Raw genomic sequence first — 40,568 nt, 5'->3', positions numbered from 1 at the left:
CCCTTGTTGATATAGAACGCGAATTGGAAGAGCGTCTGGCAGAGCTAAAGGAAGACAACAAGCTGCTTGAAGCGCAGCGCTTGGAACAACGAACTCGATATGATATCGAGATGATGAGCGAGATAGGATTCTGCTCGGGCATCGAGAACTACTCAGGACCGCTCACCTTCCGCGAGCGTGGAGCAACGCCTTATACGCTTCTCGACTATTTCCCCGATGATTTCTTGATCGTGGTGGATGAATCTCACGTTACACTGCCGCAGATTCGCGGGATGTACAACGGAGACAGAGCGCGGAAGACTGTGCTTGTGGAGCATGGATTCCGTTTGCCATCTGCGCTGGATAACCGTCCACTCCAATTCGAAGAATTTGAGTCGAAGGTCAATCAAGCGATCTTTGTATCGGCTACGCCAGGTCCTTATGAGCTCGAGCATACGCCGGAGATGGTTGAGCAGATCATCCGGCCGACAGGTCTATTGGATCCTGTTGTAGAGGTTCGCCCTACGAAAGGGCAGATTGATGACTTGCTGGGCGAGATCCGCACGCGTCTTGATCGAGATGAGCGTGTTCTCGTTACGACCCTTACGAAGAAGATGGCTGAGGATTTGACCGACTATTTGAAGGATATCGGCATTAAGGTTCGATATCTGCATTCGGACATCAAGACATTGGAGCGCATGATGATCCTTCGTGATCTGCGGCTGGGTGTGTTTGATGTATTGATCGGGATCAACCTGCTGCGGGAAGGTCTAGACCTTCCAGAGGTATCGTTGGTTGCTATTCTGGATGCGGATAAGGAAGGCTTCTTGCGCGGCGAGCGTTCCTTGATTCAGACAATTGGCCGGGCTGCCCGTAATGCGGAAGGTCACGTTATTATGTACGGTGATTCGATTACAGATTCCATGAATAAAGCCTTGAAGGAAACGGCACGCCGTCGTCAGATTCAGACGGCTTATAATGAAGCACATGGCATAACGCCTCAGACGATTCGCAAGAAGATTCAAGAGGTGATCGAAGCGACGAAGTCCGTGGACTCAAAGTCGGGATCCATGGCAGAGTCGGGCATGGAGAAGATGTCGAAGAAGGAGCGCCAGTCTGTGATTCAGCGTTTGGAAGAGGAAATGAAGGAAGCGGCGAAGAGCCTCCAATTCGAGCGTGCGGCAGAGCTGCGTGATGCCTTGCTTGAGCTGAAGGCAATGGATTAATCAAACCGAGACATCAGAAGATAGGATAGATGCAACCTATATAAGTTGAATAAGTAGCTAGGAGGCTTAGGGATCTAGTGATTCAGGTGAGGAGCACGGCTTTCTCTCTGGCCCTTGAATCATGCGGCGTTTCATCCTGCTCTTATTCCGCTTGTATAGGTTTAGGATAGATTAGGTGTATTGGATAGGCAGAATGAAGAATGGAGAATTGTCGTTTAGTTTATACTCGGTTCGCGTGAACCATAGTGCAGGAGGGTCATTCCATTGGCTAGTGAGCATATTGTGATCAAGGGCGCGAGAGCCCATAATCTTAAAAATATTGATGTGACCATTCCTCGGGACAAATTTGTCGTGTTGACCGGTCTTAGCGGCTCAGGGAAATCCTCCTTGGCGTTTGATACGATCTATGCGGAAGGACAACGCAGATATGTGGAATCCTTGTCAGCCTATGCCCGTCAGTTCCTTGGGCAGATGGAGAAGCCGGATGTTGATTCCATTGATGGATTGTCGCCTGCCATCTCTATCGATCAGAAGACAACAAGCCGCAACCCGCGGTCAACGGTAGGAACGGTAACGGAGATCTATGATTACTTGCGATTGTTGTTTGCCCGTATTGGACATCCACACTGTCCTGAGCATGGGGTAGAGATTACATCGCAAACGGTTGAACAGATGGTAGACCGTATTATGGAGTACCCCGAGCGTACCAAGCTTCAACTGCTTGCGCCTGTAATATCGGGTCGTAAGGGGGAGCATAAGACCGTCTTTGCCGATATTCAAAAGCAAGGGTTTGTTCGGGTTCGCGTGGATGGCGAGCTTCGTGAAGTGTCTGAAACGATTGAGCTGGAGAAGAACAAGAAGCATAATATCGAAGTGGTCGTCGACCGCATCGTTGTGAAGGAAGGCGTAGAATCTCGCTTAGCGGATTCGATCGAGACTGCGCTTAATCTGTCCGATGGCAAGCTTATTGTGGACATTATTGATCAGGAAGAGCTGGTATTCAGTTCGAATCTGGCTTGTCCAATATGCGGATTCAGCATTGATGAGCTGTCTCCGCGCATGTTCTCCTTCAACAGCCCGTTTGGTGCCTGTCCGGATTGTGATGGACTTGGACAAAAGATGATTGTTGATCCTGAGCTTCTCGTTCCTAACAAGGAGAAATCGATTGACGAGGGTGCCTTTGAAGCTTGGGCGGGCAGCACGTCCAACTATTATCCGCAGTTCTTGCAAGCGGTTTGCGACCACTACGGCATACCGACTGATATTCCAGTCTCTCAGTTTGAGCCGGATCAGATGAATAAGCTGATGTATGGCACAGGCGGTGAGAAAGTTCGCTTTAAATATGAGAACGACTTTGGACATAAAAAAGAAGCCATGGTGGCGTTTGAAGGCATCGTGCATAATTTGGAGCGCCGCTATCGTGAAACGGCATCCGAAGGCATTCGTGAGTTCATCGAAGGCTTTATGAGTGCAAAGCCTTGTGGAACCTGCAAGGGCGATCGCCTTCGCAAGGAAAGCCTTGCTGTTACAGTAGGCGAACAAAATATGGCCTATGTCACGAGCTTGTCCATCGGCGATGCGCAGGAGTTCTTCGCGAACTTGGATTTGTCCGCCAAGGATATGATGATCGCTCATCTGATCTTGAAAGAAATTAATTCTCGCCTTGGGTTCTTGGTGAACGTAGGCTTGAACTACTTGACGATGAGCCGCGCAGCGGGAACTTTATCGGGCGGTGAGGCTCAACGCATTCGCCTTGCGACACAGATTGGCTCCAGCTTAATGGGCGTCCTGTATATTCTGGACGAGCCAAGTATCGGTCTTCATCAACGGGATAATGACCGACTGATTCAAACGCTGGAGCATATGCGCGATCTTGGCAATACGCTCATCGTCGTTGAGCACGACGAAGATACGATGCTCGCCGCAGACCATATCATTGATATTGGTCCTGGCGCGGGCATTCATGGCGGCATGGTTATCTCGCAAGGCTCTCCGAAGGAAGTCATGGAAGACGAGAATTCCATAACAGGCCAATACTTGAGCGGCCGCAAATTTATTCCGATTCCACTGGAGCGCCGCAAAGGGGATGGCCGTTGGCTGGAGATTCGTGGAGCCAAGGAAAATAATCTTCGCAACATTAATGCGAAGTTCCCGCTTGGAGTATTCACAGCGGTAACGGGAGTGTCAGGCTCCGGTAAATCGACTCTCGTCAACGAGATCCTGTATAAGTCGCTTGCGCGTGATTTGAACAGAGCGAAGGTGCGTCCTGGTGCATACCGCGAGATGAAGGGGCTGGAGCATGTCGATAAGGTTATCGATATTGACCAGTCTCCGATCGGTCGGACACCGCGCTCCAACCCAGCTACCTATACCGGCGTCTTTGACGATATTCGCGATCTGTTCTCGACCACGAATGAAGCGAAGATTCGCGGCTACAAGAAGGGCCGCTTCAGCTTCAACGTCAAGGGTGGCCGCTGTGAAGCGTGCCGCGGCGACGGTATTATCAAGATTGAGATGCACTTCCTGCCTGACGTATACGTGCCATGCGAGGTATGCAAGGGCAAACGCTACAATCGCGAGACGCTGGAAGTGAAGTACAAAGGGAAGAATATTGCCGATGTGCTAGAAATGACGATTGAGGACGCGCTGGAATTCTTCCAAAACGTGCCGCGCATTCAACGCAAGATTCAAACCCTCTTTGATGTGGGTCTTGGCTATATGAAGCTCGGACAGCCGGCTACAACGCTATCAGGTGGTGAGGCCCAACGCGTAAAACTTGCAGCTGAGCTGTATCGCCGCAGCACAGGGAAGACGCTGTACATTTTGGATGAGCCGACAACAGGCCTTCATGTGGCCGATATTGATCGCCTGCTCGAAGTGCTTCATCGCTTAGTGGATTCAGGCGAGAGCGTGCTCGTGATCGAGCATAATCTGGATGTAATCAAGACTGCCGATTATATTTTGGACCTTGGTCCAGAAGGCGGAAACGGCGGCGGCATGATTGTGGCACAGGGTACGCCTGAGCAGGTTGTGAAAGTGGAAGGCTCTTATACAGGAAAATACCTGAAGCCAATCCTTGAGCGTGATCGTGCGCGTACGGAGCAGCAAGTGAAGGTTGCTGCACAGTCTTAAGGGATTAAGCAACAAGCCGTTTTGTATCACTCACAATGAGATGGAAGGCATTCGATATACGCTGCATGTGCAAGAAAGACTTAGGTCAGTCCCCTTTTAGGGGCTGGCTTTTTTTGCGGCTTCCTTGAGGGGAAAAGGAGAGCGGCTGCTGTGCGAATAAGGGAAGGAAGAGTGTCGTGGTTTAGCGAGTAACTCGGAGGCACATGAAGAAATGAGTCCATTTCTGCAAGATCAAACATAATTCGATGCAAACCTCTTGGGACTAGCAGGAAGATCTTAGGCTCATGTAGAAGCTGTTGGAGAAGAAGACATTCGAAAATGGGCATAAAGGATGGTTGTCATGACACAAATAGTCGTAGGAGAGAAGCAAGTACCGATTCGCGGTATTTTGTTTGACAAGGATGGAACGCTGCTGCAGTTCATTAGCTTATGGGGGAAATGGGCTGAGATGGTCCTGGATGAATTGGAGCAGGAGCTAAGACTCGAAGGGGCTGAGCTTCCAGAAGGGCCGGGATATTTGCTAGGTGTATGTTTAGATGAACAGCGCAAGGTTACGGCGCATGATCGATTCGGTCCGCTTGCAATGGGTTCACCGGCGCAAATGATTGGAATCGCGGCCTATTATTTATACCGTGCAGGTTTACCGTGGAATGATGCTTCACGCCGTGCAACAGAGGTATTTGAACGTGCGAATGAAATGGTGCTGGAAAAGGCCAATATTCTGCCGGTATCAGGCGTAGCGGAGTTTCTAGAGCAATGCCACGCACAAGGACTGAAGCTGGCTGTTGTGACAGCGGATGACAAGCGTCCATCTGAGCAGCATTTAGTGAAGATGGGATTGCGTCATTATTTTGAAAGTGTCGTAGGCGATGATTGTGTTGAGCATGGCAAGCCATATCCGGATATGGTAGCCCTTGCTTGCCAAGAGATTGGACTAGAGCCGCACGAGACGGTCGTAATCGGGGATTCCGTAGGCGATATGGAAATGGGGCGCAGCGCTGGCTGTGCATTGCAGATCTTTATTGATGAGGAAGGCCGCTTCGAGACAGCGCCAGAATCTGCCGATGTGATGATTCGTTCCTACAAAGAGCTGCGAATTGAAGCATAGTAGATTCTATATTTAACGAGGCCACACCATAGTGGAAACGGCATGAATCCGAAAGATGAAATGTACTCGTACTTATCTACTGAAATCAATAAAAGAAAAATTGAGCATCAAACAAGCAAAAAGGAAGAGCATCAAGTAAAGCGAAACATAAATAGCACAACAAAACGAAAAGCCGTCAAGCCACCATATGTTAGGCAGTGGATCTCCACTTGTGAACGCTACAATCAATCTTCTTCTAATGTCGATTCTCATGCCTCTTGGTAGGTAGAATCCTTTTTGAAGAATGAATGGATTATGATCTCACAAGCCAGAGACAGTGCCTTATGGTGATGTCGACGGCTTTTTTATTTATTGCGAAGCATACAGACTAAGATACAAGCAGTGGAGAAGCTAGAATTTCCGTTAGTTTGGCCTGAAAAGCTTCTGCTCCAACACGCAGGAAGTAATCGTGGAACGATTCGTCTTCGATGCGATTTTCCTTATAGAACAAAATAATCTGCTCCAGGACAAGGGGGACGTCGTCGCCTTTTACGCGACCCTTTAAGGTGGTATTGAAGCGAGCATTAGGACCAAGTACACCGCCTACAGCAATATCAAATGCATCAATCATGCCATTAGGGGTCTTAACCAAAGCTCCCTGCAAACCGATATCGGCGATATGCTTCTGCCCGCAAGCGTTCGGGCAACCAATGAAGTGAATGCGGATCTTTTCATCCAACTGCACATGCTCATCCAAGTACTGTGCGACTCGTCTTGCACGCTCCTTCGTTTCCACGATGGCCAAGTTGCAGAACTCATTGCCTGTGCAGGACACGGTACGGCTCATAAAGTGCTTAGGAAACGGAGTCAAACGCTCCAGCACCGGCTCCTCCAGCACTTCATCCACCTTGTCATTAGGGATGCCGCTAAGCAAAATGTTCTGCGACATCGTCGTACGTAGTCGACCGTCACCGTATTTCTCCGCAATGTCTGCAAGCTGCAGCCATTCATCAGCGTTTAAACGGCCAACTGGAATGTTTAGACCGATGTAGTTCAAGCCTTCTTGAGCCTGAGGATGAACCCCGTCAAAGTATGCGGCTTGCCAGCCCTCTGTGCGATCTTCGCCAGCTCGCTCCAACGGTCCAATGAGCTCCTCGAGCTTCTCTTGGAATTTTTCTACGCCCCAGTCATTGATCAGGAACTTTAGGCGGGCCTGATGACGCTTCTCCCGATAACCATTGTCCCGGAAGATCGTTGTCACGGCAGCGGCCAGCTTCAATACCTCTGCTGGTCGAATAAAGGCGTCAAGTTTGCGAGCGAGAAATGGCTTTGCCGATAATCCGCCGCCTACATGCGCATGGAAGCCGATAACTTCTTGCCCATCGATGGTCTTCACTGCTGGCGTTAAGGCCAGATCGTTGATCTCGGCATTTGCATTATTGTATTTGTTTGACGAGATGGACATTTTATATTTCCGAGGGAGGTTGGAGAAGTCGCGGTTCATCAGGAAGAAGTCATTCACCTCATCGACAAGCGCAGTGGTATCCATCAGCTCATCGGGATCAATACCGGCAAGCGGGTTTCCCACAATAGTCCGAGGGCAGTCGCCGCAAGCCTCATACGAGTAGAGTCCTACCTCTTCAAGGCGCTTGAAGATATCAGGGAAGTCCTCAACCTTGAGCCAGTGATACTGGATAGCCTGACGGGTCGTAACATCCATCAGATCGCGTCCATACAGCTTCGCAATGTCGCCAAGCGCGCGTGCCTGCGCGACATTCAGAATCCCGGAATTGATGCGAATTCGCATCATAAAGTAGCCGTCCTTTGGCTTCTGCTCGTAGACACCAGCCCATTTGAAGAGCGTCTTGTCATCCTCCGGAATGGAGTCATAGCCTGTTTTCGAATACGTTTCAATAATGTCCCGAATAACATCTAGTCCATCCTTCTTCATTTTTACAAACTCAAACTTGTTCAGCTTCTCGCTATTGTTCATCCAGATCGGTTCGTAAGCCATCCTCGTAGCCTCCCATGGTCACGTTCTATAATTCCGATTAAACAACTAAGAATTATCTTTTTGAACATAGTAACATATTTCCATTTTGGCGTAAATGATTGGTTCAGCATAATCGTATTACATTTTCTAATAGGTAAATGAAGATCTGCTTATGAATGATTACTTGTTGGTCGGACAACCATGCAGCGAATCCCATCATATATAATGAAGCAATTGTTTATAAATCGTGAACATTCCGTGACAAACGTGACGATTCGGAAACATTTTCCTTGCAACGAAAGCTGGATAAATATAACATAGATGCAGGTAGATAAAATGCGCGTGTAAGGGAGGTCCACCATGTTTTTAGCAGAAGCGGCAGCGGAAAGCACTAGTAATTTTACGTGGTTCGATCCATTTATGATCGTGTTTACGGTTATTTTAATTTGGGCCGTTTTTCGTCAAGTGAAGCAGCGTCCTCGCAACCTGTTTGCACTAGGCTTTGCAGTAGTAAGCTTGCTTGTATTTCTTGCCATGGATGCCATCATGATTAGTGGTTGGTAAAACAGCTTAGAGGGACTTCGTTGATGTTTGCATACATAGAATAGACATAAGTGTTGCCTTTTTAGATTTAGAGGATATGACTCTTTGATCTTGTATCAGAGAGTCTTTTTTATTTTGCTGACCTGCATGATGACAGGACACAGGAATGACAGAAAGGTAACTATTTTTTGGGAGATCGCGCGTTATAATGCCAGTAGATAGATAAATATGGACACGGGATTCTGCTCAATCCAATAGGCTATAGGGCTTACAACTAGGGTTGAGAGATTTAATAGGCTTTAGTTTTACATAAAGGCTCATAGATGATGCTATAATCGTATGTCATAAATAGGATTGGCTGAACATATGCTAGGTTAATAGAAAGAGTAGAGTCCATGGTGAGAATCGAGAACGGGGGATGACAGTTGAACATTTTATTAAAAGCAAAACGCAAGCCTGGGAAATGGAAAGTGCACGTACTGAGAAGTTTGGCGATTATGATGCTCCTAGGCATATGTGTCCAAGGGCCGGTGGCGGAGGCTGCAGCAAATAAAGCAGTTGTAAGCGGCAATACATCGGCAAAGTCCAAAGTTAGGACACTGTCCTCGACCGCATTGACGAAGGTTGTACAGAAGGTTAATCCTTCCGTTGTCACGATTGTTGGACAAGATATGGATGCATTAGCAGAGGGCTATTCCCCGGAAGAATCGATCTCCTATGGCAGTGGAGTGGTCTACCGAGAGGATGGCTGGATCATCACGAATGGGCATGTGATGGAGCGTTTGAAGAAGCCGCTTGTCGTCACGCAAGATGGTAAGAAGTATCATGTGACAAAGTTTTTCTACGATGAAGCGATTGATATCGCCGTAGTAAAAATAAATGCAAAAGGGCTAAAGCCTGCCTCCTATGCAGCAAGCGCAGTGAAACCCGAAGTGGGTGAAGAGGTGCTCGCCTTTGGAACACCGCTATCGATCGCGCTTCGCAATTCCGTCAGCCGAGGCATCATTAGCGGCGTAGATCGTTCCCTAGATGGCGGCTATAAGCTGCTCCAAACGGATGCATCGATTAACCCAGGCAATAGCGGAGGTCCGCTTGTGAATGTGAAGGGCGAAGTGATTGGGATTAATACACTGAAATATTACGGAGAAGAAGTAGATAATGTTGGGTTTGCGATTCCAATAGATACGGTTCGGTGGGCTGTATCCGATCTCATTCATTATGGCGAGGTTCGCAGAGGTGTTATTGGCATTGAGCTGGAGCAAAGCTGGGGGACTTCGATGGCGCTCCCCTCTAATGAGCCGCTCAAGGTAACCGCAGTGAGTTCGAAGTCGGCAGAGCTTGCAGGGATACGCAAAGGAGATGCCCTGTATTCCATAGATGGGAAAGCGGTAGGCCAGCTTTCGGATGTGCGTGAAGCATTGAAAGGCAAGCTTCAGGGGGAGCGTGTGAAGCTTGGTGTCGGCAGCAATGGGAAGAAGCGTACAGTGACCTTGAAGCTGGGTTAAGGAAGAGGAATTCTAGCATTCTGCTTTAGATACGGTACGTGAATTAGGGTATATCATGTAGTAAGCCTCTATATGCGGCTGTTCTAGTAGAGCGGCTGTGGTGGAGGCTTTTTTATGGTTGAATAGCGTGCTCTTGCTTTTGCGATCTAAAGGGCATAATAGGCATGAGAGATGTGATAGAGAAGCGAATAGTGGGAAGAGTTTGCAGCAGCAAGTATCAGTTGCCTTTATGTATACTTGCTATTCCAACTTATGTTGAATGAAGACAGGGTTGACCCTTTGTGACCGGAATCATCCATTGTCTTTGGAACAGTATGGGAGAATACGAAGGTAGAAGCTAAGGAGGGGAAGTCTGCATGGTGAGGAATTTCATAGCATCAGTGGATGCAGCCTATAAAATCGGGTAAAATATATAGTTAGAGCTTTTAAGAGGCTGTTCAAAAAGTCGACCTTTTGAATACGCAACTTAAGAGGAACCAAGGGTCTCATGCAAGAGATAACGGAGGATGAAGATGACAACGATACGTCGTGAAGATATAGAACTGCTGGCCCCTGCTGGAGATTGGGATTGCATGCGAGCAGCTGTTGCGAATGGCGCAGATGCAATCTTTTTTGGAGTAGAGAAATTCAACGCTCGTGCAAGAGCGAATAACTTCCGCATGGATGAGCTGCCGGAAATCATGTCCTTTCTTCATAGCTATGGAGTGAAGGGCTTTTTGACCTTTAACATTCTCGTATTTGAAGATGAGCTTCGCGATGCGAAGGAATTAATTGAGACGTGCATGGATGCGGGTGTGGATGCCGTTATTGTGCAGGATCTGGGTCTTGTGAAAATGATTCGCGAGATTTCGCCGGACTTCCCGATTCACGGCTCGACACAGATGACAATTACGTCGCCGGAAGCGGTGGAATTCACGAAGCCGTTCGATATGGAGCGGGTTGTACTTGGCCGCGAAAATAATCTAAAGCAGATCCAAAAGATCGGTGAGCAGGCAAAGGTGCCGATGGAGGTCTTTGTCCATGGGGCGATCTGCGTGTCCTACTCGGGTCAATGTCTGACGTCCGAGATGTGGGGCGGACGCTCTGCGAACCGCGGCGAGTGCGCTCAGGCGTGCCGACTCCCGTACGACATGATGGTCGATGGGGAGCATAAGCCAATGGGCGATGTGACGTATTTGCTGTCGCCAAAGGATCTGGCGGCGATTGATATTGTGCCGGAGCTGATTGAAGCTGGCGTGACCTCCTTTAAGATTGAGGGACGGATGAAGCAGCCTGAGTATGTAGCGAACGTGGTAAGCAAATACCGCAAGGCGATTGACGATTATTTCGATGGCCAATGGGCGGGACCGTCCAAAGAAGAGGTACGGGAGCTGGAGCAAAGCTTCTCCCGCGGCTTCACGCATGGCTTCTTGAAGGGCACGAACAATAAGCAGCTCGTTGATGGGACATTTCCGAAGAGCCGCGGCGTGTATGTGGGACGTGTAGAGCAGGTACTGCGCGATGGAGTCGTGTGTAAAATTGAAGCTCCGCTGAAGCGTGGCGACGGCATCGGCTTTGATGCGGGCGATCCGACGCAGAAGGAAGAAGGCGGACGCATCTACGACCTGCGCCGCAAGGGCGTGAAGCTGGAAGGCGAAGCGCAGGAGGGATGGATCGTAGACATCATTCCTGGGCGCAATGACGTTAACCTTCGTCGCGTGAAGGTGGGCGACCGCATTTGGAAGACGAGCGATCCTGCGCTGGATAAGCGCATGCGAGCTACTTTTGAGACGGAGAAGCCCTATCGTGTATTCCCGGTTCATGTGAAGGCAGAAGGACGCGTAGGCGAGCCGCTTCGCACATGGTGGACCGATGTGCAAAAAGGTACTGTGGTCCAGGTGGACTCCGAGCTGCTGCTGGAAGAAGCGAAGAAGCGCCCGATGGATGAGGCGCTGCTGGAAGAGCAATTTGGCCGTCTTGGTGGAACCGTGTATCAGTTGGAGAAGCTGGACATATCCCTTGAAGGCGACCTCATTGTCCCGATGCGTGAATTGAACGCGATTCGCCGTCAGGCGGTTGAGCAATTGGCTGGCGAGCGTCCGAAGCCGCCGGTATATACGAAGCGCGAGGCAGACCCATTTGCCGATGCTTATACGGACCATAAGGCCATTCCTTATGGCGGTGGCCAGTTAACCGCCCTGTGCCGCTCGCTTGAGCAGGTGAAGGCAGCGGTTAAGACGCCGGTTGCGATGATCTACGTGGACTTTGAGTTTATCAAGCAGTTCCCAGAGGCGATTGCCGTTTGCCGCGAAGCAGGCAAACCTGTGGCGCTGGTCACGCCGCGTATTCATATGCCGCTGGAAAATGGCTACCATCGCAACATTCTGAAGCTGCAGCCTGATGCGGTGCTTGTGCGCAATACAGGAGCTCTTAATTTCTATCTCCAGGCGAAGGCGGAGTGGGAGCAGAAGCGTACGGCAATGGGCATTGGTGCTGATCCAGGTGAGGCTAGCGGGCAAGGTTTAAGAGCGGTGGCAGAGTTAGATGATTCTACTTCTACTGTGGAAGCTGGAAATGCTAAAGGTTCAACAACAATCCCAAGTGCAGACAATGGTGATTCTAGCAGGATAGAAGCTTCTGATAAAGGGACAGGGTCTCAGGATCATTCACATCATATTGCAGATATTGCGATGACTAGCATCGGCGCTTGGAGAGAGCAGGAGCATGAAGGACCTGCATCTGTATCGGGGACTTATGATGAGCCAGATACATTCCCTCGTTTGATTGGTGACTTCTCGCTTAACGTGGCCAATCATAAGACGGTGGAGTTGTTCCTTGAAGCGGGATTGGAAAGCATCACGCCTTCCTATGACCTGAACATCCAACAGATGGTGGATATGCTCGGCTATGCGGATACCTCGAAGCTTGAGATCGTCATCCATCAGCATTTGCCGATGTTCCATACGGAGCACTGCGTATACTGCACGTTCTTAAGCGAAGGTACGAATTATACGAACTGTGGTCGTCCTTGCGAAGAGCATCGCGTCTCCTTGCGTGACCGTATCGGCATGTCTCACCCTGTACGTGTGGATGAAGGCTGCCGCAACACGGTGTACAATGCGATTGAGCAGTCTGGGGCAGAGTATCTGAAACACTTCCTGGATCTTGGTGTTGGTTCCTACCGCGTTGAGTTCTTAGAGGAAACATCGGAACAGGTGCACGAGGTCATCGATCTATACGCACGCGCCCTCCGTGGCGAGATTAGTGGTACGCAGGTATGGCGTCAGTTGAAGGCGACGAACCAGCTTGGGGTAACACGCGGGCAGTTGGTGAAGTAAGCGGGAAGCTTAAGACTAGATGCATATTGCATATAGAATAGATTTATAAAGTAGCAAGGCGCTTCTAATGTCACCATTCAGGGTGGGATGGAAGCGTCTTTTATTAATGATGCCGTTGATATTGGAAAGTGAATTTTATATACTCTCCAATCAATATATAGCTTTTTCATAGGATGATTTAGATAGATTAAATGTATGTGTTGTTATAATCCTCCATATTGCCTATTGTTATATCATGGAACATGAATCGATAGTATAATGGGCTAATATTGCAGAAGTGTAACAGCATGGTGGAGGTGCGACATTTGAAAGTAAGGAAGGCGATTATACCTGCAGCCGGCTTAGGTACTCGATTCTTGCCTGCTACGAAGGCGATGCCTAAAGAAATGCTGCCGATCGTGGACAAACCAACCATTCAATACATCATAGAAGAAGCGGTAGCCTCTGGCATAGAAGATATTATTATTGTGACTGGTAAAGGAAAGCGGGCGATCGAGGATCATTTCGATAATGCTTTTGAACTGGAGTCATTGCTAGTCGAGAAGGAGAAGCTAGGGCTGCTGGAAGAGGTTCAGAAATCCTCCAATTTAGCTGATATTCATTATATCAGACAAAAGGAACCAAGAGGCCTTGGACACGCAATCTGGTGTGCACGCAAGTTTATTGGTAACGAACCTTTTGCAGTATTGCTGGGAGATGACATTGTAGAAGCGGACAAACCCTGTCTGCAGCAAATGATTGAAGTGTTTAACGAATATCATTCGTCCGTTGTTGGCGTTCAACCTGTCCCGTGGGAAGAAGTATACCGTTACGGTATTGTAACTGGAGAACAGTTAACAGAGCGTGTCATGCGAACTGATGGACTCGTTGAGAAGCCAGCTGTCGGATCGGCTCCCTCTAACTGGGCGATTATGGGGAGATATATTCTTACACCTCGTATCTTCGAACTGTTAGAGCACCAAGACGTTGGGGTTAACGGAGAAATTCAGCTCACGGATGCAATCGCAAGCCTAGGACAAGAAGAGCAGATTCTGGCTTATCATTTTGAAGGCAATCGCCACGACGTAGGTGAGAAGCTCGGATTCATTGAAACGACGATTCATTATGCGCTTCAGCGGCCTGAATTGAGGGAGTCGTTGTTGAGATATATGGAGGAGCAACTGAAAAGGGAAAAGCTGCTTGAATAAGAAAACCGGCCCGTGACTATTGGGCCGGTTTATTAGTTTATACTGATGATGAAATCAAATAGAAATTGAAAAATTTTAATCTACTTTCATTGAAAGAATGCTATCAATACTAGCATTTGCATCTGGATTAACCTGAAGCAATTTGCTCAAGTTAGCTTTATCCTCCAACTTAAGCTTCGAGCTTGCTGCAAGATACCATGTCATTAATTCGGCATTAGTTGCATCATTAAGATCCTTCTGAAGATGTGCCTTCATTATGTCATAAGCCTGTTGTGTTTGTCCCATCATGTAGTAGGCTTGTCCTGAATGTAACGCAACCTTAGGAGTAATCTCAAATTTACGTCCTTGAAGCTGGCCTTCAGGGAGTGTCTTCAAATGTTCAATTCCTTTGTTAATGTGATTAATGGATGATATAACTACATCTAAATATTTTGACTTAGCAGCTTGATCATCAAGAGATGCTGATGCCAGTAGAACAGAGATATGCATGTACTGCTCATACCACTCAATATCCCAAGGATAACGATATTTATTGGAATCATATATTTCAAAGATATCTTTCTCTAACTTTTTAGTTGAGTACAAGGCATTCATTCTCATTAACAGAGTTTTATTCGTAGGCTCGGTCTTTAAAGTATCTGTTAACAGCTTCTCAGCTTCCTCGTAAAAAGCTTCGTCTTGCGTCTGCTTATACACTTGTATCAGAAGATTCGCTTTAAATGAAACATATTCAGGGTGGTGAGCTCGAATGCTCAATGCTTTATTTAATGGCGATATGATCTCCTCGTAGCTATTGCTTGTGTCAGCAGTTTTTATAGCTTTATTATATGCATTGGCAGATGATATAAAAGTTGAAGCTGTTATTAAAACGACCAAAGAAGTGACTGACAGCACCGTACTAAATGTAATTCTGATCGTTTTAGGTTTGAGCTTAGATTTTATCGGAGCAGCTTTGACGGATGTCATCATGCCACTCAAGCAAATAAATACTAATATCCCTAAATAAACATAACTCATGTTGAAGTCAAGGATGCTGTGTATCAATATCGATGCAGCAATGATAAAGTAAACGAAATAGTCATTCCTGTTCTCTTCATTATCACTAATATAATTGCGAATATATTTACTGAAAATATAAACCAAGATAACAGCGAAAATAGCAAAACCAAGCACTCCGGTTTCTATCAGATATTGCAAGTAAAAGTTGTGTGCCTGACGAGAAGTATAAGGGTTGTTTTGATATTGCTCATAAAGGGCACTCCATGCACCGCCGCCAGCACCAATGACAGGGTAATCCTTTACAACCTTCATCGCATCTTTATAGAATGTGAACCGCTCAAGAACAGAGTGCTGCTCAAAGTTAATGTTCTCAAGTCGAGTTTGAATATTCTCAGGCAATACATTTTTTACATTGGTACTGATGAGCAAGAAGAGTAATAATCCTCCTAGTAGTGCACCACCGATTGGAATCAAGAAGTTTCCCCACTTCTTGTTAGACAAACTCTGAGTGGCTTTTTCAAGCACAGGGGAAACCCACTTTTCTAATGCGAATGAAATCCCCCCAGCTATAATGGAGCTAACAAGAACGTAACCCCATCCAGTAAGAGATTGAGAAGCGCTGAATGCTTTCTGCAACGATAGTCCTGCTTCTGTTACAGGATTGAGAATAACAAATGTAATAATACTACTAACGGCAAGATGAAGTATCCACATTAACTGCTTATGTGGCTGTAGAAACACTAGTAACAACACAAAGACCACTGGAAGCAGAACGAGACCACCACGAGACAATGTCAAGAAGATGGACAATATAATAGGAACAAGCATAAAGCCATGAACGAACTTACTCCACAAGGCCTTTGAATGACCGATTTGAAAGACGGCTACAAATAGAAAAGCCATCAAATAGGCTGCATATGTATTTGCATACTGAAATACTGAAGTCAACCGTGCTCCGTTGGAGTCAGACATGACCGCATCTTTGTACGCTCCAGAATCAAGTGTAGGTGCTCCAAGCCACTTCACGAGCGAATTAATGAAAGGGCCGTTCCCTAACCAATGAAATAATCCGAAAAATACAACAATGTATGATATTGTAGTTATAGTCGCTATGAGTAGACGATTAAATTGTTTCTGCTGTGCCAAATATATCGAAGCAACAAAGAATATGGCATACATAAAGGTAATGATAAGCATATTTATGGCGAGATATTGTGAAGCAGCTGATATTAATGAAATCGCATAGCTTATTGGCAATAAAAATATGATAATGGTTAAATGATCTATATTCGTCCATTTCTTATTTGTAATCGTTATTCCGACGGTAACAAGACCAATGATCGCTACCCACAAGGCAGCTGCGTATATTGATTGCTCAAAGTTTGTGTTTTGCCCATTAAACAATGCAACTCGAAAGGGTGCCCAGACTAGAAATAAGGTGACTAATCCGAATAGCAGCCAATATATCGGCGGGACATTAAAGGATTTGTCCGTTTTATTATTTGTATATCCATAAGTCGACAATTTCTTTGCTCCTTTGCTAGTAAAGTCAATTGTTTTTATTCTATCAATAAATAAAATATCAAACAATGTCTGATAATCTATTTGTAGGTAATACTGAAATGTTGTATAAGGAAGAGATACGGATATTTATGCGAAAAAGTCCAAATTAGATGCGAGTTAACGAATTTTTAGACCATATTTTATGATGATAAGTTTCCAAATATAAACGAGCAGCATTAGGATCAGAGCAGCCTAGTATAAAGATTGGAAGAACATGTCGCTTAGATGTGGGTGAATTATGATATAATATTTTGTTAAAGCGTTACTATGATGTATCATAATTAGATAAACAATATCTAGAATTAAGAATTTGCAAAAAAACAAGAGAAATTGAGATTAAAATCTGTAAGTGTAGCTACGCTACCACTAGTTTTTGTGATCCACCGAAACTGGAAAATCAAAGGGTGTTATCTGTTGCGATTAAAAGGAAAATAATGCAATGCCTATTGTTAGAATTTCTCGATTGTCCGTTTTTTAACCGGATCCAATGCGCATTTATCTCCTTTTGTGAATAACTTAAGCATAACCAGAAGTAGCGAACTGGAATTTAGAGTAATCTATCCGGAGATCCAAATTAGTTGGGAGATCATTTTATGAAAGATCATATCTATAACTTTTTGAAGTATAAAGATTTGTTTTTTGAGTTAATTAAGAAGGACATTAAACTAAAATATAGAAATTCTGTTCTTGGGATATTATGGAGCATGTTAAATCCCCTATTAATGATGATCGTCTTAACGATTATTTTTTCGAATTTGTTTAATAAACATATAGAACATTTTCCTGTATACGTACTAACTGGGCGTTTAATTTATCAGTTTTTTTCAGAATCAACCAATTTTGCAATGGATTCAATTGGATCAAATAGTCAACTAATCAAGAAAGTATACGTCCCAAAATATTTATTTCCGTTATCGCGCATATGTTCATCATTTATTACAACATTAATTTCTATGGTTCCTTTATTGCTAGTAATGTTGGTTACGGGCATGCCCTTTCACTGGCTAAATCTATTGGCCATATTCCCAATGATTTGTTTATTAATTTCTTCAGTTGGAATAGGGCTGCTTCTGGCAACCATCAATGTTTTCTTTAAAGATATGAAGCATCTGTATTCCATAATTTTAACGGTAATCATGTATCTGACTCCAATATTTTACCCAGCATCTATAATTCCCGACAAGTATAGAGTTATAGTAGAGATGAATCCAATATTTAATGTTGTGGTAATGTTCAGGAACTTGATTATGGAAGGTACGCTACCTCCACTAAGCATGATGGGGGTTACATTATTTTACTCGTGCTGCATATTTGTGATTGGCTTTTTCGTTTTCTATAAGAAGCAAGATAAATTTATCTTTTATATATAAGAGGGCCTATGAGTAATTCAAATATAACTTTAGAAGTAAAAAATGTCTCAATGAAGTATCGTTTAGCAACTGAGAAAATTAACTCTATGAAACACTATTTAATTAAGAAGATGCGCAGAGAAATTCAATATGAGGATTTTTATGCATTGAATGATGTCAGTTTTACTATAAATAAGGGTGAAGTGTTTGGAATTGTGGGAAGGAATGGTGCTGGGAAGAGTACATTATTAAAAATTGTTTCTGGGATATTGAAGCCAACGCAAGGCGAAGTTATTCGTAGAGGAACCATTGCTCCAATGATTGAGCTTGGCGCGGGATTTAATGGAGACCTGACCGGTTTTGAAAATATTTATATGAATGGTTTGGTGTTAGGTCACTCTCGAAAATTTATTGATCAGCATGTTGAAGAAATTATTGATTTCTCCGAAATAGGGAAGTTTATTCACACTCCACTTAAAAATTATTCATCAGGGATGAAAGCCAGATTGGGTTTTTCTATAGCTACAATAGTAAAACCGGATATTCTCATATTAGATGAGGTCCTTTCTGTTGGTGACTTCAAATTCAAAGAGAAAAGTGAAAATAAGATTATGTCAATGATTGAAGGTGGGACAACGGTGTTGTTTGTGTCGCATTCAATGGGGCAAGTAGAGAAATTATGTGATCGAGTTTTGTGGTTGGAGAATGGAGAAGTACGAGGATTAGGAGTCACTACAGAGGTATGTGGTTTATACAGTAATGGATAGAGATGATTAACAAATATTTTTGACAGTGGTGGTAGATATTATGGGGTTTGATATAAGCGTAATTATTCCGACATTTAATGTGGAACGATATATTGAAGAAGCATTAATATCTGTTGTCAATCAAAATTTCTCTGGATCAATAGAGATTATTGTTATTGATGATTGCTCGACGGATAGAACTACTGAAATAGTTGGGGATTTCAAGCAGAGATATAGTGATTATTCTGTTACATTACTTCACCAACCCCAAAATTTGAGGCAAGGAACTGCGCGTAACCGAGGTATTAAAGAAGCAAAAGGGAAATACCTCCTATTTTTAGATGGTGATGATTTTTTAGATGAACATGCTTTTGAAAAAATGTTTGATGCTACAGATGATGGTCAAGTTGATTTTGTTGTTTGTGATTGGGTGTATTATTATGAAGATAAGGGCCTTATCTACGTGAATAATGATTTGTTTATGGCTAAACAAAAATTAGTCGGGCAAGAATGTGAAGAGTTATTACAAGCGCCAACATATTTTACTGTAAATAAATTATATCGAAGAAATTTTTTGATTAATAATAGTATCTATTATGGAGAAGGGTATATATATGAAGATGTAGAGTTTTATATTAAAGTTGCTAATTGCGCTAATTATATTAATTTAATTTCAAATCCATTATACATGGTTCGAGTTAATCCATTTTCTACAACGAAAACAAGCAAAGATACTAATGTGCACCTGAATTCATTTATTCAGGCTATTGAAAATTCTTTGGATCAGTTTAATCCCAGAAAAGAGGATTCCTATTATTTCGTTTATAAGTATTTAATACGGAAGGCTATTGTGTATGCAAAAACTAGAGCACCAAAGGGAAACTTGAGAAAAACCTTAGGCAAAGTAATAGAGCTACTTAATAACAAGTCAATTAAGTATGGGGATCTAAAAGGTAACATTAATTCGCTAGATCACTTCTTATTTAGAAGAGGGTTAATTAAAAAGCAGAGGGTTAATACAATACTATTTCTAGAGTGGGCTTCTCAAAAAAAAGTGCTGACCAAAATCTTTAAGGTTTTGATGAAATTACTAAAGAGTATTAAGAATACTAGTATATATAAAAAAATAAAAAAATATGAAGTAAAGAAGAAAATCAAACAATTTAATAAGGCACCAATTGATAATAATACTATATTATTTATTGGATTTGATTATAAATATATTGGTAACTCAAGGTATTTTTATGAGTTCTTGAATAGTACAAAATCTGGTTACCAAGTATATTTTGTGACAAGAGATCCGAGAGTGCCTTCTAAAAATCGTATAACTCCACGTAGTCTTTTATTCTATGAGATTTTTGCAAAAACTAAAATAGTTTTTGCAGAAAGTTGGATACCTTTAGATCTAAGTAAGAGAGAAGAAACAACATGGATTCAGTTATGGCATGGGACTCCATTTAAAAAGCTATTATTTGATAGTGCGGAAGTACATATATCTAAGTACAATCGGAATCATAAATGTCAAAAACAGAGAGATATACGCAGATGGGACTATATATTATCGGATTCTAGACAAGCGAAGGAGAAATTCAAAACTGCGTTTGCTGTTGAAGATAAAAAAATCCTGAATTTTGGTTATCCGAGAGTACAATGGCTTAAAAATAATAGAAACAATCAAAAGCTAAAAGGTAGAATAAAACAAAAAATAGGTATATGTGGTGATAAAAGGATTATCCTATACGTTCCTACATGGAGAGACTATAACTATAAACAAAAAAATCCTGATTTATCATATTTACTGGACGTAAATTTTTTATCCCGAAATTTAGGCGATGGATATGCGATTATCCATAAAGATCATTCTATGGGAGTTACAAGGGGGAGATATAATAACGTTTATTACCCAGACACGTTAACAGATGTGCAAGAATTAATATTAATTGCAGATATAATAATTAGTGATTATTCATCTGTTATATTTGATGCTATGGCTATAGATATCCCTTTTTATTTGTATATTAACGATTTTGAAAAGTATGAAAAAGCTAGAGGAGTATATTGGGATATGCATGAAGATATGCAGTCCTTTTATACAAAAGATACCGTATTATTGATTGATAAAATTAAAAATGAACAATATGCTAATTTAAAGCAGGAGTATCAAATAATTAAAGGGAAATATTGTAACGACTTTGTTGGTGACGGAAATCAATTACTCTTAAAAAAAATTATCGAAATAACAAAATCATAACTAAATTTTTGACTTATTTAGTATTGTATATAAACTCCATTATACTATAATCATTTGACTACTATTTGTTACTTTATATTCTGAATTTCTGGTAAATTTACTTCGATCATAAGGAAGAGAGGAATCATGAAAAAAATACTTACTTATGGAACCTTTGATCTTTTACATGAGGGCCATATCAATTTGTTAAAACGTGCAAAAGAAAAGGGCGACTATTTAATTGTTGGATTATCGAATGACGCTTTTAATAATATTAAAAATAAACAAACGTATTTCTCTTTTGAAACTCGTAAGCTGATCCTAGAATCGATCCGATATGTGGATTTGGTTATCGAAGAGAAGAATTGGGAACAAAAAATTAGTGACGTCATAAAACATGAGATTGATGTGTTTGTTATGGGAGATGATTGGAAGGGGGAATTTGACTTTCTAATGGAGTACTGTGAAGTTCAGTACTTGCCCCGAACATTAGGTATATCTACAACAAAAATTAAACAGGATTTATTTCGGAAGGCACATGTATGAAAAAAGCAGTATACCAAATATATACCTCCCTCTTTGCGGTTTTTTATAAAATATTTGGTGTAGTACTACCAGTAAATAAAAAAGTAATTTTATTTGAAAGTAGTGTAGGAAGAAGCTATTCTGGTAATCCTAAATATATTTATGAAGAAATGATTCGGCAGAGTATGGATTTGGAGTACTGTTGTGTATGGGTGTTAGAAGATAGTAGCACCCATATTCCAGGTAACTGTAAGAAAGTGCAGAAGATGCGATTCAAGCATTTATATTATGCAGCTACTGCAGGGGTTTCGATAACAGACTCAAGGCAATTGGATATATTTAAAAAAAGAGAGGGCAGTATACTTATTCAGACTTGGCACGGTACCCCACTGAAAAAATTAGCTTTGGACATGGAAATAATGAATATAGGGGGGGATACTGATTTATTAGCGTATCAAAGGAAATTTTCGCAGCAAACTAAAGAGTGGGATTATTTAATTTCTCAAAATGCTTATTCAACTGATAAATTCAAGAGTGCCTTCGCATATGGAGGGGAAATTTGGGAGATCGGTTACCCTCGAAATGATGTGCTACTTAGGTGCAATAGTGAAGATGCGGTTTGGCAATTGAAGTTAAAGCTATCTCTTCCAATTGATAAAAAGATTATCTTATATGCCCCTACTTGGAGAGACGATGAGTTTTATGAACAAGGAAAATGGAAATTAACTTTACATTTTAATCTTGATAAGATGAAAGAACGCTTAGGATCTGAATATGTATTAGTAATTAAGCAACATTATTTTGTGCAAGATGATATGTTGGTTGATCCGAAACATAAGCAATTTATTTATATATATCAACCTCAACAAGATATTCAAATGTTATATTTAGTTGCTGACATAATGATTACTGATTATTCTTCTGTATTGTTTGATTACAGTTTGTTGAAGAAGCCCATGATATTTTATTGGTATGATTATGAGAAGTATAAAAATGAATTACGTGGTTTCTATATTGATTTTAAAGAAGAAGCTCCTGGTCCAATTGTACTTAATGAGAGACAACTAGTAGAAGCGATAGAAACATTGGAATCCAACAATCATTCATATCAAAAGAAGTATGAGAATTTCTTTAATAAGTACAATTATTTGGATGATGGTAATTCGAGTATGAGAGCTGTAGAGAAAATTAAGAAGATATTGAAATGATTGCTTTTTGCTGTGTAGAATGGTAAACGTGATACTATTATCAAATTGGAAAAATCATGTCAAAAGACAGGTATGAATCTTCACATCAAACAATGAACATTCATACCTGTCTTTTGGTGTGAAAATGGTTGTGTTTGTGTTGCAAGTAAGGGAAAATATTGACCTCTCTTTGAACTTAATAGGTTAATGCGTTCCTCAAGTAAGCCCATGATCTATCTAGCTCATGATGGTGTAATGTTCGAGGTTGATTAGCATTTATTTTTTGTTATTGTCTAGTAAAGTCTTATCTACGAACTTACTTTAATCATCAACCTTTTGTATGTATTCGCTAATAAAACCGGAATTAGCACACTCAATATTATTGCTAACGGATAGTATATCCAGGATTCGAAGTATTTAGTATAACCTGAGTAAACAAGAATCCTAATAATAACATCACTTACGAAAAGGTGTAATATATAAATTGCTAATGTATAAGTTCCGAATTTAGGTAAAAATGTATTAACTCCGATGTCGGGGTGATTCACACATATTACCATTAAGTAAAAGGTCATCATGGCTAGTGGTACAGCAGAAAGCTTCAAATCAGAAAAACTTATAAAATAAAGTAACAAAACTGAGCAAATGAACCCGATAATAGGTAGTTTTATCGTTTGACAATTGATTGTTGCGATGAAATACCCTAATGCTAAATAAAATAATGCTTGAGATATCCCTCCGTATACAAAATAGCTATCTAACTTCGATATACCAATAAGGTTCAAAATATAGAATCCTGTTGATAAAAGAAATATTATTTGAGGATTAAGTTTAAGAAGTTGAAAGCACCACATAATAACACAAGCACATATTAATGCAGTCATAAACCAAAGATGATATTGTCCAATGTCTCCGTTGAAAATTCGTACATAGTTCCATGATTCAATCAATTTATGGAGAGAAGCTTTAAAAGGTTTCCCTAAAAAACTCTGTCTGTAGTTACTAATACAAGGTTAAAAAGGATGTAAAACAGTGTAGCATATAAATATATCTTTATGGACTTTACTAGATACCCCCAAAGATAACCCTCATTATCCTTTTTGAAATACAAAAGGAATCCAGATGCAGTAAAGAAGAAAGGGACTGCAAAATTTAAAATAGGTCTATAAATATCATAGTTCCAGAATGTATTAAGATCCTTGCGCAGCATAACTGCAGTAACATGGATTATTACTACAGAAATCACGGCAAGAAATTTAATAGTATCTAAAGAATAGTAACGTTTCAATCTAAATTCCTCATTTCTATTTTAGGATACAATTATAATAGATAAATATAGTTAAGGTTAGTTTATTTAAGAAAAACATACGAACTCTTCAAATAGTTCTGTTTAGGTATTCAGATTTATTTTCATCATATTTAGGATATCCAAAGTCTTAATAGACTAACGGGAGTTCTGAATTAAATCTCTTATTGTTTGTACTACTCTTTGCGAGTTGTTCATATCTACATGAGAATAGTATTCTTTCTTCATATTGGTTCGAAATTTATAATACTTATCATTATGCTTTTTTAACTGGTATAACTCCTCAACAACCATATTCCATGTCGTACATTTTGGGCCAGGAGTTAGTTCATTATATTCACCATATAATTCTCGATCGATGCTCAGATATTCATCTAAGTCAAAGGGGGTGAATATTATGGGTCTGTTGAGTAATAGAAAATCATAGTAGACACTTGAATAATCGGTAATAAGAATATCTATCCAAGGGAGGAGATAATTGATATCAGATATATCATCCTCTTTTAATAAAACTATCCTTGGAGAGCTAATTTCATGTACATGTTTCTCAAGATTGTAATAATGAAGTTTGATATATAGTACTGATTCCTGTTCCTCTAAGAATTGGATTAGTCTAGAATTATTGATTGAGTTTATAAATATAGATAATTGTTTGGCATTTTTGCGATGTGTTGGAAAATAACCAATCCTGTGTTTAATTGATATTTTATTTGTTTTGAAAGATAAGACTTCGGGTGAAACAGTATTCTTTGTTAAAATGACATCTGCTCTGGGAGTTCCTGTTTCGAAAATTTTACTCTCATGTAATCGAAAAGCTGATTCGAAAATCTTGCTAACTTTTGGGCTTGTTGATGTAACAACATCCCATTGGTCAAACACGTTTAAATGTGGTAACAATATAGATTTGATTTTAGTGAGCAGTGTGAAGAAATTACTCTTGTTTTTAGATGAATTGTATTGATCATCATGAACAATTTTTTTTAATGGGATTCCATGCCACAATTGAAATTTTAAAAGCTTCGAGGCACCTAATGTATTTACATCGGCTATATTAACCGTAAAAATAGCAACTGCAGCTCTGCAAGTTAACCAGTACCCTTTAATAGAATAGATAGAATATGCTTCATAACCACTTTTGCGCAGTTCATTAACAATTGCTTTTTTTCTTGTGAGCCAGATGGCCCTGATTCCAGGTTCCGTTTCGTATATGTATTCAAATACATATCGACTGCTGTCTGAATATCTTGTTCCGAACCACGAACCAAAAACCCAAATGTTTTTATCTCTAGGAACGATATAGGATAACCAATACAATGGAAGTAAAAAAAAATTGCCAAGTAATTTAATAATTTTCAAATTGATATTCTCCCTTAACGCTACGAGAGCGTAAAATATCTTGTGTAAATAGATAAACACCAAAACGGTGTCGGCGTTTGGAGGGCTTCTAAAAGAGAAGTATATATGATTGTGTGTTGATCGATCTAGTAATGTTGGTTGAAGATATTCTTGTTGTTCACAAAATCCCCCATTTAAAACAAATTGCTGGCCACCGACGCCTAATATGTTAACATAAGTAGAAGGGTTAATCATTCTTTAGATGTTTAGATTAAAGTAAGCGTTTTTTAAATTTCAACTCGATTCACTCGTCATTTATTTAAGAATTTGATATAGAGGTGAACCTCATGAAAGGAATTATTTTAGCTGGTGGTACCGGCTCGCGTCTTTTTCCATTAACTAAAGTAACGAACAAGCATTTACTTCCCGTTGGGAAGTATCCTATGATATTTCATGCAATTAATAAGCTAAAGAAAGCAAAAATTTACGACATTCTTGTTGTTACTGGTAAAGAGCACATGGGTGATGTTGTCAATCTCCTTGGGAGTGGACGCGATTTAGGCCTCTCTTTTACCTATAAGGTACAAGATGAGGCAGGAGGTATAGCTCAAGCACTAGGCCTTGCGGAGCAATTTGTTGGTGATGATCAGATGGTTATTATTCTAGGAGACAACGTATTTGAAGAGAATATTGAGAACTACGTAAACAATTTCGAACAACAGCATAAAGGTGCAAAAATCCTTTTGCAAGCAGTTCATGATCCGCAACGTTATGGTGTTGCAGAATTAAATGAAAACTATATTGTTTCCATTGAAGAAAAACCGAAGGCTCCGAAGAGTAACTTTGCGGTTACAGGAATATATATGTATGATAGTTCTGTGTTTGAAATTGTAAAAACTCTTAAGCCTTCTACTAGAGGTGAATTGGAAATAACGGATGTTAATAATGCATATATTGAACGTGGTGAACTTACTTATGATATTCTTCAGGGGTGGTGGACGGATGCAGGCACGCATGCTTCTTGGGCAAAGGCAAACGAGTTGGCCAAAGATATCACTTTGTCCGAAGAGTATGGTAAGCTAAAGTTATAGAGGTGTAGAAATGAACGTTCACGAAACAAAATTAACTGATGTCAAAATCATCGAACCCGCGGTTTATAGTGACCATCGCGGTTTTTTTATGGAGAGTTACAACAGAGAGAAGTTTCTTGCATATCATATGGACTATCTATTTATCCAAGACAACCATTCTCTTTCCGTAGAAAAAGGAGTAATTCGCGGCTTGCATTACCAATTAAACCCTAAGGCACAAACTAAACTTGTTCGTGTCGTTAAAGGCGCAATTTATGATGTTGTTGTCGACATTCGGCGGAATTCGCCTAACTTTGGTCAATGGGTCGGTGTACATTTAAGTGCAGAGAATAAACGGCAATTATTAGTGCCGAAGGGTTTTGCCCATGGATTTTGTACGACTGAACCGAATACAGAGGTACTGTATAAAGTTGATGCACTCTATTCGCCGGAACATGACCGCGGCATCTTATGGAATGATCCAGTATTAGGGATTGACTGGCCAACGGATCACCCAATATTGTCAGATAAGGATATGAAGCATCCGTTATTGCGAGATGCAGATATTAAATTTGATTAAAGGGGGGATTCTGTTGAAGCTATTAGTGACTGGTGGAGCGGGCTTTATTGGGAGTAATTTTGTTTATTATATGGTGAACAAATATCCAAATTATCATATCATCAATTTGGATGCCCTCACATACGCTGGAAATCTTGAAAACTTATTGGAAGTAGAACATAAGCCGAACTATACCTTCATTAAAGGAGATATTTCGGATGCTCAAAATGTAGACGGAATCTTCCGGAATGGTGTAGATATCGTAGTGAATTTTGCAGCTGAGTCTCATGTGGACCGCAGTATTCTAGAACCGGGCATATTCGTGCAAACGAATGTGATGGGGACGCAAGTTCTACTGGACGCAGCCCGTAAGTATAACGTTAAAAAATACGTACAAATCTCAACAGATGAAGTATATGGGACTCTAGGAGATACAGGAATGTTCACGGAGACGACTCCACTTGCACCGAATAGTCCGTATTCTGCTAGTAAAACAGGTGGAGATTTACTTGTGCGTGCATATCACGAAACCTTTGGTATGAATGTGAACATTACGCGCTGTTCTAACAATTATGGTCCATATCATTTTCCTGAGAAGCTAATTCCGCTTATGATTTCGAACGCACTAAATGATAAACAACTACCAGTTTACGGGGATGGTCTGAATATTCGTGACTGGCTGTATGTTGAGGATCACTGCAGCGCGATTGATTTAGTTATTCATAAGGGAATCAGTGGAGAGGTATATAATGTAGGCGGCAACAATGAAAGAAAGAACATTCAAATTGTTGAAACCATTCTTGAAGCACTGGACAAGCCTAAATCATTGATTACTTATGTGGCTGATCGCCCTGGGCATGATCGTCGTTATGCTATTGACGCAACAAAAATTCGCAATGAACTAGGCTGGCAGCCGAAGTATAATTTCGAGACTGGAATTCAAAAAACCATTGCTTGGTATCTGGAACATAAAGACTGGTGGACACGCATTCAGTCAGGCGCATATCAAGAATATTATGAAAAACAATATGGTGGACGTCTAGGTGATTAGGATGAAAGTTCTAGTGACAGGTGCAAATGGTCAGTTGGGGCAGGATGTTGTTCGAATTTTTAATCAGCTAGGACACGAAGTATATGGATTGTCTAGGGATCGGTTAGATATTACCAATCAAGAACAATGCAACTCTGTAATACTTGATTTGCAACCTGATGCAGTAATTCACTGTGCGGCTTATACGGCTGTTGATGCTGCAGAGATGGAAGAGGATACTGCCTATCTTGTTAATGCTGTTGGCAGTCGCAATATTGTAGTCGCAGCTGAAAAGGTCGGAGCTAAAGTATGCTATATTAGTACGGACTATGTGTTTGATGGTCATTCTACTAAAGCTTATCGAGAGTATGACAATACCGATCCACAGACGGTCTATGGTAAATCGAAACGTGCTGGGGAGCAGCTCGTACAGACATTATCTTCTAGGTATTACATTGTTCGAACATCATGGGTATACGGGAGTCATGGCAATAACTTTGTAAAGACGATGTTAAAGCTAGGGGCAGAAAAGCCTTCGTTACAAGTCGTAAATGATCAGCTTGGCTCGCCTACTTATACGGTTGATTTAGCTTATTTTTTGGAAGAATTGATTCAGACCAAGTTGTATGGGGTTTATCATGCCTCCAATACGGAATTTTGTTCCTGGTTTGAATTTGCTCAAGCGATATTTGATTATGCTGGTTTAAAACCTGAACTATTACCATGTACAACAGAACAGTTCCCGCGGCCAGCACCAAGACCTAAAAACTCAATCATGGAGCATTTATCGATTCGCACCAATGGGCTTCGTGATTTACGTCCATGGAAAGAAGCTTTACAGGATTTTATTAAAAATGAGATTTAACATATTGAGGACTGTTGACGCAATTAAGTTTGTGACCAGCAGTCTTTTTCTATGGTAATCAATTCGTATTATCTGCGTCTATAAGATATAATCTAACATACTTCTTTAAAAAGACGGTGAATCGACTATGGCGAAAGAGAGCGTACAGGTACTTCTTTCAACTTATAATGGAGAAGCTTATGTACAAGAACAAATTACGAGTATAAGGAATCAAACCTATTCATCTATTCATTTAATGGCTCGAGATGATGGATCAACAGATAGCACGGTCGATATCCTTGAGCAAATACTTAGTCACGAATCACATCGCATTGCATTACTAAAAGGAGAAAATGTCGGTGTAATTCAAAGTTTTTTTGAGCTCCTTCAGTATTCGGATGATCAGGCCGCTTATTACTGCTTTTGCGATCAAGATGATGTATGGTTGCCTGATAAAGTTGATCGAGCGGTTCGAAAGCTAAGCCAAATCAATAAACCCGCCATGTATTTCTCGTCAACAACATTAGCAGATGAAGTGTTAAATCCAATCAAAATATGGCCAAGTCCTCCGGTAAGACAGCCATCCTTTTATAATGCGTTGATTCAAAATATTGCCGTGGGCGCCACTATGGTTATTAATAAAGAAGCGAGAGATCTACTTCTCTGTAAATCTATTGATTATCGTAATTTGCAAATGCATGATTGGTGGGTTTATGTTTGTCTCTCTGCTTTTGGGGAAGTGGTGTATGATCCAGAACCATCTATATTGTATCGGCAGCATGGAAGTAATGTAGTTGGGGGAGATCAAACGCTTATTCAAAAATGGAGGAATAAATGGAGAAGTTTCCGAAAGCATTCGGGTCATAGACTGCTTCGAAAACAGGCCATTGAATTTCACAAACATTATGGTGAAATGATAAGCGAGGAGTATAGAGAGCAGCTTGAGTGGTTTATTGCGCCAAGAGGAACGTTAAAAGAACGGGTTCGATATTTAAAAAAATCCAAGTTATTTCGACAATCTTGGACTGAGAATCAGTTATTTAAAATTCTAATATTAATTGATTATATCTAAATCTCTTAAACCACTATATCCCTCTATTTGCAAGCCAATCATAAACGGAATATTATCTGGTGAACCTCGTTGATTTAAGGATTCCATCCTTTTTCTATGCTATAATGGCTAGAGCAACTCTCGGTAGAATGGGAGATTATGAATGGACTTAAGTATTATTATTGTTAACTACAATACTCGACAATTAACGCTAGATTGCTTGCAATCGGTATTTCGTTCGCAGGTTTCGTACACTTATGAGGCGATCGTGATCGATAATGCTTCTACGGATGATTCAGTATCGAAGATTCAAGCCGAATACCCGCAAGCGCATCTGATTGTCAACGACGATAATGCCGGTTTCTCGCGTGCCAACAATCAAGGTATCCGCATAGCCCAGGGTCGATACATCCTACTGCTTAATTCTGATACAATCGTGGAACCATTTACGTTGAACACGATGATTGCGTTTATGGATGCCCATCCTGACAGTGGGGCATCTGGTTGCAAGGTCGTGCTGCCCGATGGTTCGCTAGACAAAGCCTGTCGTAGGGGATTCCCTACGCCGTCGGCTTCTTTCTATTATGCTTTTGGGATTGCAAAACTTTTCCCAACCACACCACGTTTTAATCAATATCAGCTTGGTTACCTAAGTCCAGATGAGACGTATCCTATCGATTGTTTAGTTGGCGCATTTATGATGGTTCGGCGTGAGGCGATTGACCAGGTAGGCATGTTGGACGAAGAGTTTTTCATGTATGGCGAAGATATTGATTGGTGTTACCGGATAAAAGCGTCAGGTTGGCAAATCTACTATGTGGCCGAAACGAAGATCATACACTACAAGGGTGCTAGCAGTCGCAGGAAACCGTATAAAATCGTATATGAGTTTCATCGTGCAATGCATTTATTCCACTGCAAGCACTATCGACAGAAATATTCAATGTTGACCAATGGCCTTGTTTTCACAGGCATATGGACTAAATTTATCTTCTCATTCATCCAAAATCGTATCTTGAAGAGAAAAGTCAATACATAAACTGTACAAGGGGACCCTACTTTCCATGAGCAAAAAGATCACGAGCGAAAAGGAATTTCACAATAAAGTTTTTGGTGGAGATAATGAAGCTCGAGAAAGAGCGAATGAGCATTTTTATTCAATAACAAAGAAGTTACTGGATTACTATAGGAGTATTTTGGTAAACCGCAGTAAAGGTGGTCAAGTACTGGAATATGGTTGTGGATTGAGTAGTTTTTCTTATTTACTTGCCCATAAGGGTGCAACATTTGCTCGAGGGATCGATATATCTGATGTGGCAATAGAGCAGGCGAATGATCGCGCAGTACGTGAAGGACTAGCCCACAAAATGGAGTTTCTTGTGATGGATGCCGAACAGCTTGAATTTCAGGACAATTCGTTTGATGTCATCTGCGGCAACGGTATTCTTCATCATCTCGATTTATCGAAATCATATCAAGAGCTATCCCGAACGCTTAAACCGGACGGGCTTGCTATATTTACAGAACCATTAGGTCATAACCCATTGATCAACTGGTATCGCAACCGTACACCGGGAATTCGTACGGAAGATGAGCACCCATTGTTTGTATCTGATATTAAATTAGCGAGTCAATTCTTTAATAAGGTTGAGACGAAATATTTCTTCTTAGCTACATTGGCATGCAGTCCTTTCCGCAAGTATAAGTTTTTTAAAGGATTGGTTCGCTTTTGCGATGGGATCGATACAATTCTGTTTTCGGTGTTCCCATTCCTTCGCAAACATGCATGGATGGTTGTCATTTCAATGTCAGACCCGATCAAAAAGTAAAACATCCTCTACGAGGTGAACCTTCTTGTTACGTAAGAACCAGCGTTTTCTCACACAACTGTATATTTTAGCGGACTATACCGTCATTCAGGTGATGTTCCTGTTCGCATATTGGATCAAATTCCAGAGTGGGTTGATGGCGCATGATAATCCGCTGCCGATTACCCAATATGCAAAGTGGAGTCTTATCTACGGGGTGATCGCGGTCATAATCGGGATGATGAGTGCATTCTACTCGCCGAAGCGCAAAAAGCGATTTGCGGATGACTTCTTCCGTATTATTCAGGTGCATTTAATCAGCCTATTTGTTCTTTTGAGCTTGCTCTTCTTCTTTAAAGCGGTGCACATTTCTCGTGAGTATCTAGCGATCTACATGGTAGGTAATGTCTTGGCGATTCTTATCTATCGCTATGGTGTGAAGCAGGTGCTACGGCATTTCCGGGAGAAGGGCTATAACAAGCAGTACGTTCTTATCCTCGGAGCTGGAAGTCTGGGGAAAAGATTTTATGATAAACTGAGACAACACCCTGAAATGGGGTATGATGTGATTGGTTTCCTAGATGATCAATACGGTGATCTTCAATCTGAATTTGATGAGCAGAAGTACAAGCCGATTCTAGGCACGCTGAGAGATCTTTCCAAGATCATTGAGAACAGGCTTATCGATGAGGTTATCATCGCACTTCCTCTAGAAGCACATCACAAGTTTCCATATATCATACATGCATGTGAAAAAGCAGGCGTACGCACGCTGATTATCCCAGATTTCTTTGATTACTTGCCTGCGCGACCGACTTTCGATAATTTTGCTGGCATGCCATTAATTAACGTTCGGGATATTCCGCTTGATCTTATGAGCAACCGCATACTGAAAAGAATGTTCGACATTGCCTTTGCACTGATCGCAATCATGATTACATCACCAGTGCTATTGTTTATCGCCATTGGAATCAAACTCACCTCTCCAGGTCCAATTTTATTCAAACAAGAGCGCGTTGGATTAAATCGCAGAAACTTCTATATGTACAAATTCCGTTCCATGAAGGTCAGTTCTGATCAAGTGGCAGACACTCAGTGGACGACAGCAGATGATCCGCGCAAAACGAAGTTCGGCAGCTTGTTACGCAAAACGAGTCTAGACGAATTGCCTCAGTTCTTCAACGTTCTGTTTGGACATATGAGTGTTGTAGGCCCTCGCCCAGAGCGTCCGTACTTCGTGGAGCAATTTAAGGAGGAAGTTCCTAAGTATATGGTGAAGCATCATGTACGCCCTGGAATCACTGGTTGGGCCCAGAGCAACGGTTTAAGAGGCGATACCTCCATTGAAGAGAGAATCCGCCATGACATCTTTTATATTGAAAATTGGTCTTTATTATTTGATATTAAAATCATTTGGAAGACGATCTGGAACGGCTTCGTTAATAAAAATGCATATTAGGAACTGAGTTTCCTTAATTTTGAAGAATGTGAATCATGTACCGCAATCATTCACTTTTAACTTTTCAACAAAAACATCATGTATAAAAAGATGCACAAGCTCCCCACACTGAGAATACAATCTCTTATGGGGAGCTGATTTTATGCAGAGATTTCACGATGAGATGGAAGATGAAGAAGCAGCTACTGGCCGAGGCTGGCTTAATGGTATCCTGCTAGGTGCCATTCTATGGTTGGTAATTATTATGATTGTGAACTGGATCATATAGGCTATCATCGTCAATACTTGATACAAATACTTAATTGCTCGTACTTCTACTTCTATAAATGGAAGCTGTATACAGAGCAATCTTCATACTAGCCATCTGTAGCGCTATCTCATAGATAACCTAAAGACAAGCTTCTTCGTGACAAGAGGAAGCTCTTTTTGTACAATGAAATCAGAACATATATTCTGCTTTTTGCGCATGGAGTCGCATGTTTTCAAAAGAATGCCAACTCAGTAAAATAACTCAGCAACCTTTTGTCATCAAAAAAATTGCATCAAAAGCATGGAGACAGCATTCAGAAGCAGGCTTGTAGATCTGACGTCATAACTAATTCGCACCACTGCTTATCAGGTCTATTCAATCACATGTTCTGCCTAACGCAATCTTATACACTGTTACCATGAACTGTGCTAACGTTTATACCAGCAACCCTTCATTGACACCCTATACTCCCTGTCTTAGACTTATCTTGTTATGCTTCTTTAGCAAACATGAAGTTCGGTTCAATGAACTTGATTTACTCAACTGAAGTGATTCCGAATTAACGAACCACTGACACTAAACATCAACATCACATAAAGACAGCCGTAGAGTGGAGGAAAGAACAAGTGAAAGCTTCCGCAAAAGGAATGAACGCGATAGATATCATACATTTACACGAGTGGCGCCACGTGTTTAAGCTCGATCCGGATAAAGACATCGACGACAGTGCACTGGAACACATCTGCATGTCAGGGACAGATGCGATTATGGTCGGAGGTTCCAGTGGGATCACCTTTGAGAACACCGTAGACCTTATGTCAAGGATACGCAGATATGAATTGCCGGTCGTCCAGGAAGTCTCTGACCTGGATGCGGTTGTGCCGGGATTTGATGCGTACTTTATCCCGATGGTTTTGAATACGACGAGCACAGAATGGCTGGTAGGCCAGCATAAGCGTGCCATTGAACAGTATGGCTATATGATGCCTTGGGAGCTAATTATCCCAGAGGGCTACATTATTCTGAATCCAGAGGCGACAGCGGCGAAGGTGAGCGAAGCGAATGCTCAGTTGACTGCCAAAGAAGCAGCAGCCTATGCCCATATTGCGGACAAGCTGATGCGGCTTCCGATCATTTATGCAGAATATAGCGGAACCTTTGGAGATATGGAGACGGTGAAGCAGATCAAGGCGGCGGCAAGCAGCGCTCATGTCCTTTATGGCGGCGGTATTGCAACCAAGGAGCAAGCTCAAGCTGCAGCTGCGGTGGCAGACACGATTGTGGTCGGCAATATTTTGTATGATAATCTGCAAGCAGGGTTAGATACAGTTGCTGCGGTAAAGGGGAGTTCCACCTAGTTTAGTTTAATAAGACACTTTATATCCAGATTCATCAACAATGTTGTGGGCTAAGTCAACTAAGATGCCTAAATCATCTTGCATCTAGCTAACAGCAGGTGCTCATTTGTTTTTAATCATCTGTCTGCTTATAGCTTTATCTTTAGAACCTAACATAATCAATGAAACGCCATAACCATTCATGATACATTGAGAGCAACCACTTAAAAATGGTATTCTTCAGCTTAAACTTATTGCTTAATCTATCGTTAACCATTACCATCCTACATTACCAGGTTGATATAGATTCATAACCATGCTTCTGAAAGGGGAGAAGGACTTATGTTTGAATTTCTGGAAAATATCGAGGATCCTAGGAAGTCGATGAAGCTTGCCGAGGACATCGAGAAAGCGATCGAACGGCTGAATCCAGAGCAGCGCCGAGCGGTTGAGAAGACAGACGGCCCTCTGCTCATCATGGCCGGAGCGGGTTCGGGTAAGACACGCGTGCTTACGCACCGCATTGCGAATCTGATTGCAACGAGAAAAGCTGCCCCATGGAGCATTCTAGCCATCACCTTTACAAACAAAGCCGCTCGTGAGATGCAGGAGCGGGTTTCACACCTTGTAGGCAAGGAAGGGCACGACATTTGGGTATCCACCTTCCACTCGATGTGTGTACGCATTCTTCGCAAAGATATTGAACGTCTCGGCTTCTCCTCCAACTTCACGATTCTAGACTCTGCGGATCAACTATCCGTTGTACGGGGCTGCATGAAGGATCTGAATATCGATACGAAAAAGTTCGATCCGAAGTCTGTTCAAGCTGCAATCAGCACGGCGAAAAATGAACTGATTACGCCAAAACGCTTTGAAGAGCGTGTCGGCGATTATTTTGATGATATTGTCGCAAAGGTATATAAGAGCTACCAGAAGCGCCTGAAGTCCAACAACTCGCTTGATTTTGACGATCTGATCATGACCACGATTCAGCTGTTTAAGGATGAGCAGGATGTGCTCGAACACTACCAGCGCAAATTCAAATACATTCACGTGGACGAGTACCAGGATACGAACCGTGCGCAGTATATGCTCTGCCGCATGCTCGCGGATCAGCATCAAAATATTTGCGTGGTAGGGGATAGCGACCAGTCGATCTATCGTTGGCGTGGTGCGGATATCACGAACATCCTGAACTTTGAAGAGGACTATCCCAATGCGACGACGATTCTGTTGGAGCAGAATTATCGTTCAACAGCGAATATCCTGAACGCAGCTAACGGAGTTATTAATAATAATACCGGTCGCAAGCCGAAGAAGCTGTGGACGGACAGTGATGAGGGGGACCTGATTAAGCTGTATCAAGCAGATACAGAGCATGATGAGGGTTATTTTGTAACCGGCGAAATCAAGAAAAATCAAATGAGCGGCATGCACTTTAGCGATCATGCGATTCTTTATCGTACGAATGCCCAGTCCCGTGTCATCGAGGAAATTCTCATCAAGGCGGAGATCCCTTATCAGATCGTGGGCGGGATCAAGTTCTATGATCGCAAAGAGATCAAGGATATCCTGGCTTATTTGAGACTGATTTCGAACCCGGATGATGATATCAGCTTGGAACGCATTGTTAACGTACCGAAGCGGGGCATTGGGGCGACGACGATTGCGAAGCTGTCAGAAGCCGCTACAGAGCGCGGTGTATCCATGATGAAGGTTATTGATGATATGGACCTATTGGATATCGCGCCTCGTACGAAGAATACCCTCCGTGACTTCCACGAGATGATGCTCAATCTTACTCGGATGCAGGAGTACCTGTCGGTTACGGATCTTACACAGAAGATGTTGGAGCTGACGGAGTATAAGCTTGAGCTTCAACGTGAGAATACACTTGAATCCAAAGCGCGTGTAGAGAATATTGAGGAGTTCCTATCTGTTACGCAAGAGTTCGAGAAGCGCAGTGACGATAAGACTCTTGTCTCATTCTTAACAGATCTTGCGCTGATTGCCGACATAGACTCTTTGGGAGACGATCCGGATGAATCGCCTGAGGATGCTGTCATTTTGATGACGATGCACAGTGCAAAGGGACTGGAGTTCCCTGTCGTATTCATCATCGGAATGGAGGAGGGCGTATTCCCTCACAGTCGGGCCTTTACCGACAATGAGGAGCTAGAAGAGGAGCGCCGACTCGCCTATGTAGGGATTACTCGTGCTGAGAAGAAGCTATTCCTTACCTGTGCAAGAACACGGACTTTATTTGGCCGAACCAATGCCAATCAGCCTTCACGCTTCCTAAGAGAAATACCCGAGGAATTGCTCGAAAGTACTTCGCCTACAGGCGGCGCTCGCTATGAGCGATTTGACCGATTTGGCCGTCAGGCGGCTTCTTCAGCTTACGGTGGAAGAGGATTGGGTTATAGTGGCGGCAATAGCGGCCATCCTTCATCAGGTGCTCCAGGAGCGGGCTCTTCTTCATTTGGAGCGCGCCAGTCTTATGGTGCGCAAGGTGGCATGTCTAGAAGCAGTGCCGTGCCTGGTCTTGGACCAGCATCTAAGCCAACGGCAAATCGCGTCACAGTGTCCTCTCCGCAAGATAAAGCGAAGCAAGAGGGTGCAGGGGATCAGAGCTTTAAAGCAGGAGATAAAGTTGCTCATGGAAAATGGGGAACTGGGGTCATTGTATCCGTAAAAGGCACGGGTACAGACACAGAGCTTCAAATTGCGTTTCCTGCTCCTGTCGGCTTGAAGCGATTGCTGGCCGCCTTTGCACCTATTACGAAGGTGTAGGGTGAACAAATCAAGGGCAAAATGACAGTAGCATGAGTACAATCTCGTTATTAATTTCAGTGCTGCCCTATAAGCTTATCTATGAAGTTTATTCCTGTTCGAGTTTATTATAAAATGAGCGAGAGATCCTCGCGGGTACACACATTGGCTGTTTACATCATGAATCCATCACGCTCGGCAAGGTCGAATGGCCTGATTCTGTCGGGCGTGTTACATATGAAGAGAAGTTTTATAGCATATAAGCCTTACTAATGGCTGAACCAGTAATATTAACGACTTATAACGTGGTAATCAAAGCAAGATCTGATTAAAGGAAGGGGAATTCCCGCGGATGAGTAATCACGCTATCGATCCTAAGCTTGAAGCGCGCATGCAAGAGCTCGTTCAAGAGCTTTTTACTTACAACTATCAATATTACACCTTAGATAATCCGATCATTAGCGATAAAGAGTATGACGCGCTATACGACGAATTGGCGGCTCTTGAAAAAGAAACGGGGGTTATTCTCCCGAACTCGCCAACGCAGCGTGTAGGTGGAGAGCTGTTAAGCGGATTTACTCCACACCGGCATTTATCACGCTTGTGGAGCTTGGATAAGGCTCAGGATACCGAGGATTTGCTGCAATGGCATCAGCGGGTTGTAAAGCTTGTGCAAGACTACAACACCAAGAATCCTGATCAAACGCCACTTCCAGACCCGAGCTTCGCCGTTGAGTTGAAATTCGATGGGCTTACATTGAATTTGACTTATACGGATGGAGTATTGGTGCAAGCAGCAACGCGAGGCAATGGTGTGACGGGGGAAGCGATCCTTCCTCAAGTAAAGACGATTCGATCTGTACCGCTCACGATTCCTTTTAAAGAAGGGACGATCGAGGTGCAGGGCGAAGGGATGATGAACCTTTCTGTTCTTGAAGCTTACAATCAGACAGCAGCGGAGCCTCTGAAAAATGCGAGAAACGCGGCAGCAGGCGCCCTTCGCAACTTGAATCCGCAGGTTACGGCAACGCGTAAGCTGAACGCCTTTTTCTACAATGTCGGGTATGCCAGTGATATCCGTTTCGAGAACCACCAAGAGATGATTCAGTTTCTGAAAGACAGTCATTTCAAAGTAAGCCCGCATGTCACTTATTTCAATACCATAGAAGAAGTCATGGCTGAGCTGAATCGTATCCAGGAGCAGCGCAGCACGTTTGATTTCTTAATTGATGGTGCCGTGGTCAAATTGACCGATATGCGTACGCGTGAGGTGTTGGGATATACGGATAAGTTCCCGCGCTGGGCTGTTGCCTTCAAATTTGAAGCGGAGGAGACAACGACAGTTCTCGAATCCGTCAGCTGGGAAGTCGGTCGTACAGGCAAGATTACACCTGTTGCACGCGTTGAAGCGGTTGAGCTCGCAGGCGTGACGGTACAGAACTGTACACTCAATAATATCGGTGATATTGAACGCAAGAACCTGAAGCACGCCCTCGGTTCCCGTGTATTCATTCGTAGATCCAATGACGTCATCCCTGAGATTCTCGGCAAGGTAACAGACGAGCGGGACGGGGAAGAGATCGTTTACCCTACGCACTGCCCATCCTGTGGATCCGAGCTTGAGATGCGAGGGGCACATCTTTTCTGTAACAATCGACTCGGCTGTAAGCCGCAAATTGTTGCCCGACTCGCGCATTTTGCTTCCCGCGATGCGATGGATATTGAGACATTCAGTGTGATGACAGCAGAGCAGCTCTATGATGAGCTCGAAGTTCGTGATCCCGCGGATCTTTTTGCTCTAACCTTTGATCAATTAGTAGGGCTCAATCGCTTTGGGGAGAAAAAAGCAAATAACCTCCTGAAAGCAATCGACGATTCGAAGACTAGAGAGCTTGCGTCCTTCCTCTTTGCCCTCGGCATTCCGAATACGGGGAAAACAACGACACGTGCGCTAGCGGATCATTATAGAAGCTTAGAGGCGGTTATGGCGGCCGCGCCAGAGGAGTTAATACAGCTTCAAGACGTAGGGGGGATTGTTGCAGAGAGCATTTCTGGTTATTTTGTAGACCCACTCAATCGCAGTTCGATTGAACAAATGCTTGCACTTGGTGTATCCCCGCAAGGTCCTGCTGAGCCAGTTGAAGTTAATACCGAATCCATGTTCTATGGCAAAACGGTTGTGCTTACAGGCTCGTTGCAGCTGTTGACTCGCGATGAGGCAACGTCCAAACTGGAAGCTTGCGGAGCTAAAGTTACAGGCAGTGTATCCAAGAAGACGGATCTTGTTATTGCAGGTGAAAAGGCCGGCAGCAAGCTGGCTAAAGCAGATCAGCTCGGCATCCCCGTAATTACAGATGAGAATGAGTTTGTTCGTCTACTAGAGGAAGCCCTCAACCCTGCGACATAATGCAGAGAGATAACGAGAGTAGAGCGTTTGAGCTTTACTCTCTTTTTTATGGATATTTATCGAATAAGAAAGATCGAATAGAATATGTAAAATGATGTTTAGATAAGACAAAGCCGTTGTATGTGCCAGCTTAATTAGAAGAAACGAATGCCATGTAACTACAGTAACTTATAGGAATATTATATTGGTTTATGAAAAAGTAACTATTAGTATGGGGAGTTCTAGTAGTCTTCCTTCAATTATTTATCTAGGTGGACTGGTTACGAAATGAATGAGGGACTATGTAAAGTCGTTTAGAAGAATTGCGGCAAGTACAAAGCTAACTAAGAGGTAAAACTACAGTAAAGGTTTTAACACATAGATAATAAAACATATGGAGAATAGGATTGATGGTTTTTGTCTCCAAACAATATGCTTAATAAAGTCTTTAAGGGTGAATTCATAATGGATTGCAGAGTTAGTCTCATTTTGTTGTAATATTTTGCTTGTTGCATAACTCTTCGGAAATGTGGTACATTAATTTTTGTTGTTTCGACGATAACTTCTGAAAAACAACAAAAAATAAAAAATGTTGACAACAATGATTCGATAAGATATACTAATTCAAGTATTCACTTCGAAACAAGTTGAAAACATAAAGTTCCTTGAAAACTGAACAAATGATGAAGCGAATTGAGAATTAAATTCTCGTCAGCAATACAATGAGCAAGTCAAACACTTTTATGGAGAGTTTGATCCTGGCTCAGGACGAACGCTGGCGGCGTGCCTAATA

The 40,568-nt window shown here is 42.2% G+C and carries 29 protein-coding genes; 24 read left to right on the top strand and 5 right to left on the bottom strand.

The features are described 5' to 3' along the window. From I2H74_RS24560 to I2H74_RS08905, 3 genes are all read left to right on the top strand, one after another. A partial coding sequence (locus I2H74_RS24560; protein ID WP_229106527.1) for a helicase-related protein occupies positions 1–1,205 on the top strand: 1,205 nt, incomplete at its 5' end. Between the two features lie 264 nt (positions 1,206–1,469). Then, on the top strand, positions 1,470–4,337 hold the full coding sequence (gene uvrA, locus I2H74_RS08910) for an excinuclease ABC subunit UvrA (protein ID WP_195573543.1): 2,868 nt from the start codon (positions 1,470–1,472) through the stop codon (positions 4,335–4,337). A gap of 340 nt (positions 4,338–4,677) precedes the next feature. Further along, positions 4,678–5,445, top strand: coding sequence for an HAD family hydrolase (locus I2H74_RS08905; protein ID WP_195573541.1), 768 nt, complete (start codon positions 4,678–4,680; stop codon positions 5,443–5,445). A 367-nt stretch (positions 5,446–5,812) separates the two neighbouring features. Here the strand turns inward: I2H74_RS08905 and I2H74_RS08900 are convergent, their stop codons facing one another. Further along, entirely contained in the window at positions 5,813–7,438 is a 1,626-nt protein-coding gene (locus I2H74_RS08900) for a nitrite/sulfite reductase (RefSeq protein ID WP_195573539.1), read from the bottom strand. A gap of 339 nt (positions 7,439–7,777) precedes the next feature. Between I2H74_RS08900 and I2H74_RS08895 the strand changes: the two genes are divergently transcribed. The 4 genes from I2H74_RS08895 to galU all read left to right on the top strand — a co-directional run bounded on the left by I2H74_RS08895 (position 7,778) and on the right by galU (position 13,969). Continuing rightward, a complete protein-coding gene (locus I2H74_RS08895; RefSeq protein WP_195573537.1) occupies positions 7,778–7,981 on the top strand; it encodes a DUF2759 family protein in 204 nt (67 codons plus the stop codon). Positions 7,982–8,385: 404 nt separating this feature from the next. After that, complete coding sequence (locus I2H74_RS08890; RefSeq protein WP_195573535.1) at positions 8,386–9,465, top strand: S1C family serine protease; 1,080 nt, start codon at positions 8,386–8,388, stop codon at positions 9,463–9,465. A gap of 506 nt (positions 9,466–9,971) precedes the next feature. Beyond that, on the top strand, positions 9,972–12,782 hold the full coding sequence (locus I2H74_RS08885; RefSeq protein WP_420707431.1) for a DUF3656 domain-containing U32 family peptidase: 2,811 nt from the start codon (positions 9,972–9,974) through the stop codon (positions 12,780–12,782). Between the two features lie 305 nt (positions 12,783–13,087). Continuing rightward, complete coding sequence (gene galU, locus I2H74_RS08875; protein WP_229106525.1) at positions 13,088–13,969, top strand: UTP--glucose-1-phosphate uridylyltransferase GalU; 882 nt, start codon at positions 13,088–13,090, stop codon at positions 13,967–13,969. 75 nt (positions 13,970–14,044) lie between these two features. Here galU and I2H74_RS08870 read toward each other — a convergent pair whose 3' ends face one another. Next, entirely contained in the window at positions 14,045–16,492 is a 2,448-nt protein-coding gene (locus I2H74_RS08870; protein WP_229106524.1) for an O-antigen ligase family protein, read from the bottom strand. Positions 16,493–17,124: 632 nt separating this feature from the next. Between I2H74_RS08870 and I2H74_RS08865 the strand changes: the two genes are divergently transcribed. The 5 genes from I2H74_RS08865 to I2H74_RS08845 all read left to right on the top strand — a co-directional run bounded on the left by I2H74_RS08865 (position 17,125) and on the right by I2H74_RS08845 (position 22,589). Then, entirely contained in the window at positions 17,125–17,901 is a 777-nt protein-coding gene (locus I2H74_RS08865) for an ABC transporter permease (RefSeq protein WP_195573531.1), read from the top strand. A gap of 8 nt (positions 17,902–17,909) precedes the next feature. After that, entirely contained in the window at positions 17,910–18,647 is a 738-nt protein-coding gene (locus I2H74_RS08860) for an ABC transporter ATP-binding protein (RefSeq protein ID WP_195573529.1), read from the top strand. A gap of 40 nt (positions 18,648–18,687) precedes the next feature. After that, on the top strand, positions 18,688–20,877 hold the full coding sequence (locus tag I2H74_RS08855) for a bifunctional glycosyltransferase/CDP-glycerol:glycerophosphate glycerophosphotransferase (RefSeq protein ID WP_229106523.1): 2,190 nt from the start codon (positions 18,688–18,690) through the stop codon (positions 20,875–20,877). 126 nt (positions 20,878–21,003) lie between these two features. Further along, on the top strand, positions 21,004–21,402 hold the full coding sequence (gene tagD, locus I2H74_RS08850; protein ID WP_195573524.1) for a glycerol-3-phosphate cytidylyltransferase: 399 nt from the start codon (positions 21,004–21,006) through the stop codon (positions 21,400–21,402). Further along, positions 21,399–22,589 carry a CDP-glycerol glycerophosphotransferase family protein gene (locus I2H74_RS08845; protein WP_195573522.1) on the top strand — a complete coding sequence of 397 codons (1,191 nt, stop codon included), beginning with the start codon at positions 21,399–21,401 and terminating at the stop codon, positions 22,587–22,589. Before tagD ends, I2H74_RS08845 begins: the two co-directional genes overlap by 4 nt. A 287-nt stretch (positions 22,590–22,876) precedes the next feature. Here I2H74_RS08845 and I2H74_RS25265 read toward each other — a convergent pair whose 3' ends face one another. The 3 genes from I2H74_RS25265 to I2H74_RS08835 all read right to left on the bottom strand — a co-directional run bounded on the left by I2H74_RS25265 (position 22,877) and on the right by I2H74_RS08835 (position 25,230). Further along, the gene (locus tag I2H74_RS25265; RefSeq protein WP_420707430.1) at positions 22,877–23,518 is read right to left on the bottom strand and encodes an acyltransferase family protein; all 642 of its coding nucleotides are present in this window, start codon (positions 23,516–23,518) and stop codon (positions 22,877–22,879) included. A 29-nt stretch (positions 23,519–23,547) separates the two neighbouring features. Continuing rightward, positions 23,548–23,856, bottom strand: a complete 309-nt coding sequence (locus I2H74_RS25260) for an acyltransferase family protein (protein WP_195573520.1) — start codon at positions 23,854–23,856, stop codon at positions 23,548–23,550. Between the two features lie 156 nt (positions 23,857–24,012). Beyond that, positions 24,013–25,230 carry a CDP-glycerol glycerophosphotransferase family protein gene (locus I2H74_RS08835; RefSeq protein WP_195573518.1) on the bottom strand — a complete coding sequence of 406 codons (1,218 nt, stop codon included), beginning with the start codon at positions 25,228–25,230 and terminating at the stop codon, positions 24,013–24,015. A 326-nt stretch (positions 25,231–25,556) separates the two neighbouring features. Here I2H74_RS08835 and I2H74_RS08830 point away from each other — a divergent pair, with 326 nt between their 5' ends. The 12 genes from I2H74_RS08830 (at position 25,557) to ligA (ending at position 39,796) form a co-directional block, all read left to right on the top strand. Continuing rightward, the gene (locus I2H74_RS08830) at positions 25,557–26,300 is read left to right on the top strand and encodes a sugar phosphate nucleotidyltransferase (RefSeq protein WP_195573516.1); all 744 of its coding nucleotides are present in this window, start codon (positions 25,557–25,559) and stop codon (positions 26,298–26,300) included. 10 nt (positions 26,301–26,310) lie between these two features. After that, positions 26,311–26,859 carry a dTDP-4-dehydrorhamnose 3,5-epimerase gene (gene rfbC / locus I2H74_RS08825; protein ID WP_195573514.1) on the top strand — a complete coding sequence of 183 codons (549 nt, stop codon included), beginning with the start codon at positions 26,311–26,313 and terminating at the stop codon, positions 26,857–26,859. Positions 26,860–26,872: 13 nt separating this feature from the next. Next, the gene (gene rfbB / locus I2H74_RS08820; protein WP_195573512.1) at positions 26,873–27,889 is read left to right on the top strand and encodes a dTDP-glucose 4,6-dehydratase; all 1,017 of its coding nucleotides are present in this window, start codon (positions 26,873–26,875) and stop codon (positions 27,887–27,889) included. 1 nt (position 27,890) lies between these two features. Further along, positions 27,891–28,733, top strand: coding sequence for a dTDP-4-dehydrorhamnose reductase (rfbD, locus tag I2H74_RS08815; RefSeq protein ID WP_195573510.1), 843 nt, complete (start codon positions 27,891–27,893; stop codon positions 28,731–28,733). 127 nt (positions 28,734–28,860) lie between these two features. Further along, positions 28,861–29,784, top strand: coding sequence for a glycosyltransferase family 2 protein (locus I2H74_RS08810; protein ID WP_195573508.1), 924 nt, complete (start codon positions 28,861–28,863; stop codon positions 29,782–29,784). A gap of 142 nt (positions 29,785–29,926) precedes the next feature. Further along, the gene (locus I2H74_RS08805) at positions 29,927–30,802 is read left to right on the top strand and encodes a glycosyltransferase family 2 protein (protein WP_195573506.1); all 876 of its coding nucleotides are present in this window, start codon (positions 29,927–29,929) and stop codon (positions 30,800–30,802) included. Between the two features lie 25 nt (positions 30,803–30,827). Next, complete coding sequence (locus I2H74_RS08800; RefSeq protein WP_195573504.1) at positions 30,828–31,592, top strand: class I SAM-dependent methyltransferase; 765 nt, start codon at positions 30,828–30,830, stop codon at positions 31,590–31,592. Between the two features lie 25 nt (positions 31,593–31,617). Then, positions 31,618–33,030, top strand: a complete 1,413-nt coding sequence (locus I2H74_RS08795; RefSeq protein ID WP_195573502.1) for an undecaprenyl-phosphate glucose phosphotransferase — start codon at positions 31,618–31,620, stop codon at positions 33,028–33,030. A 142-nt stretch (positions 33,031–33,172) separates the two neighbouring features. After that, entirely contained in the window at positions 33,173–33,298 is a 126-nt protein-coding gene (locus tag I2H74_RS25000) for a hypothetical protein (RefSeq protein ID WP_267490726.1), read from the top strand. A gap of 629 nt (positions 33,299–33,927) precedes the next feature. Beyond that, the gene (locus I2H74_RS08790; RefSeq protein ID WP_195574035.1) at positions 33,928–34,638 is read left to right on the top strand and encodes a heptaprenylglyceryl phosphate synthase; all 711 of its coding nucleotides are present in this window, start codon (positions 33,928–33,930) and stop codon (positions 34,636–34,638) included. Between the two features lie 321 nt (positions 34,639–34,959). Next, positions 34,960–37,410, top strand: coding sequence for a DNA helicase PcrA (gene pcrA / locus I2H74_RS08785; RefSeq protein WP_195573500.1), 2,451 nt, complete (start codon positions 34,960–34,962; stop codon positions 37,408–37,410). A 331-nt stretch (positions 37,411–37,741) separates the two neighbouring features. Then, positions 37,742–39,796, top strand: coding sequence for an NAD-dependent DNA ligase LigA (gene ligA, locus I2H74_RS08780; protein WP_229106522.1), 2,055 nt, complete (start codon positions 37,742–37,744; stop codon positions 39,794–39,796). Positions 39,797–40,568: the final 772 nt, after the last annotated feature.

It is taken from the genome of Paenibacillus sp. 1001270B_150601_E10 (assembly GCF_015558675.1).
Taxonomy (GTDB): Bacteria; Bacillota; Bacilli; order Paenibacillales; family Paenibacillaceae; genus Paenibacillus_B.
The sequence above is the reverse complement of the archived record's forward strand: the minus strand, read 5'-3'. Positions and strand labels throughout refer to the sequence as shown.

Excerpts from the sequence above, each read along its gene's own strand:
- I2H74_RS08800 (WP_195573504.1), top strand. The coding sequence starts at position 30,828 with ATGAGCAAAAAGATCACGAGCGAAAAGGAATTTCACAATAAAGTTTTT.
- rfbD (WP_195573510.1), top strand. The coding sequence starts at position 27,891 with ATGAAAGTTCTAGTGACAGGTGCAAATGGTCAGTTGGGGCAGGATGTT.
- I2H74_RS08845 (WP_195573522.1), top strand. The coding sequence starts at position 21,399 with ATGAAAAAAGCAGTATACCAAATATATACCTCCCTCTTTGCGGTTTTT.
- I2H74_RS08895 (WP_195573537.1), top strand. The coding sequence starts at position 7,778 with ATGTTTTTAGCAGAAGCGGCAGCGGAAAGCACTAGTAATTTTACGTGG.
- I2H74_RS08855 (WP_229106523.1), top strand. The coding sequence starts at position 18,688 with ATGGGGTTTGATATAAGCGTAATTATTCCGACATTTAATGTGGAACGA.
- I2H74_RS08900 (WP_195573539.1), bottom strand. The coding sequence starts at position 7,438 with ATGGCTTACGAACCGATCTGGATGAACAATAGCGAGAAGCTGAACAAG.
- tagD (WP_195573524.1), top strand. The coding sequence starts at position 21,004 with ATGAAAAAAATACTTACTTATGGAACCTTTGATCTTTTACATGAGGGC.
- I2H74_RS08860 (WP_195573529.1), top strand. The coding sequence starts at position 17,910 with ATGAGTAATTCAAATATAACTTTAGAAGTAAAAAATGTCTCAATGAAG.
- I2H74_RS08790 (WP_195574035.1), top strand. The coding sequence starts at position 33,928 with ATGAACGCGATAGATATCATACATTTACACGAGTGGCGCCACGTGTTT.
- I2H74_RS08810 (WP_195573508.1), top strand. The coding sequence starts at position 28,861 with ATGGCGAAAGAGAGCGTACAGGTACTTCTTTCAACTTATAATGGAGAA.
- I2H74_RS08805 (WP_195573506.1), top strand. The coding sequence starts at position 29,927 with ATGGACTTAAGTATTATTATTGTTAACTACAATACTCGACAATTAACG.
- pcrA (WP_195573500.1), top strand. The coding sequence starts at position 34,960 with ATGTTTGAATTTCTGGAAAATATCGAGGATCCTAGGAAGTCGATGAAG.
- I2H74_RS08885 (WP_420707431.1), top strand. The coding sequence starts at position 9,972 with ATGAAGATGACAACGATACGTCGTGAAGATATAGAACTGCTGGCCCCT.
- ligA (WP_229106522.1), top strand. The coding sequence starts at position 37,742 with ATGAGTAATCACGCTATCGATCCTAAGCTTGAAGCGCGCATGCAAGAG.
- I2H74_RS08830 (WP_195573516.1), top strand. The coding sequence starts at position 25,557 with ATGAAAGGAATTATTTTAGCTGGTGGTACCGGCTCGCGTCTTTTTCCA.
- rfbC (WP_195573514.1), top strand. The coding sequence starts at position 26,311 with ATGAACGTTCACGAAACAAAATTAACTGATGTCAAAATCATCGAACCC.
- I2H74_RS25000 (WP_267490726.1), top strand. The coding sequence starts at position 33,173 with ATGCAGAGATTTCACGATGAGATGGAAGATGAAGAAGCAGCTACTGGC.
- I2H74_RS08865 (WP_195573531.1), top strand. The coding sequence starts at position 17,125 with ATGAAAGATCATATCTATAACTTTTTGAAGTATAAAGATTTGTTTTTT.
- I2H74_RS08905 (WP_195573541.1), top strand. The coding sequence starts at position 4,678 with ATGACACAAATAGTCGTAGGAGAGAAGCAAGTACCGATTCGCGGTATT.